The sequence below is a fragment of the Geodermatophilus sp. URMC 63 genome (assembly GCF_053502565.1).
The window spans coordinates 3,968,035-4,024,980 of the sequence record NZ_CP199956.1; the positions used below are offsets into that span (position 1 = coordinate 3,968,035).

A 56,946-nucleotide genomic window follows, 5' to 3' on the forward strand; every position below is an offset into this window, starting at 1 on the left:
GGCGGCCGTCCCGGCGAGGTCGACCGGGCGACGCTCGGCAACCCCGGCAAGTACACCTGCTGCTTCGCCGAGCGCGAGCACGACAGCCCGTTCCTGCCGCTGGCGGCCGAGCGCGGTGTGCCCGGCGACGCGGTGACCGTCGTCGCCGGCTCCGGCGTGCAGCCGGTGGTCGACCAGCTCAGCCGCGACCCCGGGTCGCTGGCCCGCAGCTTCGCGGCCTGCCTGCGGGTGAACGCGCACCCGAAGCTGCCGCTGGCCTTCGACGCGGTGCTCGTCGTCTCGCCCGAGCACGGGCGGGTGTTCCGCGAGGCCGGCTGGGACCGCGCCCGGCTGCTGGCCGAGCTGGAGGAGCTGCTCGCCCTGCCCGCGGCCGAGCTGGTCCGCGGGGCCGGCGGCATGGCCGAGGGCATCCCCGAGGACGCCGCCGCCGCGCTGGGCAGCCGGTCCCTGCCCAAGTTCCGGCCCGGCGGGTTGCTCGTGGTGCACGCCGGCGGCGACGCCGGGCTGTTCAGTGCCGTCCTCGGCGGTTGGGTGGCAGGCGAGACGGGGAGTGTCCCGGTGACCCGAGAGGTGGGCGCATGACGACCGTCCTGGACCCGACCGGCGAGCAGCGGGCGCCGTCCCGGGCCCCGCTGCCCCGCCCCGCCTCGCTGCGCGGCCGCACCGTCGGCCTGCTCGACATCAGCAAGGCGCGCGGGGACGTCGTCCTTGACCGCCTCGCCGAGCTGCTGCGCGAGGACGGTGCGACGGTGCGCCGCTACGCCAAGCCGACATTCGCCCGGACCGCCCCGGTCGACCTGCGACACGAGATCGCCGAGCAGTGCGAGGTCGTGATCGAGGCACTGGCCGACTAGGGCTCGTGCACGTCGTGCAGTGTGCACGACATCGCCGACCTCGAGCGCCGCGGCGTCGTGGGGGTGTTCCTCGCCAGCGAGGCGTTCGCCGACGCCGCCCGGCTCCAGGGTGAGGCGCTGGGCTTCCCCGCGCCCTGCGTCCTGGTCCCGCACCCCGTGCAGGACCGTACGGACGCCGAGCTGCGGGCCGTGGCCGACCGGGCGTACCCGGCGGTGCTCGCCGCCGTCACGGTGCGCCCGCCGCCGCCGGCACGGTAGGAAGGGCCGGTGAGCCGCATCAACGACGTCGGCGGGATGTCCGGTTTCCCGGCGATCGTCGAGGAGGCCGAGGAGCCGCCCTTCCACGCCGACTGGGAGGCCCACGTCCTCGCCCTCAACGGCGCGCTGATCAAGCGGGGCGTCTACAACCTCGACGAGTTCCGGGACGCCATCGAGCGGATGCCGCCGGAGGAGTACCTCGCCGCCTCCTACTACGAGCGCTGGTTCACCGCGATCACCACGCTGCTGGCGGAGAAGGGCGTGGCGTCCGCCGACGAGCTGGAACCGCCGCGTGGCTGAGCTCGCCCCCGGCGTGCGGGTGCGCACCCGTACGACCGACCCCGCCGGGCACACCCGCCTGCCCCGCTACGCGCGCGGCGCCGTCGGCGTGCTCGTGGAGGAGGCGGGCAGGCACCCGCTGGCCGACGACCGGGCCCGCGGCCGCGCCGGCGCCCCGCAGCAGGTGTGGCACGTGCAGTTCGCCGCCGCCGACCTGTTCGGCTCGGGGGACCACACGGTGACCGTGGAGCTGTGGGCCGACTACCTGACCCCGATCGAGGAGGACCCGTGAGCGGTGACCACCCCAGCTCGCTCGTCTCGGCGCGGGTGCGCCACGTGGAGGCCCTGCTGGAGAGCCGGGGCCTGCTCGACGACGGCGAGATCGACCGCCGGATCGACGAGTTCCTCGCCGGCGGCACACCGGCCAACGGCGCCCGGATCGCCGCCCGCGCCTGGGCGGACCCGGGCTTCGCCGACCGCCTGCTGGCCGACGCCAACAGCGCGATCCGCGAGCTCGGGCTGTCGATGGCCGGCGGCCTGCAGGAGCAGCGACTGAAGGTCGTCGCCAACACCGAGGCGGAGCACAACGTCGTGGTCTGCACGCTGTGCTCCTGCTACCCGATCGCGCTGCTGGGGCCCTCGCCCGGGTGGTACAAGAGCGAGGCCTACCGCTCGCGGGTGGTGCGCGACCCCCGCGGCGTGCTGCGCGAGTTCGGCCTCGAGCTGCCGGAGCGGACCCGCATCTCGGTGTGGGACGCCAGCGCCGAGTCGCGGTACATGGTGCTGCCGCGCCGTCCGGCCGGTACCGAGCAGCTCCCGGAGGAACGGCTCGCCGCCCTGGTCACCCGCAAGGGACTCATCGGCACCGCCCTCGTCTGATCGCGGGCCCTGGTCTGACCGCGGCCCGCCCCGCCGGCGTCAGGTCCGGGGCCGCCGCCCGATCTTCGACCCCAGCCAGGTGAGGGGGTCGTACCTGCGGTCCACCACCCGTTCCTTGAGCGGGATGATGCCGTTGTCGGTGAGGTGGATGCCCTCCGGGCAGACCTCGCTGCAGCACTTGGTGATGTTGCAGTAGCCGAGCCCGAACTCGTCCTGCGCGGCGTCCCGGCGGTCCAGGACGTCCAGCGGGTGCATGTCCAGCTCGGCCAGCCGGATGAGGAAGCGGGGTCCGGCGAAGGCCTCCTTGTTCTCCTCGTGGTCGCGGATGACGTGGCAGGTGTCCTGGCACAGCCAGCACTCGATGCACTTGCGGAACTCCTGCGACCGCTCGACGTCGACCTGCTGCACCCGGTGGTTGCCGTCGGCCTCCCGCGGCCGCGGGGTGAACGCCGGGATCCGCGCGGCCTTCTCGTAGTTGAACGACACGTCGGTGACCAGGTCGCGGATGACGGGGAACGTCCGCAGCGGGGTGACGGTCACCGTCTCGGCCTCACCGAACGTGCTCATCCGGGTCATGCACATCAGCCGCGGGCGCCCGTTGACCTCCGCGCTGCACGATCCGCACTTGCCGGCCTTGCAGTTCCACCGGACGGCGAGGTCGCCGGCCTGCGTGGCCTGCAGCCGGTGGATGACGTCGAGCACCACCTCCCCCTCGTTGACCGCCACGGTGAAGGTCTGCAGGTCCCCGCCGGAGGCGTCCCCCCGCCACACCCGGAACGTGGCGTCGTAGGTCATGCCGACTCCTCGAAGACCTCGGCGAGCTCCGGCGGCATCTGGGGCAGCGGTTGCCGGGTCAGCGCGACGGAGCCGTCAGCGGCGCGGGCGCAGACCAGGTTCGTCCTGGCCCACTCCGGGTCGGTGGCCGGGAAGTCGTCGCGGGTGTGCCCGCCCCGGCTCTCCTCCCGTGCCAGGGCGGCGCGGGCGATGCACTCGCTGACCAGGAGCATGTGCGGCAGGTCGAGGGCCAGGTGCCAGCCGGGGTTGTACTGCCGGTGTCCCTCGACCGACAGGTCGGCCACCCGCTGCCGGAGCGCGGCGATGCGCTCGAGTGCCTGCTCCATCTCCGGTGCGGTGCGGATGATGCCGACGAGGTCGTGCATCGTCTGCTGCAGGTCGTGCTGGACGGCGTAGGGGTTCTCGCCGCCCTCCCGCTCGAACGGCGCCAGGGCCGCCCGCGCGGCGTCGGCCAGCGCGTCGTCGGGGAGCGCGACCCGGCCCGTGCGCGTCCGGGCGTGCTCGGCGGCGGCGAGCCCGGCCCGGCGTCCGAACACCAGCAGGTCGGACAGCGAGTTGCCGCCGAGCCGGTTGGACCCGTGCATGCCGCCGGACACCTCGCCGGCCGCGAACAGGCCCGGCACGCGGGCCGCCTGGGTGTCGGGGTCGACCTCCACCCCGCCCATCACGTAGTGGCAGGTGGGCCCGACCTCCATCGCCTCGGCCGTGATGTCGACCTCGGCGAGCTCCCGGAACTGGTGGTACATCGAGGGCAGCCGCTTGCGGATGTAGTCCGCGGGACGGCGGGAGGCGATGTCGAGGAAGACCCCGCCGTGCGGGGTGCCGCGGCCGGCCTTGACCTCGCTGTTGATCGCGCGGGCGACCTCGTCACGAGGGAGCAGCTCAGGTGGGCGCCGGTTGTTCCTCTTGTCGTCGTACCAGCGGTCGGCCTCGTCCTCGGTCTCCGCGGTCTCCTTGCGGAAGAAGTCGGGGATGTAGTCGAACATGAAGCGGTTGCCCGCGGAGTTCCGGAGGACGCCGCCGTCACCGCGCACGCTCTCGGTGACGAGGATGCCGCGCACCGACGGCGGCCAGACCATCCCCGTCGGGTGGAACTGGACGAACTCCATGTTCACCAGCGTCGCGCCGGCCTGCAGAGCCAGGGAGTGCCCGTCGCCGGTGTACTCCCAGGAGTTCGAGGTGACCTTGTAGGACTTGCCGATGCCGCCGGTGGCGAGCACGACCGACGGCGCCTGCCAGGCGACGAAGCGCCCCGACTCGCGCCAGTACCCGAAGGCGCCGGTGATCCCCTCGTGGTCGGTCAGGAGCCGGGTGACCGTGCACTCCATGTACACGTCGATGCCGAGGGCCACCGTGCGCTGCTGCAGCGTCCGGATCAGTTCCAGGCCGGTGCGGTCACCGACGTGCGCGAGGCGGGCGTAGCGGTGCCCACCGAAGTCTCGCTGGCTGATCAGCCCGTCGGGCGTGCGGTCGAACAGGGCGCCCCAGTCCTCCAGCTCGCGGACCCGGTCCGGCGCCTCCTGGGCGTGCAGCTGGGCCATGCGCCAGTGGTTGAGCATCTTCCCCCCGCGCATGGTGTCGCGGAAGTGCACCCGCCAGTTGTCCTCGGGGTAGAGGTTGGCCATCGCCGCCGCGATGCCGCCCTCCGCCATGACCGTGTGCGCCTTGCCGAGCAGCGACTTGCACACGACGGCGGTGCGCGCTCCCGACTCGCAGGCCTCGATCGCGGCGCGCAGCCCCGCGCCTCCCGCCCCGACGACGACGACGTCGTACTCGTGCCTCTCGAGATCCATCAGAAGAACCTCAGGTCGGAGATCGTGTCGGTGGCGAGCAGCAGGACGTAGAAGTCGGCGAACGCGACGCCGAACAGCGAGATCCAGGCGTACCGCATGTGGTGGGCGTTCAGCCTCGAGACCAGCGTCCAGAACCGGTACCGCAGGGGGTGCCGGGAGAAGGAGTTGAGCCGGCCGCCGACGACGTGCCGGCACGAGTGGCACGACAGCGAGTACAGCCACAGGAGGGCGGCGTTCGCGAGCAGCACCAGCGTGCCGAGACCCATGTGCCCCCACGCCCCGGTCTCGTCGCGGAAGGCGAGGACGGCGTCGTAGGTGAGGACGACGTTGAACAGCAGCCCCAGGTAGAAGAAGTAGCGGTGCACGTTCTGCCCGATCAGCGGCAGCCGCGTCTCACCCGTGTACCGCCGGTGCGGCTCGGCCACCGCGCAGGCCGGTGGGGACAGCCAGAACGACCGGTAGTAGGCCTTCCGGTAGTAGTAGCAGGTCAGCCGGAAGCCCAGCGGCACGACCAGGATGTAGATCGCCGGCGAGATCCAGGCCGGCCCGGTGAACAGCTCCGGGAAGGTGTCGCCCTCGCAGGCCGTCGTGAGGCACGGCGAGTAGAACGGCGAGATGTAGGGCTCGGCGGAGTAGTGCGCGTTCTGGAAGGCCCGGAATGACGAGTAGACGACGAACAGCACCAGCGCCAGGACGGTGACCGCGGGCTGGACCCACCAGCGGTCGGTGCGCAGCGTCCGCGCCGCGATCGCCGCCCGTCGCGGAGCCGGCGCGCCGTTGCCGTGCCCGGGGGAGACCGACCCGGTCCCGCGTGGCGCGGTGGTGGTCACCGGCGCGTGCGGCCCGACCCGCCGATGCCCTCGTCGTCGCCGTCGCCGTAAACGGTCGCGAACGGCTCGTACGCCGCGCGGGCCCGCGCGCCGCACAGCAGGTCGATGTCGTCGCGCAGCCGCGCGACGTCGGCCCTCAGCCGCCGCGCGTCCACGGTGTCACCGAAGTGTCTGCTCAACGGTGCGCACGCCCGCTCGAGGGCGTCCACCGCTCCGCGAGCCGCCGCCACGTCCTGTTCCAGGGACATCGTCGCCTCCACACCATGCAGACGCCGCCGGGGGGACCGGGGGAGGAAGTCGACCACGGACGCGGAGCCGTGGAAAGGGGGCTGTGCGCCGGTACCCGGCCGTCGTGCGGGGAGGTGTCGTGGGCGCCGGGGCCGGGCACGTCCGGCACGGCGGCATCGCTGCTCGCCGGCACCGCCGGAGGACACGGAGCACCAGTTCCACGGAGGACCAGTCATGCAGCCAGACCCACGACCGGGCGAGGACGACGTCGACCGCGACGACGCGCAGGCGCTGTCGCGTGCCACCGGGGGCGGCGCCGGTGAGGGGCCCGACGCGGACACCACGACGGGCACGGGCTCCGCGGAGACCTTCGTCGGACGGGTGGCCGGCCAGGACGTCGGCTACGCGGGGGAGACCGGCGCGGAGCGGCGGGCGGCCGCGCTGCAGGAGGACGGGCAGCAGGAGGACTGAACGACGGGACGGTCCGTCGTCGTCAGCCCGTCGGGGGGTGACGGTCGTCCGGGAGGCCGGGGCGGCCGGCTCCCGCGTCGTCCGTGCCCGGCTCGTCGTCGTCGAAGCGGAGCGGTTCGGTCCGCCGCGGCATGGCCGTCACGGCGACCGCGATCACCACGGCGGTGACCGCCGTCGCGACGAACACACCGTGCGAGGCCGCGTGCAGGCTCTCCCGGGCGTACTGCGCCACGGCGCCGCCCTGGGAGAGGGCGGCGGTCGTGCTGTCGACGTCGGTGGGGACCTCGCCGTCCAGGCCGGCCGGCGGCGCGGCGAAGCGAGCGGCCAGCGTGGTGTTCGCGATCGCGCCGAACACCGCGGCGCCGACCGCCGACCCGATCGACCGGGAGAACATGTTCGTGGCGGTGACCACCCCGCGCCGGTCCCAGCCGACGACCGACTGCACCGCGACGATGAGCGGGGAGGACGAGAGCCCCAGGCCCGCGCCGGTGACGAACATCCACGCGCCCACCTGCCACAGCCGCGCGTGCTGCCCGAGCAGCGCCGTCCCCGTCGTCCCCAGGACGGCGAGGGCGACGCCGATGAGCGCGGTGTTCCGGAAGCCGATGCGCAGGTAGAGCCGGCCGGCCTGGCTGGCCGCGACCGGCCAGCCGAGGGTCAGCGCGGCGAGCGCGAAACCGGCCTCGAGCGCGCTGGCACCCAGCACGCTCTGCGCCCACGTCGGCAGGTAGGAGCTCAGCCCGATGAGCAGCGCGCCGAGCCCCAGCGCGGCCACGTTGCCGGTCAGCAGGATGCGGCGGCGCAGCACCCACAGCGGCAGCACCGGCTCCGCCGCGCGCCGCTCGACGACGGCGAAGGCGGCCAGCAGCACGACTGCCGTGGCGAGGACGGCGACCGAGGTGCCCGACCCCCACGCCCAGGCGCTGCCGCCCTCGAGCAGGCCCAGGATGAGCAGCGAGCAGCCGACCGAGAGGAGCACGGCGCCCGCGACGTCGAGCCGGTGCTGCCGGCGCTCGACCCGCTCGGTGAACCGGCGGGACAGCGCGACCAGCGCGAGCGCGCCCAGCGGCAGGTTGATCAGGAAGATCCAGCGCCAGGACAGGTAGTCGCTGAACACGCCGCCGAGCGTCGGGCCCAGCATCGAGGACACGCCCCACACCGACGCGAGGTAGCCCTGGACCCGCGCGCGCTCCTCGACGGTGTAGATGTCGCCGATGACGGTCATGCCGATCGGCTGGACGGCGCCGGCGCCGATCCCCTGCAGCGCCCGCCCGATCACGAGCGCCGGCATCGACCAGGCGAGGCCGCAGAACAGCGACGCGGCGACGAACACCGCGATGCCGAACAGCAGCACGGGCTTGCGGCCGTAGACGTCGGCGAGCTTGCCGTAGACGGGGACGGTCACCGCCTGGGTGAGCAGGTACACGCTGAACAGCCACGGGAACTGGCTGAAGCCGCCGAGGTCGTCGACGACGGCGGGGACGGCCGTCGCGATGATGGTGCTGTCCAGGGCGATGAGGGCGGTGCTGAGCATCACCGCTCCGAGCACGGGTCCGCGCTCGGAGCGCAGCCCGACCGACGCGCGGGTCACGGTGGTCACGCCGAGCACCAACCCCGGCCGCCGCGGCGCATTCCCGGGGCGCGGGGTGCCTCCCCGCGCGCGGCGCCGGCGGTCTCGGTCGCGCGGGCGGGAGCCGCCGAGCAGGATCGTCCCGGAGCGGTGCGCGGCGGGGCGGTGTCCGGCGGGAGGGGTGGCTCCGGGGATGGCGACGAGCGAGGTCGAGCTGCGGCGGCGGTGGTCGGCCGGACAGCCGTGCCACGGCCTGTGGAGCCTGCTGCCCGGCCCGGTGACCGGCGAGGTGCTCGCGCGGACCGGCCCCGACTTCGTCGTCGTGGACCTGCAGCACGGGGCCCTGGGCGAGGCCGGGCTGCCGGGCGTCGCGGCGGCGGTCACCGCGGCGGGCTCGGTGCCGCTGGTGCGGACCCGCAGCCCCGCCTTCGCCGACGTCGGCCGCCCGCTCGACCTGGGCGCCCGGGGCGTCGTCGTGCCCAACGTGCGCGACGCCGCGCACGCCCGGGAGGTCGTCGCCGCCTGCCGGTACGCCCCGGCCGGGAGCCGGTCGATCGGGCGGCTCTCCGGCGGCGCCGACCAGCCGCTGGTGGTGGTGATGGTGGAGTCCGCGACCGCGCTCGACGACCTCGACGCCGTCCTCGCCGTCGAGGGACTGGACGGGGTCTACGTCGGCCCGGGCGACCTGTCCCTGTCCCTGGGGCTGACCGGCGACGAGCGCCGCGGGGAGCTGCGCGGCGTGCTGTCCTCGATCGTCGCCCGCGCCCGGGCGGCCGGCGTGCCCGTCGGGGTGCACGCCTACAGCGGGGAGGAGGCCGCCGGGTACGCCGCCGAGGGCGCCACGATCGTCACGGTCGCCGTCGACGCCGTCGCTCTGGGCGAGGCCGTGACGCACCACCTGGGCGTCGCCCGCGGCCGGTCGGGACCGGACCGGCCCTGAGGGCCGGGTCCCGGACGCGGCCCGCGTCCGTGCGGCTCAGCCGTGCGACCCGACCCGCCGCAGCCACCGGCGGGTCGCCCCCACCACGGCGAGCGCCCAGGCGGCCAGCCCCGGCCAGAGCAGGACGTGCCCCAGGACGGCGAGCGCCGGCAGCCGGTCGGCCGCCGCGACGGCGGAGCTCGCCGCGGTCGTCATCCCCATCGGGAAGACCGTGGCCCACCGGCGGACGTCGTAGCGCGGGCGGGGCCAGCGCAGCTCGCAGCCCAGCAGGACCACGTAGCCGGCCACCGCGCCGGCCCAGAGGGCCAGGTCGAGCACGCGCAGCGGCGCCCGGACGCCGTCGGGCAGGCCGAGCCGGTCTCCCGCGAGCAGCAGCTGCGCCCCGGCCAGGCTGGCGATCGCCAGTGCTCCGGCGACCACCCAGTGGTCGCCGGCGCCGACGGCCAGCTGCCGCCAGTGGAAGCGGGCGACGACTCCGGCGTAGAGGAGGAGTCCGAGCAGGAACGCCGCGCAGCCGGCGACGACGGCCGCGCGGGCGCCGGTTGCCCCGCCCAGCGTCGCCGACAGCACGGCCAGCCCCTCCGTGGCGACGCAGACCAGGAAGCTCGCCCCGACCGTGGGGACCCGCCAGTGCCGCAGCACGAGCGGCAGCAGGACCAGCCACAGCAGCGCGGCGGCGGCCAGCAGCGCCCACGCGGCGGCCGTCCAGCCGAGGGCGGCGAACCGCCCGCCGACCACCGCGGTCGCCGCCACCCCGGTCAGCGAGGCCGGCGTGGCGGCGTCGGCGAGCCAGCCGGACCGGTCGGTGAGCAGCCGGCCGACCAGGGCAGCCCCCAGCACCAGCCCGGCGAGCACGGCCAGCACCAGCAGGACCCAGGACAGCGCCCCCAGGCCCGCGTACTGCGCCGCCGTCGACAGGATGCCGGTGCTCATCACCGCCGCCCCGCTGGTGGGCGGCAGGCCGACCGCCGGCCGCCGGCGTGGCGGCCGGGCCCGGTGCGCCGTTCCCCGGCGGTCGGACGGGCTCCCCACGGTCGCCTCCTCCCCGGACGGCCCCGCGCCGGCCGCTCCCGGCGCGGGGACCGCCGGTCAGCCCTGCCGGGGGCCGGGCTGCTCGGCGAACTCCCGGTAGGCGGCGAAGGCGCGGGGGCCGTAGACGGTGCCCGGCCCCCCGTTCATCGCGATGGCGACGCCGAGCGCCTCGGCGACCTCGGCCTCGGTGGCGCCGGTGCGGACGGCACCGCGGGCGTGCGAGGCGATGCACCCGTCGCACTGCTCGCTGACCGCGATGGCGAGCGCGATCAGCTCCTTGGTCTTCTCGTCCAGCGCGCCCGCGGCGTAGGCGGCGGCGTGCAGCCGGCGGTAGCCGTCGTAGACCTCGGGGATCGCACGGCGCAGCGCGCGCGCCGGCTCGCGGAGCTCGTCCTGGACGGCGTGGCCGTGGCTCATGACGGCATCGTGGCAGCGGCCGGCCGTGGGCGCTGGGCGGCGCCCGCTTCCCTGGGCGGGCCCGCAGGGTGGAGGCTGGGGCGGTCGCGCGGTCAGTGGCGGTCGCCGCACACGGACGAGAGGAACGGATGACGATGTCGCAGGAGAGCGGATCGGCCGGCGGGCCCGGCCTCGGCCCCATCACGCACGTGGCGCTGACCGTCCGCTCCCTCGACGTCAGCGTCCCCTGGTACCGGGCGCTCGTCGGGGCGGAGCCGGTGCTCGACGAGGACACCGGACCGTTCCGGCACGTCGTCTTCGCACTCGGCGGGACCCTGCTCGGCCTGCACGAGTTCCCCGAGGGGATCGAGGACCTGCCGCACTCGCCGCGCCGTCCCGGCCTGGACCACCTCGCGTTCGGCGTGCCCGACCGGCAGGGGCTCGACGCCTGGGCGGGGCGCCTGGAGGCCCTGGGCATCGCGCACGACGGGGTGGTGGACGCCGCCTACGGGTCGGGGTTGTCCTTCAAGGACCCCGACGGCCTGCCGCTGGAGCTCTTCGCCCCGCCGTCCGCCTGAGGTCCCGTCGGGGCCGTCGTCGGGACCGTCGTCGGGACTGCGGTCGTCGGGACTGCGGTCAGGACTGCGGTGCCATGCTGCCGGTGCGGACGAACCGGGCGTGCCAGCTCAGCGCCTCCTCGAGCAGGTGCGGGGTGTGCCGGCCGTAGGCGCCCTTGAGCGCCCGGTCCAGGTAGTCCTCCAGCAGCGGCCGGTAGTCCGGGTGCGCGCAGTTGTCGATCAGCAGCCGCGCCCGCTTGCGCGGGGCCAGCCCGCGCAGGTCGGCCAGCCCCTGCTCGGTGACGACGACGTGCACGTCGTGCTCGGTGTGGTCCACGTGCGACACCATCGGCACGATGCTGGAGATGGCGCCGCCCTTCGCCGTCGACGGGGTGACGAAGAAGGAGATGTAGGCGTTGCGGGCGAAGTCGCCGGAGCCGCCGATGCCGTTCTGGATGCGGCTGCCCATGAGGTGCGTGGAGTTGACGTTGCCGTAGATGTCGGCCTCGATGACGCCGTTCATGGCCAGCACGCCGAGGCGGCGCACGATCTCCGGGTGGTTGCTGATCTCCTGCGGGCGCAGCACGATCCGGTCGCGGTAGTCGGCCGCGTTGTCGTTGACGTCCGCGGCGGCGGCCTCGCTCAGGGAGAAGGCCGTGGCCGAGGCGACCGACATCCGCCCCGACTGCAGCAGCTCGAGCATGCCGTCCTGGATGACCTCGGTGTAGGCGGCGAGGTCCTCGAACGGCGACTGCGCCAGCTCGGCGAGGACCGCGTTGGCCACGTTGCCCACCCCGGACTGCAGGGGGAGCAGGCCCGGTGGCACGCGGCCGCGGCCCACCTCGTGCTCCAGGAACTCGATGAGGTGCCCGGCGATCCGCCGCGACGCCTCGTCGGGCGCCTTGAAGGGGCTGTTGCGGTCGGGGGCGTCGGTCTCGACGACCGCGACCACCTTCTCCGGCGGGCACCGCAGGTGCGGCACGCCGATCCGGTCGCCCGGGCGGGTCAGCGGGATGGGCCTGCGGTCGGGCGGGAGCGCGGTGCCGTAGTAGACGTCGTGCATGCCCTCGAGGGCCTCGCTCTGCCACGCGTTGACCTCGAGGACCACCGCGTCGGCCCGGTCCAGCCAGGTCTTGTTGTTGCCGATGGAGGACGAGGGCACCAGGTCGCCGTCCGCGGTGATCGCGCTGACCTCGACCAGCGCGACGTCGAGCGGGCCGAGGAAGCCCTCCCACGCCATCTGCGCGACGTGCGAGAGGTGCACGTCGATGTACTCCATCGTCCCGGCGTTGATCTTCTCGCGGCTCACCGGGTCGGACTGGTAGGGGAGCCGCAGCTCGATGCCGTCCGCGGCGGCGAGCGCGCCGTCGAGCTCCGGGGCGGTCGACGCGCCGGTCCACACGTTGATCCGGAACGGGGTGCCGGCGGCGTTGGCCTCCGCGATCCGCCGCGCCAGGGCGAGCGGGACCGCCTTGGGGTAGCCCGCCCCGGTGAAACCGCTCATGCCCACGGTCGACCCGGGGGTGATCAGGGCCGCGGCCTCCTCGGCCGGGACCACCTTCCGCCGCAGACCCGCGTGCCGGATGCGTCCTTCGCTCGTCATGGCCCGCGACCTCCCCGGGCGCCGGCGGGGTCGACGGGGTCCGGGCCGCCCGGCGCCTCGCCGGCGACGCTACCCGGACCCGTGCCGGGGCGGGCGGTGGAACGGGCCGGTCAGGAACCGCGGCCGCGGTCGAGGGCGGCGGCCAGCGCGGCGGTCCGGGCCCGGAGGAATGCGCGGGAGACCGCTGCCCCCGGCTCGACGTCGTCGAAGAGGTGGTACGCCCCGGGCACGACGTGCAGGGCGCAGTCGACCCCGGCCTGCGCCAGCCGCCGGGCGTAGGCCACGTCCTCGTCGTGGAACAGGTCGCAGGTACCCACGCCGATCCAGGCCGGCGGGAGACCGGACAGGTCCCGGGCGCGCGCCGGCGCCGCCAGCGCGGGGACCTCCGCGGTCGGCCGGGCCGGGCCGAGGTAGGACCGCCAGGCGAACCGGTTGCTGCGCTGGTTCCAGATCCGCACGCAGCGCTGGTCGAGGTCGGTGCGCGCCGCCGTCCGGTCGTCGAGCATCGGGTAGGAGAGCAGCTGCAGGACCGGTCGCACCCCGCCGTGCTCCCGGGTGTGCAGCGCCAGCGCGGCCGCCAGGCCGCCGCCGGCGCTGGCGCCCCCGAGCGCGATCCGCTCCGGGTCGACGAACGGCTGCCCCGCCAGCCACCGGAGCGCGGCGGCGCAGTCCTCCAGCGGGGTGGGGAAGGGGTGTTCCGGCGCGAGCCGGTACTCCACGGAGGCGACCGCGATGCCCAGCCCGTCGGCGAGGCGGCGGCAGGCGCGGTCGTCCTGGCGGGCGGTGCCGATGACCAGCCCCCCGCTGTGCATCCACAGCAGTGCCGGCGTCCGGGGGCCGGCCGACGCCGGGCGGAACAGGCGCACCGACACCCCCGGCGCGACCGGTACCGCCACCGCGCCCTGCTGCCGGCGGGCAGCGGCGAGCACCCGGGTTCCGAGTCGGACCGGCCGCAGGGTGCGCGGGCCCACCACGGTGCGGGGGACGAACCGCGCCGCGCGCAGATCGGGGTGGAAGGACGGCGTCGGCACGGAGCGCTCCCCCCGTGCGGGACGGTCCCCGGTCACGGCGTGCCGGTGAAGCCGGTCCGGTACGCCCAGACCACGGCCTGCGTGCGGTCCCGCACGCCCAGCTTGGCCAGGATGCTCTTGACGTGGGTCTTGACCGTCTCCGGCGAGATCCAGATGCGGCGGGCGATCTCGGCGTTCGACAGGCCCTCGGCCAGGGCGCGCAGCACCTCCGCCTCCCGCTCGGTCAGCTGCGCCGCCCGCGCCAGCCGGTCGCGGTCGGGCGGCCGCCGGCCGGCGTGCAGGGCCAGCAGCCGCCGGGTCACCGCCGGGGCGACCAGCGCATCGCCGGCGACGACCGTGCGGATCCCGTCGACGAGCTGCTCGGGCGTGGCGCGCTTGAGCAGGAAGCCGTCGGCGCCGGCGTCGAGGGCGTCGTCGACCACCTCGTCGAGGTCGAAGGTGGTGAGCACCAGCACCCGTGGGCGCCGCGGCCACGACACGATCTCGCGGGTCGCGCCGACCCCGTCGACGCCGGGCATGCGCACGTCCATGAGGACGACGTCGGGCTGCAGGTCCCGCGCGCGGCTGACCGCCTGCCGGCCGTCGGCGGCCTCCCCGACGACGTCGATGTCGTCCTCGGCGCCCAGCAGCGCCCGCAGCCCGCCGCGCACCAGGGCGTCGTCGTCGGCGAGCAGGACCCGGATCACGCCGTCACCGCCGAGGTGGCCGGCAGCACCGCCCGCACCCGGAACCCGCCCTCGACCGGGCCGGCCTCCAGCGAGCCGCCCTCCAGCCGGGCCCGCTCGCGCATGTTGACCAGCCCGCGCCCCGACACGGGCTCCTCGCACCGGGCGCCCTCGTTGAGGACGTCGGTCACGACCCGGTCGCCGTCCCGCGTGACCTCGACCCGGATCCGGCCGGCGGCCGTGTGCCGGACGGCGTTGGTCAGCGCCTCCTGCACGATCCGGTACAGCGCCCGTGCGGTGCTGTCCGGCAGCTCGACGCCGTCCATGCTGAGCTCCACCGGGCGCCCGGTCGACCGGATCCGGCCGGCCAGTTCCTCCAGGTCCGCCATCGTCGGTGCGAACGGCACGGCGTGTCGGTTGCCCTCGTCGGGCTGCAGCACCCGGAGCAGCCGGTCGAGCTCCTCCAGCGCGCCGCGGCCCATGGTCTCGATGCCGCTCAGCGCCTCCTGCGCGAAGGCGGGGTTCTCGCCGAACACCCGCCGCCCCACCCCGGCCTGCAGGACCATGACGTTGACCGTGTGCCCGAGCGAGTCGTGCAGCTCGCGGGCCAGCCGGGTGCGCTCCTGCGCGAGCAGCCGCTCGGCCACCAGCGCCCGCCGGTCGTTCTCGTCCGCCCGCCGCGCCTCCGCCGCCGCGGCCCGCGCCCGCCGCCTGCTCAGTTCCCCCGCGACGGTCGCGAACAGGAACAGCACGGCGATGGCCGGCAGCTCGGCGACCGGGGTGCCGCGGTCGAACGCCACGTAGCCGGCGAGGGCCAGGACCGTTCCCGCGGCGGCCGCCGCACGCAGCCGGCGCCCCCCGACCGCGTAGCAGGTGAACAGGGCCATCCACAGCGGGAACTGGACCGGCCCGACGATGTGCCCGGCCGCCGCGTTGGCCACGACGAGGAGGCCGGTCACCGACACCGCGGCCAGCGGTGCGACCTGGCGCCAGAGCAGCCCGGCCGCCGCGACCGCGGCGAGGAGGAGCGCGGGGACGCCGGCCGGCCGGTACGGGGGGCCGGCGGTGTCGGCCAGGACCCACGCGGCCGAGGCCACCGCCATGGCGCCGGCGAGCCACACGTCGGTCCGGGCAGGCACCCACGGACGGCGGCGCCGGGGTGTACGGCCGGTCGGGGCAGGTGGCGACACCTCCCATCGTGCCTCGCGGGGCCCGCCGCGGCGACACCCCGCGGGAGTCGTCGTGGCTGCCTCGCGCGAGGGAGGCGGCGCAGGAGGCGGGGGAGGAGCCGGCCCCTGGAGTCCACCCGCGGGAGAGCGGACCCCGACCCCCGCGGGGCTCGTGGACGGCGTCCGCCCGCCGCGAACCTGGGACCCCGCAGACCGCCGGCCCGGCCCGGCACGGCAGCACCGGAGACCCCCATGACAGGGAACGAGCAGCGGACGGCCCGGCGAGGGAGCAGGCGGCGACCGAGGGGAGGGGCCGGGCGGCGGGTCGCCTACGGGTTCCTCTCCCTGACCGCGGTGGCGGTCGTCGTCCTGTTCGTGACGCCGTACCTGGTGTCGGCGTCGGGGAACCTCGCCCCCCACTACGCCGAGCAGGGGAGCGCCGTCTCCCTGGTGTTCCTGGTGCACGTCGTCACCGGCGGCCTGGCACTGCTGCTGGCCCCGCTGCAGATCGCGGCGCGGGTGCGGGCACGGTGGCCGCGGCTGCACCGGGTGGCCGGCCGGGTCGTGCTCGGCGCGATCGCGGTCGCCGGGTGCACCAGCGTGGCCATCGCCCCGTTCACCACGGGCGGAGCGGTGGTGGGCGTCGGGTTCGGCACCACCGGGATCGTGTGGCTGGTCTGCGCGGCGGCGGCGTACCGGGCGATCCGGCGCCGGGACGTCGCCGGGCACCGGCGCTGGGCGGTCCGGACCTTCGCCCTGACCTACACCGCCGTCACGCTGCGGTTGCTGAACGTGCCCCTGACCGCCCTCTTGGTCGTCCTGGGCACGGACGTCGGCGTCGCGGCCGACCGCGCCTACGCCACGCTCGCGCTGGTGTCCTGGGTGGTCGACCTCGCCGTCGCCGAGTGGTACCTGGGGACCCGGCGGCGCCGCGCTGCGAGCCGGCACCGCCGTCCCGCGTCGCAGCGCCTTGTGACCGCCGGCGCGGCGGCCGAGCCGGAGGGGGCGGCGTGAGCCTCCTCGCGGTCGGCGTCAGCCACCGGACCGCCCCGATCGAGGTGCTCGAGCGGTGCGCGATGGCCGGCGGCGACGTGGCCGCGGCGCTGCACCGACTGGTCGCCCGGAACTCCGTCCGCGAGGCGCTGGTGCTGGCCACCTGCAACCGGGTCGAGGTCCTCGCCGAGGTCGACGGCTGCCACGGCGGCGTGGCCGACGTGAGCCGGGTGCTGGCCCGCTCCGCCGGGGTGGTGGTGGAGGAACTCTCCCCGTACCTGACCGTGCACCGCGGGGACCGGGCGGTCGCCCACCTGTTCGCCGTCGCCGCGGGCCTGGACTCGATGGTCGTGGGCGAGCCGCAGGTGCTGGGCCAGCTGCGCGCGGCGTACGCGCTGGCGCAGGAGGAGGGCACGGTCGGCCGCGCGCTGCACCCGGTGGCCCAGCGGGCGCTGCGCGTGGGCAAGCGGGTGCGCTCCGAGACCGGCATCGACCGGGCCGGCCCCTCCCTGGTGGCGGTCGCCCTGGACCGCGCCGAGGACTGCACCGGTCCCCTCCGCGGCCGCTCGGCGCTGGTGGTGGGCGCCGGGTCGATGGGGGCACTGGCGGCCACCGCCCTGGCCCGCCGGGGTGCCGCGGTGACGGTCAGCAGCCGGACGACGGCCTCGGCGCGGCGGCTGGCCGGACGGGTCGGCGGCCGCGCCGCCGACCCGGCCGACCTGCCCCGCGAGGTGGCCGCCGCCGATGTCCTGCTCACCTGCACCGGGGCCCCCGGCCCGGTCCTGGGTGCCGGGGTGGTCTCCCGCGCCGTGAGCGGCCGGCCGGACCGTCCGCTGGTCGTCGTCGACCTGGCACTGCCCCGCGACGTCGACCCGGCCGTCGCGGCGCTGCCCGCCGTCCACGTCGTGGACCTCGCCCTGCTGCAGCGCGAGGCGAGGGCAGGCGGCGGGGCCGCGGCGGCCGACGCCGTCGCCGCCGCGCGGGCCCTGGTCGAGGCCGAGGCGGCGCGGCTGGCCGGCCGGCACCGACGCTCCCCGGCCCGGCAGGACCGGGCGCCCGTCCCGTCCCGGCCGACCGACCCCCGTCCTCCCGGAGACCCGCGATGACCACCCTGCCCACTCCCACCCACCCGCCGCCGCGCGAGCACCCGGCGTCCCGGGCGCCACCCGGTGCCCACCGCCCGCTGCCGGAGCCCGGATACTCGTCGTCGACGTGGTCCACCACCCGGACCGGGGCCTGCGTGCCCCACCCGACCGGGACCCCGCCCCGCCCGCCGAGCCCGGCCGGCGGCGCGAGGTCGGGCGCGCGGCTGCCCGGTCCTGCCGACGAGGAGAACGACCCGTGCCGAGAGCCCTGCTGCTGGAGAACATCGACGCGGTGGCGGCCGACCTCCTCGGCTCGGCCGGCTACGAGGTCGAGTCGCTGCGGGGAGCGCTGGACGAGGCCGACCTGATCGCCGCCCTCGACGGCGTCGACGTCCTGGGCATCCGCTCGAAGACCCAGGTGACCGCCGACGTCGTCCGCCACCGTCCCGGCCTGGCGGCGGTGGGGGCCTTCTGCATCGGCACCAACCAGATCGACCTCGCCGCGGCCGCCACCGCCGGGGTGGCGGTGTTCAACGCGCCGTACTCCAACACCCGCAGCGTGGTGGAGATGGCCATCGCCGAGATCATCATCCTGGCCCGGCGGCTGGTCGACCGGGACCGCGCGCTGCACGCCGGGACGTGGGACAAGTCGGCGGCCGGCAGCCACGAGATCCGCGGGCGGACGCTGGGCATCGTCGGCTACGGCAACATCGGCAGCCAGCTGTCGGTGCTCGCCGAGGCGCTGGGCATGCGGGTCCTCTTCTACGACCTCGAGGACAAGCTCGCGCTGGGCAACGCGCAGGCCTGCGGCAGCCTGGAGGAGCTGCTCGAGCGGGCCGAGACGGTGACCCTGCACGTCGACGGGCGGGCCGGCAACGCCGGGCTCTTCGGCGCCGAGCAGTTCGCCCGGATGCGCCGCCGCAGCCTGTTCCTCAACCTCTCCCGCGGGTTCGTCGTCGACCACGAGGCGCTGCGCGAGAACGTGCTGTCCGGCCACATCGCCGGCGCGGCCGTCGACGTGTTCCCCCACGAGCCACGCGAGCAGGGCGACCCGTTCACCTCGGCGCTGCGCGGGCTGCCCAACGTCATCCTCACCCCGCACGTCGGCGGGTCGACCCAGGAGGCCCAGCACGACATCGGGCGGTTCGTCGCCGGCAAGCTCGCCGACTACACCGTCTCCGGGACGACGACGCTGAGCGTCAACCTGCCCACCGTGGCCCTGCACGGTTCCTCCGCGGCCCGGTTCGCGCTGCTGCACCGCAACGTGCCCGGTGTCCTCGCCCGCGCCGACGCGCTGGTCGGCGAGCACGGGCTCAACGTGGACGGCCAGGTGCTGGCCACCCGCGGCGAGCTCGGCTACGCGGTCACCGACGTCAGCGCGACGCCGCCGGAGGAGCTGCTGGCCGCGCTGCGGGCGCTCCCGGAGACCGTCCGCCTGACGGTGCTGCCCCCTCCCGCCGGCTGACCCCGGGGGGGGGGGGGGGGGGCGTCCGGCGGTTCCGCGGGCCCGGGCCGGTGGCGCGGCAGCGGTGACACGGACATGACGATCCGGTGACGCGTCCGGCCTAGCCTCGGACCCGACGACCCGCACCCGGGGGTGCGCGCGGAGCGCGGCACCGGGGCGGCGGGCTCGGCCCTCCGCCGGGACGAGGAGGAGACCATCAGCGAGACACCGCTGGAGGACGTGCCCGGCGCGACCGCCGAGGACACCAGCCGGCTCGGCGAGGTGTGGATCACCAGCGCCGAGCAGCTGGTCGCCGTCGCCGCGACGACCGGCGGCATCCCCTCCCTCGCCCAGCAGCTGCAGACGAGCGAGGACCGGGTGCGGCAGCTCGTCGAGAACGCCCGCGCCACGCTGACCCCCGAGGCGCGCGACGACCTCGACCGACCCGTCGACGCGGGCGAGTACGGCCTCGGGGTCCTCCCGCCCCGGTCCCGGGACGAGGAGCACGACGGGGGCTGACCCCGGCGCGGCGGGTCCCGCTCCCGCCCACCCGGTGCGCTCCCGCCACCCCCGTGGGCGACCACCGGTGGAGGAGGAGCGATGTCATCAGGAGCGAGTGACGCGACAGGGAGCGGCGACGCCGCGGTCTCCGGGTTCGGTGCGCACCTGCTCGTCGCCTCCGCCGTCGCCGCGGGCCGGTCGGCGACGGCGGTGACGGCGCTGACCGGGCTGGGGATCGAGGACGCCGAGCAGCTGGTCGCCGTGTCCGCCGTCCCCGGTCTCGAGGGCGACCTGCGGCAGGCCCTGGGGGTGGACGACGAGGCCTGGCGGGCGCTGCTCGACTCGGCGCGCGCCGCGGTGCCGGCCGAGCGGGCCGAGCTGCTGAGCCGGCCGACCACCGTGGCCGACCTGGGTCTCGGCGTCCGGGAACCGACCCCCGAGATCGTCGCGGCGGCCGAGGCCAGCGCCGCCGGCGCGGCCCGCTCCGCGGTCCCGGCCGCTGCGCCGCCCTCGGCGGTCAACCTGATCCCCTTCCTGCCCCCCATCCGGAACCAGGCCTCCCGCGGCACCTGCGTCTCCTTCACCCTGACCGCGCTCAACGAGTACGTCCTCCGCCGGCGTGGCCAGGACGAGGACCTCTCCGAGCAGCACCTGTACGACGAGATCAAGCGCGTCGACGGCGCTCCGGACGGCTGCGGCACCTGGCAGTCCAAGGCCGTCCTGGCGCTCCGCGACCGGGGTCAGTGCCGCGAGGCGGTGTGGCCGTACGACCCGAACCCCCCGTGCAACAACCACGGGACGCGGCCGGCGCAGGCGCGACCCGACGGCCTGCGCCACCGCCTCGTGACCCACGCCGTGGCCACGCGGGTCGTGGCCGCCTACAAGGCCGAGCTCGCCCGGCAGCGTCCGGTGACCCTGTCCATCCCGGTCTACGACAGCTGGTACCGCAGCGCGGAGACCCGCCGCTCCGGACGCATCACCATGCGCCTGGGGAACGAGGCGTCGGTCGGCGGGCACGCCGTGTGCCTCGTCGGCCACCAGGACACGGCGAGCGGTCCCGGCGGCGGCTACTTCCTCGTCCGCAACAGCTGGAGCACCAGCTGGGCCGCCCAGTCCCCCTACGGGCCGGGCTACGGGACGATCCCGTACCAGTACGTCGCGAACGAGGCCTGGGAGGCCTACTCGGCGGCCGTGCCCGGGGTCGGCGGCGCCGGTGAGGAGGCCGACGCGGACGAGCGGGCCGCGGGCGGGACGGGCACGTCCGTCGTCATCGACGTCGGTCCCCACGTCAGGATCCGGATCGAGTCGAACTGAGCCGTCGGCCGCCGCGGACGGGGGTCAGCCGTTGCCGTACACCCGGCCCGGCTCCACGAGCACCGCGGTGCGCCGCTGCTCGGCCATGACGCGGTCGTACTCGGCCCAGTCGCCGTGCCGGCCGCCGGCGGCGGTGAACACCGCGGGCAGCAGCAGGCGCAGCTGGTCGGACCGGCTCAGCCACGGCTGCGCGTCGTCGGGCCCGGCCAGCTGCGCGCGTCCCTCGACCGTCGCCCACCGCCAGCCGTGCCGGACGGTGAGGGCCACCTGCGGGCGGGCGCGGAGGTTGGCGAGCTTCACGCGGCCGTAGGTCACGAACGCCACGACCGGGTCCCCCGTGGCGGGGTGGGGGAGGACCCCGGCGTTCACCACGGACGCCTGGATGCTCGCGTCACCGCGCACGGTGGACACCACCGCCAGCCCGTGCTCGCTCGCGGCGATGGCCGAGACGTCGTCGAGGCTCGTCATGCGAGCACCCTGACACCGGAACCGGCACCGGCGCCGGGCAGCGGCCGGTCCCGGTCGCACGGCTCGGTCGCACGGCCCGCACGCCCGCCGCGCCGCAACCCCCTGACATCTGAGCCACCCCGGTCCAGCATGGGCCCCCGGTCCGTCGGTGACCGGCCGGAGCAGCAGAGGGGGCGGTCGGTGACGGACCTGAGGACGGAACAGGCCACCGAGGTCCGGGAGCCCGAGCCGGCCCCGGCTCCCGACCTGCGCGACCGGGACCAGCGGCCGCCGGGCGGACCGGCGGCGGTCCTCCCGCAGGGCGTGGAGCTGGCCCGCCTGCTGGCCCTGGTGCGGCTGACCGCCCCGCAGGCGCTCGAGGTGGGCGTGGGCCTGCTGGCCGCCGCGGACAGGCGGGAGCACCCGGACACCGCGGGCCGGGACGGCGACCCGGTCGAGCCGGTCGTCACCGCCGACGGCGAGGTGCTCCTGCGCCCGGTCCCTGGCGCCGGGCCGGCCGCTGCCGGTCGGACCGCGGCCGACCTCGCGGCGGTCCTCGCCGCCGTCGCCGGTGCCGCCCGGCTGCGCGGCCGCCCCGCGGACCCGGCGGCCGAGGAGCTGCTGGCCCGGCTGGAGCGGGCAGCGACCGACCTGCCGGACGCCGGCGTCCCCGCCGTCGCCCGGGTGCTGCAGGAGGCGGTCGCCGGCACCGACCGCACGGTCGTCCGCGCCGAGCTCGGCGCGCTGGTCCAGGCCGTCGGTGCGCGCACGGCGGCACCGGGGCCCACGGCACGGGGCGGCACGGCACCCGGCGGCACGGCACCCGGCGGCCCGTCGGCCGTGGTCCGTGCCACCCCGGCCGGGCGCGCCGGGCCACGGGGGACGGGGACCGCGGTGCGGCGTGCCGGTGCGTGGCTGCTCTCGGTGCTGGTCCTCGCCGCGGTCGTCGTGCTGGAGGTCGCCGTGCTCCGCGACGACATCGCCGCCGACGTCGACCTGCTCCTGGACGCCGGGCGCAGCGGGTCGGCGTCGTCCACCGCGCCGGAACCCGACGGCCTGCCGGTCGTGCCGCCGGCGCCCGCGGCGGCCGGGGACGTGACCGGGGTCGACCTGCGCCCGCTCGAGCGGTGCGCGCCGGCCACCGCCTGCACCCTGCGCCTGCAGGTGCGGCTCGAGGCAGGACCCGAACGGACCGTGACCTGGTCCTACCGGGTCGTCGACCGCTGCACCGGGGCAGCGACCACCGTGCCGGGCGGGACGGTCACCGTGCCGCCCGGAGGCCGGCAGGTGACGGCCGTCGGCACGGTCGCGCTCCCCGACCTGCCGGCCGTGGCGGTGCTGGCCGTCACCGGCCTGCCCGCGGCCGCGGCCTCCCCGCCGGTGTCCGCCGGGTCGTGCCCGCCCGACCGACCGACCGGGTGAACCCGGCAGGAGGGGACCACATGTCGATCGCTGGACCGGCCGGGCTGCCGGCGGGTGCCCGGGGGAGCCGACGGTGGAGCCGGCGGCAGCGCCGGAGGCTCTCCGGCGGCGCGTCCGCGACCACCGGTGCGCCGGGGCGCCCGCGGCGGACCCGCGAGCAGCGCAGGGACCGCCGCAGCCGCGCGTTCGACCTGCTCGCCGTCGTCGCCGCGCTCGCGCTGGCCGGCTTCGGGCTGGCGAACCTGTCCCTCGTCGGCGCCACCGACCTGGCCGTGCGGCAGGGCCTGATCGCCGCCGCCGGGGTGCTCGCCCTCCTGGCGTTCTGGCGGCTCCGCGTCCGCTACCTCGGCGTCCTCGGCGCGGTCGCCTACGGCACGGCGGTCGTGTTCCTCGTCGGCGTCCTCACGGTCGGCCTGTCCGCCAACGGCGCCACCCGGTGGATCGCGGTCGGCTCCTTCACCTTCCAGCCCTCGGAGCTGGCCAAGCTCGGGCTGCTGCTGGTCCTCGCCTCCGTCCTCGGCTCGCGCCGCCCGGCGTGGCAGCGCTTCACGCTGGCCGTGCTGCTCGCGGTGGTGCCGATCGCGCTCACCCTGCTCCAGCCGGACCTCAGCACCACGATGCTGCTCGTCGTCCTCACCGGGGCCATGCTGGTCATCGGACGCGTGCCCGCCCGGTTCCTGCTGCCCGTGGTCGCCGCGGCGGTGGTGTCGGCGCCGCTGATGATCAGCCTGCTGCGGCCCTACCAGGTCGAACGCCTCGGCAGCTTCCTCGTCGGGGCGCACGAGTCCCCGACCGGCTCGGGCTGGGCGCTGCGGCAGGCGCACATCGCCCTGGCCTCGGGAGGCCTGTTCGGGCGGACCGACGACCCGCTGCGCGGCCTGCGCGCGGAGTACCTGCCCGAGCGGGAGACCGACCTGGCCCTGGCCAGCCTGGTCGGCCAGTGGGGACTGGTCGCCGGCGCCGGGGTGGTGCTCGCCGCGATCGTCCTGGTGTGGCGGCTGGCGCTGGCCAGCCGGGCGTCCCGGACGCCGCACGCCGCCCTCGTCGGCGGGGGACTGGCGGTCCTCCTGGGCCTGGAGACCGTCGTCTCGGTCGGGGCCAACCTCGGGCTCCTCCCGCTGGCGGGCATCCCGTTCCCCCTGCTCAGCTACGGCGGCACGGCGGTGGTCGTGCACCTCGCCGCGATCGGGGTCGTCCTGGCCGTCCGCAGGGACGGCGCCCGCCGGCGCCTGTGGGCGCCACCGCGCTGGCGCCACCACCGGCCCCGGCTGGTCCGGGTGGCCGCCGTCGCCCTCTCGGTGCTGCTGGTGTCCTTCGGGGTCTACGGGTGGCGGCTGCAGAGCACCGAGGGCGCGGCCCTCCGGGTCGTCGGCGAGGAGCAGATGACCCGCTGCACCCGGCTGCCCGCCCCGCGCGGCTCCATCACCGACCGGCACGACGAACTCCTCGCGGTCGACGCCGCGGACGTCGGCAGCGGCGTGGACCGGGTGCTGGTGGTGCCCGCCCTGCTGCGGGCCCGGACCGCGGACGTCGACCGCCTGGCCGACCTGACCGGCCGCCCGCGCGCGGACCTGCACGCCGAGATCGCCGCGGCCGACGCGACCACGCTGTCGCTGCCGGTGGCCGAGGTGCCCCGGGACGTCGCCGACGCGGTCACCGCGGCCGGGATCACCGGCGTGCTCGTCGTCCCGGAGCCCCGCCGTGCCCACCCCCAGGGCACGGTGCTCGCCCCGGTGCTCGGCTTCGTCGGGGTGGCCACGCCCGACGACGAGGAACGCTGGCCCGACCTGCCGCTGGGCGAGGTCGTCGGCCGCGCCGGGCTCGAGCAGAAGTACGACGCGGTGCTGCGCGGCGTGGACGGGCAGCAGTGCGTGTACGTCGACCCGACCGGCGTGCCGGTCGCGATGGGCGAGCGGCGGGACCCCGTGCCCGGTGCCGACCTGCGGCTCTCGATCGACCTGGGCCTGCAGCGGCAGATGGAGGCCGGCCTGGCCGCGGCCGTGCTGGCACAGCCCCGGCCGGAGGGCAAGATCGGCGCCGCCGTCGCGATGGACCCCCGGTCGGGGCAGGTCCTCGCCATGGCCAGCGCCCCGTCGTTCGACGCCGACGTCTACGGACCCCCGGTCGACACCGCGGCGCTGGAGGCCCTGAGCAGCGCACCGGGGTCACCGATGCTCGATCACGCGACCCAGGCGGTCGCGCCGCCCGGGTCGACGTTCAAGCTCGTCGTGGCCGCGGCCAACCAGGCGCACCACGTCCTCGCGCCCCACCAGGTCGTCCCCACCGGGGCCGACTTCACCTACGGCGGGCACACCTTCGGCAACTGGCGGCCGATGGGGCCGATGGACCTGGTGCAGTCGATCGCCGTGTCCAACGACGTCTACTTCTACAAGCTCGCCGTCGCCCTCGGCGCCGACGCGCTGATCGACACCGCCCACGCCCTCGGGGTCGGTGCGCGCACCGGGATCGACCTCCCGGCCGAGTCCGCCGGCTACCTCGGCACGCCGGAGTCGGTCCAGGAGAAGGGCGGCGCGTGGTACGGCGGGTCCACCGTCATCCTGGGCATCGGCCAGGGCGAGCTGCAGGTCACCCCGCTGCAGAACGCCCGGTGGACCGCTGCGGTCGCCACCGGGTCGCTGGTCACCCCGCGGCTGGGCCTGGCGGTCGGGACGGAGGGCGCCCCCTACACCGCGCTCCCGGCACCGGCCCCGACGCCGGTGCCCTTCGCCGCCGAGCTCGGGCCGGTGCGTGAGGGGATGCGGGCGGCCGTGACGGGCGGCACCGCGGTGCGCCTCGCCGACCTCCCGGCGCCGGTCGGCGCGAAGACCGGCACGGCCCAGGACGGCGGCCTCACCGAGCACGAGTACGACTACTGGATGTCCGCCGCCGCCCCGATGGACGACCCGCAGATCGTCATGACCGCGCTGGTCCAGGGGCCCGACACCATCCCGGGCGGCGCGGCGGACGTGGTGACCGACGGTCTGCGCCACTACCTCGAGCACCAGCCCGACGTCGTGGCCACCGGCCCGGTGCAGCTGCCTTGACGGTCAGCTGCGGCTGTAGGCCGACAGCAGCCGGCGGTTGCGCAGGGCCCGGGCGGCGCCCTCGGCCACGCACGTCAGGGGGTCCTCGGCGAGCTTGACGGGGAGGCCGAGACTGCGCTCCAGCTCCTGGGGCAGGCCCTGGACCTGCGAGGCCCCACCGAAGACCAGCACGCCCTCCGCCATCACGTCGGCGATCGCCTGCGGGGCGAGGTCGTCCAGGCAGGCGGCCAGCGTCCGGACGATCTCGTCGGTGATCGGCCGCAGGGCGTCGACCACCTCGCCGGCCTGCACCGTCACCAGCCGCGGCCGGCCGGTGCCGGCGTCGCGGCCCTGCACCACGAGCGGGCCGTCCACCTCGGTCCCGGAGCGGATCTTGAGGTCCTCGGCCTCCAGCTCGCCGATGTGCACCTGGCGCTCCTCGCGGACGTAGCGGGCCACGGCCAGCGTCATCTCGTCACCGGCGAGCTTGCTGGTGCGGTGGGCGAGGACCCCGCCGAAGCAGAACGCCGCCGCCTCGGCGGTGCCGCCCCCGATGTCGACGACCATGTGCACCCGCCGGTCGAGCGGGTCGATGCCGCAGCCGACCGCGCCCGCGACCGACTCGTCCAGCGCCGTCGCCGGCCGGATGCCGGCCTCCTCCGCGGCCTCCAGCAGCGCGCGGTGCTCCAGCGCGGTGGAGCCGACGGGCACCCCGACCACGGCGCGCACGGGCAGGCCCCAGGCCCGCCGGCCCGCCTGGTGCAGCACCGCGCGCAGGTAGGTCCGGGTGGTCTCCAGGTCGGTGACCACGCCGTCGTGCAGCGGCCGGACCGCGGTGTAGCCGGCCGGGGCGCGACCGAGCAGCTCGGCCGCCTCCCGCCCGACGGCGAGGACCCGCTCCCGGCGGGCGCGCCCGGGCTGCAGGAGCATGATCGTCGGCTCGTCGAAGAGGATGCCGCGACGGACGTCGGCGACCACCGTGTTGGCGGTGCCCAGGTCGATGCCGAGTTCCACCCGCATGCCCTCCTGACCGCCGCGTGCCGCCCAGTCTGGGGGTGCGCCGGTGCCAGGTCTACGCCCACCGCCGCGTCCGGACGGCAGATCATGCGCGGGTCTGACCGCGCGGCGGCCGGACCGCGACCTCCGGAGGGGGGACGCCCGGCCACGGGTCGAGGGGAGGCGTCAGCGAGCCGGACCGGGCAGTGCGCCCGCGGCGGCGTCCGTCGCCGTCCCGGGCGGGGTGGGGGACCCCGACCGGCGGTCGGCACGGGGGCCGTCGTCCGTGCGGTGGTCGCCCCGGGGTGTCGACGGGGGGACCGTCCCGCCCGGCAGGTGCAGGTAGAGGATGTCGGCCGCGGGGTCGTAGGTGTTCACCGATCGCTCCCGTTCGCTCGTCGTCGGTGTCGAGACCTGCACGGAGGACCGCCGGCGGGCACCGGCTGATACACGCCGTCCCGCCGACCCCGTGCCGGTGCGCCACCGGACCGGGCCGGCCGGGGGCGACCCGGCACGGCGGCGCACCGGGCGCACCGCCGTCCCTGCCGGGACGGCGGTGCGCCGGTGACCGACCTCAGAAGGGCGGCTCCTCGCCCTGGTCGCCGGCCGGCGCCGCCCAGGGATCGGGTGCGCCGCCGCGTCCGGCACCGCTGCGCCCCGCGCCGGAGCCGCCGCCACCGAAGCCGCCGCCGGAGCCGCCGTCGCGGCCGCCGCCGGAGCCGCCGCCCCCGAAACCGCCGGGGCCGTCGCCGGAGCGGCTGACCTTGGCCACCGTCGCCGTCGCGTAGCGCAGCGACGGGCCGATCTCGTCGACCTCCAGCTCGACGACGGTGCGCTTCTCGCCCTCCTTGGTCTCGAAGGAGCGCTGCTTGAGGCGGCCCTGCGCCATGACGCGCGAGCCGCGGGTCAGCGACTCGGCGACGTTCTCCGCCGCCTGCCGCCACACGCTGCAGCGCAGGAAGAGCGGGTCGCCGTCCTTCCACTCCTGGGTCTGGCGGTCCAGGGTGCGCGGGGTGGACGCGATGGTGAAGTCGGCGACCGCCGCGCCCGAGGGCGTCCAGCGCAGCTCGGGGTCGCTGGTCAGGTTGCCGATGATGGTGATGACTGTGTCGCCGGCCATGATCCGGTCCTCCGTAACGTTCAGTGCACAGCTCGGGTGAGCGGCCGCAGGCTACGGCGGGCCACCGACAGTTCCCGTCCGCCGCCCGCCCGCCCGCCCGTCCGTCTCCGCCTGCCCTCCGCCCTCCGCCCGCCCTCCGCCCGCCGCGGCCCGCCGGGATGTCCCCGTCCCGTGTGACCATCGGGAGCCGGACGGCGCACGACCGGGGGGACGGCAGGTGGCAGAGGCAGGTGCGGCACGGACCGCGGCACCGACCGCGGCACGGACCGGGGCGGTCCTGGAGGCGACGCTCGAGCGGATCACGTTCGCCAACCCCGAGACCGGCTACACCGTGGCCCGGGTCGACACCGGCCGGGGCGGTGACCTGGTCACCGTGGTGGGGTCGCTGCTGGGTGCCCAGCCGGGGGAGACGCTGCGGCTGCACGGGCGTTGGGGAGCGCACCCGCAGTACGGCCGTCAGTTCCTGGTCGAGGACTACACCACCGTCCTGCCGGCCACGGTGCAGGGCATCCGCCGCTACCTGGGCTCGGGTCTGGTGAAGGGGATCGGCCCGCGGCTGGCCGAGCGGATCGTGGACCACTTCGGCACCGACGCGCTGCAGGTGATCGAGGAGCAGCCCTCCCGCCTGGTCGAGGTCCCGAACCTCGGTCCCAAGCGGACCCGGCTGATCACCGCGGCCTGGGAGGAGCAGCGGGCCATCAAGGAGGTGATGGTCTTCCTGCAGGGCGTGGGCGTCTCCACCTCGCTGGCCGTGCGCATCTACAAGCAGTACGGCGGCGCCTCGATCGGGGTGGTCCGCGCCGAGCCCTACCGCCTGGCCGCCGAGGTGTGGGGCATCGGGTTCAAGACCGCCGACACGATCGCCGCCGCCGTGGGCATCCCGCACGACAGCACGCAGCGGGTGGAGGCGGGCCTGCAGTTCGTGCTCTCCGAGGCCACCGGGCAGGGGCACTGCTTCCTGCCCGAGCCCGAGCTGGTGGCCCGCGCGATCGACGTGCTGCAGGTCTCGGCGGACCTGGTGCGCCACTGCCTGGCCCTGCTGGTCGCCGACCAGGGGCTGATCCGCGAGGAGCTGCCCGACGCGGGCGGGCAGACCGTGGCCTACTGGCTGGTCCCCTTCCACCGGGCGGAGGTCTCGCTGGCCGGGGGGCTCAGGCGGCTGGCGGGCGCCGACGACGACCGGCTGGCGGCCTTCGCGGGCGTGGACTGGGACGCGGCGCTGGCCTGGCTGCACCGGCGCACCGGCGTGGAGCTGGCGGCCGGGCAGAGGGCCGCGGTGCAGCTGGCGCTGACCGAGCGGGTCGCCGTCCTCACCGGCGGCCCCGGCTGCGGCAAGAGCTTCACGGTGCGCTCCATCGTCACCCTCGCGGCGGCCAAGGGCGCGAAGGTCGTCCTCGCCGCGCCGACCGGCCGGGCCGCCAAGCGCCTGACCGAGCTGACCGGGGTCGAGGCGGTGACCGTGCACCGGCTGCTGGAGCTGCGCCCCGGCGGGGACGCCGCCTACGACCGCGACCGGCCGCTGCAGGCCGACCTGGTCGTCGTCGACGAGTCCTCGATGCTGGACCTGCTGCTGGCCAACAAGCTGGTGCGGGCCGTCCCGCCGGGCGCGCACCTGCTGCTGGTCGGCGACGTCGACCAGCTGCCCTCGGTCGGCGCGGGGGAGGTGCTGCGCGACCTGCTCGCCGCGGGCACCCCGGTCCCGCACGTGCGGCTGACGCAGGTGTTCCGGCAGGCCAGCCGGTCGGGGGTGGTGACCAACGCGCACCGGATCAACGCCGGCAGCCCGCCCCAGGTCCGCGGCCTCGACGACTTCTTCCTGTTCCCCACCGACGACGCCGAGGAGGCCGCCCGGCTCACCGTCGACGTCGTCACCCGCCGGATCCCGGCGCGCTTCGGCCTCGACCCGCGCCGCGACGTCCAGGTGCTCACGCCGGTGCACCGTGGCCCGGCCGGCGCCGCCGCGCTCAACGAGCAGCTGCAGGACGCGCTCACCCCGGCCCGGCCCGACCGGGCCGAGAAGCGCTTCGGCGGGCGGGTGTTCCGCGTCGGGGACAAGGTCAGCCAGATCCGCAACGACTACGACAAGGGCCGCAACGGCGTCTTCAACGGCACCCAGGGCGTCATCACCGCCATCGATCCCGTCCAGCAGACCGTCACCGTCGTCACCGACGAGGACGAGGAGATCGCCTACGACTTCGGCGAGCTCGACGAGCTGGTGCACGCCTACGCCGTCACCGTCCACCGCTCCCAGGGCAGCGAGTACCCCTGCGTCGTCGTCCCGCTGACCACCAGCGCCTGGATGATGCTGCAGCGCAACCTGCTCTACACCGCCGTCACCCGCGCCAAGCGACTGGTCGTGCTCGTCGGCTCGACCCGGGCCCTCGGTCAGGCCGTGCGCGCCGCGGGCTCCGGACGCCGGCACACCGCCCTGGCCGCCCGGCTGCGCGGCGGGATCCCCGCCGCCGCGCCCGGGTGACCATCCCGTGTCCGGGACGGCCGGAGCCGTGCTGCACGCCGGTCCCGCGGCCCGGGAGGCGTCACGGCGCGTCGAGCCGACGCACCTCCAGCCCGTGCTCGTACAGCTCCCGCCGGGTCTCCAGCGCCACCTGGGCGGCCATCTCCAGGCCGCCGAAGGTCGCCTCCACCCGCTGCAGCCGCTCCCACCAGGCGGTGACGACGCCGGGGTCGGCCAGGTCGCCCGCCGACAGCCCCAGCAGGCCGCGGATGGACGCGTCGGTCTCCTCCAGCACACCGGAGTCGTCCTCGGGCGACTCCGCGCGCGCCGTCCAGAACACCTCCGCCCACAGCGCGGCCACGGCGACGCCGGAGGTCGGCGGCACCCGCTGCGCGAACGCCAGGCGCCGGTCGGCGGCGACCGCGGTCAGGCGCAGCGCCAGGAGGCGGCGCGCCAGCCGCAGGAACTCGGCCGCGGAGGCCCGGCACGCCGCACGGGTGCCGGCGGCGAGGACCGACCCGTACACCTCCGCGAGGCGCTGCGACGTCTCCTGGCTCCAGTGCCACAGGTCGTGGGGCGTCGCCGTCCGCAGCGCGACGGCGTCCACCGCACCGCCACCGGGACCGCCACCGGGACCGTCGGAGGAGAAGCCGCTCACGTCGCCGCACGCTAGTGCCGCCCCCCGCGGGGTGCAGCGTGCCGCGCCGCGCCCCCCTGCGGGGGACGCCCCGGTTCCGCCGAGAGCGAACGCGCCGGCCCGGCGGTCGGCGCGGCGTCTTGACACCGCGGTTCTGTCGGTACCCCTCCCTAGATTCCGGGTCGACATCTTCCCCGTGTCACAAGGAGCTCACCATGGCCGTCCCTGGCCTCAAGACCCGCAAGCCCACCGGTCGCGTGCCGTGGCCGTGCATCCTCCTCGAGGGCGAGGAGAAGGCCGGCAAGAGCTGGTCGCTGGCCCAGTTCAGCGCCAGCGACAAGATCGGCGCGCTGTACTGGATCGACCTCAACGAGGGCGCCGGCGACGAGTACGGCGCCATCCCCGGGGCCCGCTACCAGCTCATCGAGCACGACGGCTCCTACGCGGCCGTGCTGTCCGCCGTCCAGTCGGTCAAGGCCGAGGCCCGCCGCGCCGCCGACGCCGGCGAGCCGCCGGTGGTGCTGGGCATCGACACCGGCTCGGCGATCTGGGACGGCCTCAAGGACTGGGCCAGCGAGCGCGCCGCCAAGTCGACCCGCAACCGCGAGCTGCTCAAGCGCGACCCCAACGCCGAGATCACCATCAGCCAGAACCTGTGGAACGACGCCGGCTCCCGGTGGCGCAAGCTGCAGACCGAGCTGCTCACCTTCCCCGGCATCGTCGTGGTGACCGCCCGGGGCAAGGAGGTCACCGAGGTCGACGCCAACGGCCGCCCCATCGAGGGGCAGAAGACCTGGTCGGTGCAGACCCACCGGGAGTTCCCGTACGCGGCCTCCGTGTGGGTGCGGCTGCGTCGCGGGCGTCGCCCGCTGATCGTCGGCGCGCGCAGCGTGCACGTCGGCATCAAGCCCAACGACGACCCGGCCAAGGAGGTCACCGACCAGGCCGCGTCCGGCCGGCTGCTGGAGTGGCTGGTCTTCGACGCGCTCAAGTGCGACCCCGGCACCGCGCACGTCCGCGACCTCGTGTCCTTCCACGGCGGCGGACTGCTCGAGCATGAGCGGACCGAGGAGGCCGCCGCCGAGCGTGGGGCCGCCACGCCGGCCGTCCGGGCAGGCGGACGGGGCGAGCCCGACGTCGCCGACCTGGTCGCGCGGATCGGCGACGCCCGCGGGGACGACGAGCTGCGCGAGGTCTGGGCCGCGGCCAACCGCTCCGGGCTGCTGCAGGTCGAGGTGCCGACCGCCGGGGGCTCCTACACCGTCGCCGAGCTGGTCCAGGCCCGGCACGAGGAGTTCCTCGAGGCGTCGGTGCGGACCCAGCCGGCCGGGCGCCGGGTCGCGGTCGGCGACCCGTCGGTCCCGCAGACGCCCGCCGCGGTGGTGGAGGCTGCCCAGGCCGCCGCCGCGGCCGCCCGCCCGGACGCCGGCCGGGAGGCCCCGCCGGCGAACCCGCTGCTGGAGCCCTCGCCGACCCCGGACGACCCGCGGGAGCGCCGGCTCACCGCCGCCCGCCGGGGCGTGCTCGCCAGCCTGGAGGCGCTGGGCGTGACCGAGGAGCAGATCGCCGCCCGCTTCGGCCGGCCGGCCGAGCACGTGGCCACCAAGCGGCTGACCGCGCTGGTGCGCGACGTGATCGCCACCCAGCGGTCCGCCGGGAGCGGGCAGCAGGAGATCGTCGCGTGACCCGCGCCGGTGGAGCGGGGCCGGTCCTCCGGCCCCGCTCCACCCCTCGCGACCCGGGGAGCAGGCGGTGACCGCCGTCCTGCCCGCCCGGCCCAGCGCCGCCGAGCGCCGGGCCGCTCCCAGCCTGGCCGCCGCCGTCCGTGACCTCGACAGCCGCCGGGCCCGCTCCCGCCAGCGGGTGATCGGCGCCTCCGAGCTCGGCGACTGCCGCCGCCGGGCGGCCTACCGGGTCGCCCGCCGGCGCCCCACCAACACCCGCACGGGGCTGCAGGCCTTCATCGGCACCGAGCTGCACCGCGGGGTGCTGCGCGCGCTGCGCCGCCAGTACGGCGGGCTGACCGAGGTCGGCCTCCGGGGCGAGCAGGTCAAGGGCCGCTGCGACTGGTGGCACGCCCCGGTGGTGGAGGACCTCAAGACGACGTCGCGGTTCGGCTTCGAGCGGGTCCTCACCCGCGGGGTCCCGGTCCGGCACTGGTTCCAGGTCGCCGTCTACGCCTGGCTGCTGCGCACCGGGCAGACCGCCGACCGCCGGCTGCCGGCCGGCACCGGGCAGGACGTGGACGGGCTGCGCATCCGCTACCTGTCCCGCGACTCGGGCGAGGACGTCGTCTTCGAGGCCGACCACGACCCGGCGCTGACCGCCGAGGCGATCATGTGGCTCACCGACGTCTACGCCACCGTGGAGGACGACGGCGTCGACGCCGTCCCGCGCGACGGGTTCGGCCCCGGGGTCGACACGATGTGCGACTGGTGCCCGTTCCTCGACCTGTGCTGGGGGCCGCCGGTCGACCCGGAGACCGAGGGGGAGGTCTCCCGCCAGTCCCGCCTCACGGTCACCGACGAGGACTACGTCGTCGCGGTGCACGACTACGACGCCTGGCGGGCGGCCGAGAACGAGGCCCGGCGGCACAAGGAGTACGCGCGGGAGCGGCTGCGGGGCCGGTCGGGTCCGGCCGACGACCTGTGGTGCGAGTGGTCCGGTGGCGGCCTGCGCACGCAGGTCGACAAGGACGCCGCGGTCGAGCGGCTCGCCGAGCTCGGCGAGGTCGTGCCCACCCGCCGGAGCCGCAGCCCGCAGACGATCCGGGTCACGCGGAACGGCACCGGCCAGGACTGAACGCCCGCGCCGACCGCGACCCCCGGGGCGGCGGCTGTCGGCTCACGGGAGCACAATCGAACACGTGTTCGACAGTCCTGCACCGAGGAGCTCTGCGATGACCACCGTCGCCACGTCCCACCTGCCCGCCGGCGCGCCGGTCCTGACCAGCGACGTCATCGGCTCGGACTTCGGTCTGCCCCTGGTCCGGCCGACCCGGACGCGGGGAGGCGGCCGGGTCCGGGTCGTGCGCTCGCGCTGCCGCGCGCACGGCGGCGTCGTCGTCTGGTTCACCGACGGCACCAAGACCCCGCCGCTGCACGGGCGCACCACCTGGGTCCTCGACGAGCCCGAGCCGGGTGCCCACGCGCCGGCGCGCGTGGTGGCCTGACGTCCTCCGCCGGGGACGCGCAGCTGGACGTGTTCCGGCGGATCGACGCTGCGGAGGACGTCGGTCGGGTTGACCCCGCCCCGGAGGTCGCCGGGTCCATCGCCATGGCGGGCCCGGTCACGACCGCCTGCGTCGGGGACGACCGGACCGCGGTGCCGCGCGGGTCGGTGGTGACGACCCGGACCGCGCCGGCCGGACCGGTCACCCGGCTCCCGTGGGGCCGGACCTGATCGCGCCGGTCCCCAGGTGCACCTCGGCGAGTCGTCCTCGACCCTCCTGGGGCCGCTCGGACGGGTACGGCGGGCGGCGCCGCGCCAGGCTGCGGGAGACGGGCAACCGGCCGACGGCGAGTCGCCGGGCGCCCCGGCGATGCGGGTCGGTCTGGCCGCGTGCGTGCGTATCACCCGGTGGCGGCTGCGGCTCTGACCCGTGTCGGTGACCTCTCCGCGGCCCCCAGGGCGTGTCATGACGAACCGCTTCTCGAAGAACTATGTCGTCCACAACCGGACGACGGACCGACTGGTGCTCCAGGGGGAGGACGGCAGGATCCTGCAGCTCTCGCCCCTGCAACGCACGAAGATCGGTGAGGACCCGGAGCGCTGCCTGGGGCGGGCGGCCCTACAGGCCGAACAGGACGACGCCGTCGTCTGGGAGCCGGAGCCGATCCGCTCCCGGCGCATCCTGGTGATCAGCTGGTGTGCTGCCCTGGGCATCCTGGGGTTGCTCGCCGGCCTGGCCGGGTGCTGGATCACCGGTGACGTGCGGCTGCTCGTCCCGGGGGTCGTCGTGGCGACCGGTCTGTTCGTCGTGGCGCTCCTGGTGAACCGGCAGGGGCGCGAGGAGAGCCACCGTGACCGGGGCTTCGTCTCGCTGCGCCCGGGTCCGGTGCGCGGTGACGGTTGGCAGCTGGTCCGCGACTACCTCATCGGCAGCACCCAGGGGCTCGTCCTCGTCCTGGTGCTCCTCCTGGGGATCGCCGCGCCCGGTGCGGCTGTCTACTTCGGCACCGAGATGTACGACGTCCTGCAGTTCCGTCCCTGGCACCACGTGCACGTGTCACCCGACCAGTACCCCGTCGTGGTGGGGCGGGCGCTGCTGCTGCTCACCGTGATCATCGTCTCGTTGATCCCGGCGCTGATGTACTTCCAGTTCGACCGGGAGAAGCTGCGGACCCTCATCGACCGGTGGCTGCACGCGATCTTCCGGCTGGACCCTGGCCTGGAGACGGTGGCCGACGTCGACGCCAAGTACGGCCGCCGGGTGGAGGAGTACTACGGAGCATGGCTGGGCGAGGGGGTGGACGCTCCGCGCAGGCGGGCCCGTGCGCGGTCGCCGCTGGTCGTCTCCACCCTGCTGATCGGGACCGGGTGGATCCTCGTCCTGCTCGACGACCGGCCACCGGTACCGGACGGCCCGGGGTTGGCCGGCGCCCAGCCGCTGTTCGAGCCGGTCATCACCCCGATGACCGCCGCCTTCCTCGGCGCCTACTTCCTCGCCGTCCAGGTCAGTCTCCGTGGTTACGTGCGCGGTGACCTGCGGCCGAAGACGTATAACGTGATCACGGTCCGGATCCTGCTCGCCGTCATCTCCGCCTGGGTCCTGGAGCGGCTGTTCGGTCCCGACACGATGGTCGTGGCCGCCTCCTTCCTCGCCGGGTTCCTGCCGAACACCGTGTTGCACCGCGTGCGCGAGGCGAGTGGGCGGTTCACGCTCCGAGGGCCGCTGCGCGGGTGGGGTGTCCAGGGGCAGTCGGACGACGCCCCGGAGGACCGACTCGAGGACACGCCGCTGACCGTGCTCGACGGCATGGACATCTACGAGCGCACGCGGCTCGAGGAGGAGGGGATCACCGGGGTGCAGGCACTCGCCCGTCACGACCTCGTCGACCTCGTCCTGAGCTCACGGATCCCCGTTCCCCGGCTCATCGACTGGCTCGACCAGGCCCTGCTCCACCAGCACGCCAAGAAGGCCTTCGGTCAGCTGCGGGCTCGGGGCGTCCGGACGGCCACCGACTTCCTCCAGGTCTTCACCGACGGCAACGGTGCACTGGCCGCCTTGATGGACGGCGCGGATGCCCCGCAGATCGACCCTCCGCTGCTGGCCGCGGTGTTGGACAACGACGAGTGGCTGGAGTACGTCCGGAACTGGCGGGACCACGACGTGACGGCTGCACCGGCCGTCCGCCGGTACGACGGTGAGGGGCACGTGACGTTCGAACCGAGCAGGTCCCGGGTGACGCGGAGGTCCCCGGTCCTGCGCCGGGCCGGCGCGCTGCCAGGGGTGCTGTCCGGTCCGCCTGTCGCGGTCGCCGCGGAGGTCAACGGCACCGCGCTCCCGGTGGGAGGCGGCGGGACCCGGTCCTGATCCGGCCGAGCCGCCCCCACCGGAGACCCTCCAGCGGCGCATCCCGATCGGACGGGCCTCGCCGCCGTGGCCGACCGGCACCACGGTGCTCAGGTGCACGTTCCCTGCTGACGGTCGGGGATCGCGTCGTGAGGCCGCGGACCGCCGGCAGGAGGCGGGGAGGGGCTGCGAGTGACGCGGGTCGTCTGCGCGCTCGACCGTCCCGCACTGCCGGGCCGGGCCGCGACCCTCGACCCGCCCCCCGGAGGTCAGCTGTGACGACGACCTGCGCCGGCCTCACCGACGTGTGGCAGCACGACGTCTCACCTGGAGCTCGCCGCAGCGCGTCTCCACCAGACGGATGAGGACGCGCCGGATGTGCGCGTCGCAGTCGCGAGGTGGCGGTCCTCCATCGACGTGGTCCTGGACACGCGCCTGGACACGAACGACGTCAGGTGGACCTCGGGCACCCTGTCGTCGAGTGCACCGGGTCCCGGCGCCCTGTGCTGAGTGGGTACGGGCCCGTAGGCCCGAGCCCACCATCGGTGGTGACGTGACGGTGACGATGCGGTGACGATGCGGTGACGATGCGGTGACGCCCTCACCCCTAGCGTCCGCCCCGATGGGTCGGGGAGTCCGGCGGGTGCGAGCGGCTGATGCCTGCACTCGGTGTGACTCACACGCCGTGTCGCCGTCTTCCCCGGAGTCGCGATGGACGTCAGGTCGCCGTTTCCGGTGCAGCGCGCCGACACGTCCTCGCTCGCGGACCGGGCGAACGCGGTACTGCGTGAGGAGATCGCGAGCGGCGCCCTCGCCAACATTGCAGCGGCGAGCCGGGTGTGGTCGGCGTCCCGCCGTGACCTCGTCGCGCCGGAGATCACGCGCCGGCTGGCGGCGGAGGTCGGCGGACTGCTGGACACCGTGCTCGACCTCCTCGCGCCGCTCCCTCGGATCCCCGCTGCAGCGGCGCTGCTCCCCGACCTCGGGTACGACCGCCCCTCGCAGGAGCAGCAGCAGCCCCTCGACCCGGTGCTCTTCCTGCGGGCGCGGCGTCCGGCTCCACCCGGCGGCCGAGCCGAGATCCGCACGACCCTGCGGAACGACGGCCCGGCCCCGGTCGAGATCGCCTTCCTCTGGGATGACCTGCTCAGCGACCGCGGTGACCGCATCCGTGCGTCGTGTCTCCGGCTCCTGCCGGGTCGGGTGCACGTCGCAGCCGGTGCCTTCGCCGACCTCCTGATCGGTCTCGACGTGCCCGATGACGCGCGCCCGGGGCTGTACCACGCAGCGCTGCAGGCCCCCGGGCTGACTGGGCTGCGCGCCCTGCTGACGTTCCCGGTCGAGCCCGACGTCGACCAGGAGGCTTCCATCGTCAGGTGATGCGGTGCGGAGAGGGGGAAGGATGCACTGCTCGAGGTGTTCCACCGAGAACCCGGCGAGGGCGAAGTTCTGTCTGGAGTGCGGAGCGCCGCTCGCGGAGACGGCGAAGGCGTGTCCACCCGTTCTCCCACCGGCCGAGGCGGAACGGAGGCAGCTGACCTGCCTGTCCTGCGACCTGGTGGACTCGGTCGGGCTGTCCGAGCGTCTCGATCCCGAGGAACTCCACGAGACGCTGGCCGCCTACCACGGCGTCTGCACCGCCGTCGTCCGGCGGTTCGGCGGCCACGTCCACGACTACGCGGGCGACGGCCTGATGGTCTACTTCGGGCTCCCGTCGGCGCACGAGGACGACGCCCAGCGGGCGGTGCGCAGCGGACTCGGCATCGTCGAGGCGGTCGGTCAGCTCAACAGCCGGACGGGATCGGAGCGGGGCATCGGCCTGCACGTCCGGGTGGGCATCGACACCGGCCTGGTGGTGGCCGGTGGGGCTGCTGTCGACGGTCGGGCGGAGTCCGCGGCGGCGGTCGGCACCACGCCGAACATCGCCGCCCGCCTGCAGTCCCTCGCCGCGCCCGACTCCGTGGTGATCAGCGCCGCTGCCTACCGGTTGGTCACGGGGTTCTTCGACTGTCGCGAGCTGGGCTTCCACGCGGTCCGCGGCATCTCGCGGCCGATGGCGATCTACCAGGTGCTGCACGAGAGCGCGGCACGGACCCGGCTCGACGTGGTCGCGCAGCGAGGACTCCCGCCGATGCAGGGTCGAGCCGGTGAACTGCGCCGGTTGACCGAGCGGTGGGCGCAGGCGCGAGCCGGGCACGGCTCGGCCGCTCTCGTGGTGGGCGAGCCGGGCATCGGCAAGTCGCGCCTGATCCGGTCCCTCCAGGAGCACGCGGCCCAGTCACCCGACGCGTACCTCGTCCCGCTGACCTGTTCGCCCTGGTACACGAACACGGCCTTCCACCCGGTCGTGCAGTACCTGGAACGGCTGCTGCAGTTCGCACCGGAGGACACGGTCGACCAGCGCCTCGACAGGATCGACGGTCTCGCGACGCAGTACGGCTTCGACCTGCCGAGCAGGGTGCCTCTCCTCGCCGCCCTGCTGGGGGTGCCGTCCGAGAGCCGGTATGCGCCTTCCGACCTGCCGGCGGAGCGGCAGCGGCAGCTGACGATCGACACGCTGGTCGAGGGCTGGCTCATGCGGGCCCAGCACCAGCCGGTCCTCTTCGTCGTCGAGGACCTGCAGTGGGCCGATCCCTCGACGCTCGACCTGCTCACGCAGGTGGTCGAGCGAGCGCCTGGGAGTCGGCAGCTGGTGGTGCTCAGCTCACGTCCGGAGTTCGCGTCGCCCTGGCCGCAGGGCCCCCGGCTCGATCGGCTGGAGCTCGACCGCCTCGACCGCGAGGCGTCGGGGAGGGTCGTGACGGAGACCGCCGGCGTGCCCGTGCCCGAGCGGCTGCGGCGCCAGGTCGTCGACAAGGCCGACGGCGTCCCGCTGTACCTTGAGGAACTGACGAAGCTCGTCGTCGAGCAGGGGATGGCCGGCCACGGCGACGGGCGGTCCGACCCGGCCGGCCTCCCGCCGGTTCTGACCGTCCCGGCCACGCTCGCGGACTCGCTGACGGCCCGTCTGGACCGGCTCCCCGAGGCCAAGGGGATCGCACAGCTCGGTGCGGCCCTCGGCCGGCAGTTCCCCTACGAGTTGATCGCGGCAGTGGCACAGACCGTTGCGGGGCTCGACTCCGAGAGGCTGCGGTACCACCTGGCTCAGTTGGTCGACGCCGGGCTGCTCCTCGTCGAATGCGACCCGCGCGGTGAGACCTACACGTTCAAGCACGCGCTCATCCAGGACGCGGCGTACGCGTCGCTGCTCTTCACGACCCGCCGCCACCACCACCGGCGCATCGCCCAGGTGCTGGTCGAGCAGTTCCCTGCCACGGTCGAGTCGGCGCCCGAGCTGCTCGCGCACCACTACAGCGAAGCGGGGATGACTGCCGAGGCCGTGCCCCGGTGGCTGCGCGCCGGCGAGCGCGCGCGGCGCGCCTCGGCCAACCCCGAGGCGATCGGGCACCTCACGACCGGTCTGCGTCTGCTCGCGGAACTGCCGGCAGGTCAGGAACGAGCCGCGGAGGAGCTGCGGTTCCACCTGGCCCTCGGGCCGGCGTGCATGGCGATCCACGGATACGCCTCAGCCGAGGTCGAGGCCTGTTACCGCCGGGCACAGGAACTGTGCGAGGAGCTCGGGGACGCTCCCCACCTCGTTCCCGTCCCGAAGGTCGCTCCTGTCCTGCACGGTCTGTGGACGTCGCACGTCGTGCGGGCGCAACACGTCGACGCCCTGTCGATCGGCGAACAGGTCCTGGAGCTCGGCGCCGCGACCGGCGACGACAGCGCGCTGCTGCAAGGCAACATGGAGGTCGGCTGGTCGCACTTCTTCCGCGGGGAGCTCGAGCAGGCGCGCGAGCACCTCGAGCGCGTCCTGGCGCTGTACGACCACGAGCGCCACGGCACCCACGTCTTCGTCTACGGCGACAACCCGGCCGCGTCGGCGCGGAGTTGTCTGGCCGAGGTGCTGTGGCTGCTCGGTCACGTCGACCAGGCGCTGCGTCGCAACCAGGAGAACCTGGTGATCCTGCGGTCGCTCGTCGATCACCCGTACAGCGTCGCGTTCGGTCTCGACATCGCCGCGTTCGTCTACCAGTACGTGGGTGATCCGTCGGCGGCTCGCGCGCTGATCGACGAGGCGATCGCGATGTCGGAGACGCACGACCTCGCTCTGATCGGCGCGATGGCGTCCGTGCTCCGGGGCTGGGTCATGACGTGGGAGGGCCAGCTCGAGGAGGGGATGGCGCAGATGCGCCGGGGGCTCGCCGCTCACACGTCCACTGGCGCGGAGCTGCTCAGGCCGTGGTGGCTGTCCCTGCTCGCCGAGGCGTGCGGACGGGCCGGAGCCCCGAGCGAGGGGCTGGAGCTCCTCGACGAGGCGGAGGCGGCTGCGGCACTGTCCCACGAGCGCTACTGGGAGGCCGAGGTCCACCGGCTGCGCGGCGATCTGCTGCTGGCTGCTTCGCGACCCGCTACACCGGAGATGGTCCGCGCAGCGGAGGAGTGCCACCTGCGCGCCCTCGCGATCGCGCGGCGGCAGGGCGCCCGCTCACTGGAGCTGCGTGCGGCGGTCTCGATCTCCCGGTCGTGGGGGGCGGACGGCCGCCGCGACGAGGCGCGGGAACTCCTGGCGCCCATCTACGGGTGGTTCTCCGAGGGCCTGGACACCCCGGATCTCCGTGAGGCAGCCGCACTCCTGACCGACCTCGACGCTCCGTGCGCGATCAGCGCAACCGACATCTCCTGAACGGGGGCGGATGGATGGACGATCGGAACGCACAGGTCGGGTGGACAGAGGCACAGTGGAACCGCGTCCGCGAGGAGGTGCTCCGTGCGTGGCACAGCGTCCGGGTCGCCGGTTCGTTCCTGCCAGCCTACGGGGCCATGCCGCCGAACACGAAGGTCGTGCCGAGCGAGAAATTCCGCCATGACGGCACGATTGATGAGCGATCCACTGCAACTCTGCTCGAGATTTCTCTACCAGTGACGCTGAGTCGGCAGCAGGTCCTCGAGGAGGATCTCTCGAGCGCCTTGCTCCAACTCCGGAGAAGAGCCACGCAGTTGGGTCAACTGGAAGACTGGTACATCTTCAACGGAACCTATCCCCCTGATGACGACTATCCATCTACAGGGGCCTTGGTGATCGATGGAGACTTCAGGCTCCCAGTCGGGTCCTATCGGCCGTCATACTCCTTCGTCGGCGACTCGGGTGCCGACGACTCCTTCCTCTTGGACGGTGCTGTCGACTCAATAGTGGGCCACAAGGATCAGATACGAGGTTTGCTGCTTCGCAATCCTGGGGCTCTCGGCTTGATGGGAGGCGCGCGAGAAGTTGACACCCAGGTGCGCGATGTGTACAGCGTGAGGACGCAGAAGGCTCAGAGGAAGATCGACATGCAGATCACGGACTGGTCGACCAAGAGGCTTTCTCTGTCCAGTTCTGGGCTCATCGACGGGATCGTGGATGCTAAGGGCAAGCTTGAGGAGTACGGATATAGTGGAGCATCTGTATGCGTGTTCGGCCGCGACCCGTTCAAGGCGGCCCATCAGCCGGTTGGGAACTCAACTTCTTATCCACGTGATCGACTCGAGCCCTTGCTCGGTCGTGAGCTCCTGTACAGCAGCGCAATCGACATCCCGCCGTGCGATGTCGAGGAGTTCAGAGACAAGTGGCGCAAGAGGGGGGTGCTTGTCTCTCTTGCGGGCTCCGCGGTAGATCTTGCGATCTCTGCCGAGGCGACGCCGGAGTTCAGACAGATCAACGAAGGAGGACGATATGTGTTCTCTGTCTTCGAACGCTTTACGCTGCGCATCAAAGATCCCAGAGCCATCGTGCCTCTGCAGTTCTATTAGAACGGTGGAGACGCGCTTCGAAGGGCACTCGTCATCGGCAGGCGTGGCAATAGCGTCCCGATTACTCGCTGCTCTCGTCCTGGAGTGTCGAGATGTCGCAATACGCTCATGACGGGCTCGCGTTGTGGTACGGGACGTCGGACGCGCCAGCGCCGAGCGGCACCGTGGAGCCACGGCAGGGGGTCTCCGTCACGGTCGGCGTCCGTCCGGCGAACCCGTCCAATACGGTGAGCGTTCGGTACCGGGTCGACGGGCGGAGCACGGAGACGTTCTCGGCGCCGCTCGTGGCCAACGACTTCCGAGAGCGGACGCAGTACTTCCGAGCGGCCTTCCCGACGTTCTGGTCGGGCGAGACGGTCGAGTACCTCCCGGTGGTCACGTGCGAGGGGCGCCGGGCGCCGGACCCGGCAACAGCCAGCACCTTCCCGTCGGCGTTCCGGCTCAGCGCGGCCAGCCCGGTCGCACCACAGGGCCGGTCCGCCACGAGCCGGCCCGCGTCGCCGGCCGCGTATGCGGCCCGGCTCGAGCACCTCGTCCACGTCAGGGTGCCGCTCGCGAGGGAGCCGGAGGTGATCGGCGAGACGCCGGTCGGCTTCCTCATCAACTGGCCGCCGGAGAGCGGCACCCTCGACGGTCCTGCCTTCCGCGCCACGGTCGTCGTGGGTGGGGAGCACCAGACGATCGTGCGCTCGGACGGTATCGGTCTCCTCAGCGTCAGCGTGACGGTCAAGACCCACGACGGTGCCCTGATCGCGTTGGACTACTCGGGAACCGTCGACTACGGCGAGGGCTGGGCCACGCGACTGACGTCCAGCAGGTGGCCCGCTGTCCTGCCGGTCCGATCGCACATCCGGCTGCTGACCTCCCACCCGCAGTACAGGTGGCTCAACCGCCTCGACTGCCTCGGCGTCGGCGAGGTGCGACCGGCCGAGCGCCTGTACAGCTACGACATGTACGCGGTCCGGTGAAGAACGGAGCCGACGGTGCCCAAGACGGTGATCGTGCTCGGCGGCGGCATCGGCGGCCTGACAGCCGCCCACGAGTTGTGCGAGCGCGGCTTCTCCGTCCGGGTCTTCGAGATGCGGGACGTGCCCGGCGGTAAGGCGCGCAGCGTCGTCGTCCCCAGCACGGCTCCCCGCCAGAACGTCGGCGGTGTCCACCTCGGCAGACTCGCCGCACCCGTCCGCCGGGACCTCCCGGGCGAGCACGGCTTCCGCTTCTTCCCGCGGTTCTACAAGCACGTCATCGACACGATGGAGCGGATCCCGTACCGCGGTTCCCGCTCGGTCGCCGACAACCTGGTCGACACCACGGGTACCGTCTTCGCGCGCTTCGGGCGCCGGTCGCTGAAGCTGCCGACCGTCACGTCGAGGACGCTCCCCGAGGTCTTCACGCTGCTCACCGACCTCGAGGCGCTGTTCGGGTCCGAGCTCGGGATCTCGTCCGAGGAGTTCGCCTTCTTCGGCGAGCGCATCTGGCAGATCCTCACCAGCTGCTCGGAGCGCCGGATGGACGAGTACGAGAAGCGCGGCTGGTGGGAGTTCATCGGCGCGAACCAGCGGTCCGAGGCCTACCAGAAGCTCTTCGGCATCGGCTGCACCCGCTCGGTCGTCGCGGCCCAGGCCAAGCTGGCGAGCACCAAGACCATCGGTGACATGTTCGTGCAGTACTTCTTCAACCTCGCCGAGCCGGGCATCAGCGCGGACCGCGTGCTCAACGGGCCGACCAACGACGTGTGGATCGACCCCTGGCTGGCCCATCTGCGCGGTCGGGGGGTCGACTACCGGCTCGACACGCGGGTGCGCTCGATCGAGATGGACGGCGGGGTCGTGCGGGGCGTCATGGTCGAGCAGAACCGCACAGTCAGCGAAGCCACCGCGGACTACTACGTGTCGGCCCTGCCGGTCGAGGTCATGGCCAGCCTGGTCACCGACCGGATCGTGCGGGCGGACCCGAGCCTGGCTGATGTGTTCCGACTGCGCGAGAACACGGACTGGATGAGCGGCATCCAGTTCTACCTCGACGAGGACGCGCCCATCGGGCCCGGCCACCAGATCTACCTCGACTCGCCGTGGGCGCTCACCTCCGTGTCGCAGGCCCAGTTCTGGCCCGACGTCGACCTCAGTCGCTTCGGTGACGGGAACATCCGCGGCGTCATCTCGGTCGTCATCTCCGACTGGGACACGCCTGGACTCAACGGGAAGACCGCCCGGGAGTGCACCCGTCGCGAGATCAGGGACGAGGTGTGGGACCAGCTCAAACGCAGCCTGAACGTCGAGGGCGCCGACGTGCTCGAGGACGACGACCTGGTCCACTGGTTCCTGGACCTCGCCGTGGACCCGCTGCTCAAGACCAACGCCGAACCCCTGTTCGTCAACCTGGTCGACACGTGGCGGCTCAGACCGCGCGCCGTGACCGCCATCCCGAACCTGTTCCTGGCCGCCGACTACGTGCAGACCTCCACCGACCTGGCCACCATGGAGGCGGCCAACGAGGCGGCCCGCCGTGCGGTGAACGGCATCCTCGAGCGCGCCGGCTCGGACGCGCCGCCGTGCCGGCTGTGGGACCTGCACGAGCCGGTGCTGCTCGAGCCCTGGCGCGCCAACGACCGGGAGCGCTACCGGCAGGGCCTGCCGTGGGACGACACCACTGCGAAGCTCGGACTGTCGGCGCTGGCAGCACTCCACCGCGGAGCCCGCGCACTCGAGACGTCGATCCTGGACGCGGTCGGCTCGGCGATGCACGTCGAGGACCTGCTGTCCTACATCCGGACGGGGGAGAGCCGCTCGGAGCTGCTGGAGCGTCTGACCTCCCCACCAGGAGCTCCGTCCGGTGAGCTGCTGCGAGCCTTCGCCGCACTGACGCGCACCGCTGCCGGACCGGCTGAGACGGTGGCGGCATCGGCGCTGGACGCGCTCCTCTCCGGAGGGCGTGCGCTCCGGAACCCGGAACCAGCGGTCGGACCGGCGGGTGGCGTCCGCTTCGTCGAGCAGCCCTGAGATGGCCACTCCGACCCAGACGGCGGGGATCGAGCGGCAGCTCGCCCGGTACCGCGATGTCACCTACCGCGCCCTGCTCGGGCAGTTGCCCACCCGCGAGCCACGGCGCTACCTGTACGACCTGATCTCGGGGCAGCTGTCGCACGCGGGCAAGGGCCTGCGGCCGGCGCTGTGCATCGCCACCTGCCGCGCCTTCGGTGGCTCCATCGAGCAGGCCCTGCCGTCAGCGGTGTCGATCGAGCTGCTGCACAACGCCTTCCTCGTCCACGACGACATCGAGGACGGGAGCCTGTACCGGCGCAACGAGGCGGCGATGTACGTCGAGGAGGGCGTTCCGATCGCCATCAACGTCGGCGACGCGATGAACGTCCTCAGCATCGGCTCGCTCATCGAGAACATCCCCGTCCTGGGAGCCGACCTCTCGTACCGGGTCTTCCACGAGGCGCAGCACCTGATCCTGCAGTCGGTCGAGGGTCAGGCGCTCGAGCTCGGGTGGACACGGGACAACCTCGTCGAGCTGACCGAGGACGACTACCTGCGGATGGTGCTCAAGAAGACCTGCTGGTACACGGCCATCCACCCCTGCCGGATCGGGGCGCTGATCGCCACGGCCGGCGCCATCGACGCGGACCGCTTCAACCTCTTCGGGTTCCTGCTCGGCGCGGCGTTCCAGATCCAGGACGACGTCCTGAACCTGATCGGCGACCAGACCCACTACGGCAAGGAGATCCTCGGGGACATCTGGGAGGGCAAGCGCACCCTCATGCTGGTCCACGCCCTCCGCGAGTGCACCGCAGACGAGCGAGAGCGGCTCCGGCGCGTCTTCTCGGTGGCCCGCGAGCGACGCACTGAACGGGACGTGGAGTGGGTGTTCCACCTGTTCGAGCGCCTCGGCAGCATCGACTTCGCGCGCGCCGCGTTGCGCCAGATGGTGCAGGCGGCGCAGGAGGAGTTCGACGTCGCCTACCGCGGTGCGCCCGGGGTGACCGATCGGGACTTCATCCGTCAGCTCATCCCGTTCCTGGGGGACCGGGAGGTCTGAACAGCCGGTGAGCCGTGGGCCGCGCAGTCGTCGTGGAAGAGGTCCCGACAGGCGTGCTCACCCCCCTCGGCTCCGCGGGCGCGGGTCCCTCGTCCGGCGGGCAGTCCACCGTGAACCGCACCGGATCCGTGGAGACCGAGTTGGGTTCATCGACGGTGACCGACAGCTCGCCACTCCGCTGGCGGACACGGAAGGTCCGCTCGAGGTCGTTGTCGCCCGCACTCCGGAGAGTCGCTTCCTGCACACCAGCGTCGCGGCCGTCCAGCTGCCATCGCAGGACCACGTCCACGGGTGCTTCTGCCACCGTGATCCTGGCCGTGGCCTCGACCGTGCACGGCGGTGCGCCCTCCCGGTGGACCGCCCTCTCGATGCTGACCGAGGTGCCTGGTTCGGGCGCCTCCTGCAGCGCCACCAGACCGGTGACCAACCCGGCGAGGAGGACCACGGCCGCTCCGGTGGAACCTGCACCGCGAGAAGCCCGCACCGTCGGACGTGTGGAGAAGCTCCGCGGCGGGCCGGTGATACACGGCGGAAGGGGTGCGCGGCGACGTTCACGCCGGCCGCGGGCTCCGCCGTCCACCCCATGCGCCCGAACAGCCCCGCGGCCTGGCGGCCCGGACTCGGCCGGACCCGGGTGAGGTGACCTCGTGGCTCGTCCCCAGCCCGGCCACCGGCCAGGGTGGCGGCCTGCCGGGCTGTCGCGGACCCGACCGACGGGCAGGCCCTGTCCGAGCGCCCTACGCTGCGCCGGTGCGTCCCCTCCGTGCCCGCACGCCGGGGGAGCGGAGCTCCGTCCCCGGGCCGCGGGTCCTCATCCCGGTCCTGGTGCTGTCCGCCGCGCTGGCGCAGGGATTCGGGCGCTTCGGCTACGCGCTGCTGCTGCCCGCGGTCAACGCCGACCTGGTGCACTCCTACGCCGTGGCCGGGCTGCTCGGCACGCTGAACCTCACCGCGTACCTGGCGGGGACGCTGGTGGTCAGCCTCACCGCCGAGCGCCTGGCACCGGCGACCTCGGTGCGGGTGGGCCTGGGAGTCTCCACGGTGGGGGTGTCGGTGCTGGCGCTGGCGCCGTCGGTGCCGGTCCTGGTGGTGGGCATGGTGCTGGCCGGGTTCGGCGGGGCCCTGATCTGGGTGCCGGCGCCGGGCATCGCCGGGTCCGCCGTGCCCGTCTCCCGCCGCGGCCTGGCCATCGGGATCACCGGGAGCGGCGTCGGGGTGGGCGTGGTGGCCAGCAGCGCCCTGACCGCCGTGGTGCACGCCGTCGCCGGCCCCGGTGAGTGGCGCGCGGTGTGGGGCATCGAGGCGGTGCTGGCCGCGCTGGTGGCGCTGGCGGCGCTGCGGTGGCTGCGGCCGCCGCCCACCCCCGTCTCCGGGCGGGTCCGGATCTCGGCGCTGCGCGCGGTGCCCGGCTGGGCCGGCGCGATGCTCTCCTACGGCGGCTACGGCCTGGCGATCGCCGTCTACATGACCTTCCTGGTCGCCGCCTACCAGCACGACGCCGGGTTCGGCGCCGGTCACGCCTCGGCGGTGTTCGCGCTCGTGGGGGTGTGCATCACCGCCGGCGGGGTGCTGGTCGGCCGCTGGTCGGACAGCGTGGGCCGGCGGGCGGCGATGACCTGGACCTACGTGGGCATGACCGCGGCGGTCCTGCTCGTCCCGGTCGGTGCCGAGCCGTGGGCGGTGCTGTCCGCGGTGGTGTTCGGCCTGGCGCTGTCCGGGGCCCCCGCCGTGCTCGCCGCCCACCTCGCCGACACCCTCGACCCCCGCCGGTTCGCCGCGGCCTTCGGTGCGGTCACCCTCGTCTTCGGGCTGGCCCAGCTCGTGGGGCCGCAGCTCGGCGGGTGGATCGCCGACCGGACCGGCAGCTTCACGACGGCGTTCCTGGTCGCCGCCGGCGCGGCACTCGGCGCCGCCCTGGCGTCGGCGACCCTGCCGCGCCGCGGCGCGGCCGCCCCCGCCGCCGCGACCGCGCCCGAGGCGTCCTGACCTGGAGGCGTCCTGACCCGGAGGCCGGCGCCCCGGGTCAGCCGGCTCCCCGGGCCTCCGGTCCGACGACGAGGGTGTGCCAGGGCCGCGCGGTCCAGGGCTCCCGGCTCCAGCTCAGCCGGAGACGGCCGGGCTCGGCCTCGATCAGCTGGCCGAAGACGGTCGCGAACACCCGGCCGTCCTCCTCGTGGCGCACGACCAGGGCACCCGGGTCGTCCCTCGGCGGCGCGTCCTGCACCAGGCGGCGCCACCCGTCGGGAGGGTCGGTCGTCCGGAAACCGGCGAGGTGGCGCTCGGTCTTGCGGTCCTCCGGCCCTCCGGAGGTGACCATGACGGTGCCCTCGGGGTGCGCGGTCTCCCGCAGCCGCTCGCCGTCGAAGTCCCAGGTCACCAGCCGGTCGGGCGTCGCCAGGACGAGCAGGAAGGCGGCCATGCCGGCGAGGTCGACGTGCGAGCGCCAGTCCGTACCGTGGGCGACGGCGAGCAGGGGCAGCACCCCCCTGCTCGCCGCCCCGGGCTCGGCCTCGCGCCGGTGCGGGCGGTTGAGCACCAGGGCGGTCGCCCCGGTCCCGACCCGGCTCGCGCACCAGGTCCCCCCGGCGAGGCGGTCGCGGCCGGCGACGACGTCGGGGGAGCCGGGCCACCAGCGGCCGGGGTCGTCGAAGGCGCGGGTGGTCAGCTCGTCGCGCAGGGCGAGGACCCGGACGGGCTGTCCCGCCGACCGGCGGACGACCACGGTGCACACGCGTGCATCCTCTCCCGGCCGTCCGGCGGTCCCGGTCGCCCGGGACCGTGCCACTGACGCCGGGAGGTGGAGCGCGTCACTATCGTCTCCTCACGAGCCGGCCGGCGCAGCAGCGGACCCGGCCGCCGGGGAAGGGGAGACCGTGCAGTTCACCGAGCAGGGGCAGGCGGCGCTGGCCGAGGTCCGGCGGTTCATGGCCGACCACGTCTACCCGAACGAGCGCGAGTACCACGAGCAGCTCAAGCAGGTCGGACCGACCGGCTACCCGCCGGTCATGGACAAGCTCAAGGCCGCGGCCCGGGAGCGCGGGTTGTGGAACCTCTTCCTGCCGCACCTCGAGCCCGACCACCCGGGCACGAAGCTGTCGAACCTCGACTACGCGCCGATCTCCGAGGAGCTCGGCAAGGTCGGTTTCGCCTCCGAGGCGCTCAACTGCAACGCGCCCGACACCGGCAACATGGAGGTGCTGAACCTCTACGGGTCCGCCGAGGTCAAGCAGCGGTGGCTGCTGCCGCTGCTGGAGGGTGAGATCCGCTCCGCGTTCTGCATGACCGAGCCCGACTCGGCGTCGTCCGACGCGACGAACATCAGCCTGCGCATCGAGCGCGACGGCGACGAGTACGTCCTCAACGGCCGCAAGTGGTTCAGCTCCGGCGCGCTGGGCCAGCGGTGCCAGGTCCTCGTCGTCATGGGCAAGACCGATCCGCGGGCCGCCCGGCACACCCAGCAGTCGATGATCGTCGTCCCCAAGGACACCCCCGGCATCTCCTTCGGCCGCAGCCCGACGGTGTTCGGCTACGCCGACCGCGGCGGGCACCCCGAGGTGGTCTTCGAGGACGTGCGCGTCCCGGCGGGCAACCTGCTCGGTCAGGAGGGCAGCGGGTTCGCCATCTCGCAGGCCCGGCTCGGGCCCGGCCGCATCCACCACTGCATGCGCTCGATCGGCGCCGCGGAGCGTGCGCTGGAGCTCATGGTGCAGCGGGCTCTGCAGCGCGAGACGTTCGGGACGTCGGTCGCGCACAAGGGCGTGGTGCAGGACTGGATCGCCGAGTCCCGCATCGAGATCGACATGGCCCGCCAGTACGTCCTGCACACCGCGCACCTCATGGACACCGTCGGCAACAAGGCAGCCGCGACCGAGATCTCCGGCATCAAGGTCGCCGTCCCGAACATCGTGCTCGAGGTGATCGACCGCGCCATCCAGGTGCACGGCGCGGCCGGCGTCACGCAGTTCACGCCGCTGGCCGAGATGTACGCCCACCAGCGGACGCTGCGCATCGCCGACGGGCCCGACGAGGTGCACAAGATGACGATCGCGCGCCGCGAGATCCTCAAGCACGACCCGGACTTCCGGATGTCGGGCAGCGGCACCGCCAAGCCGTGGACGGTCACCGACCAGCAGGACGACGTGCGGGTCTTCTCGCGGCCGTAGCCCGGCGGCCCGGCCCGACCGCCACGGGAGGCGGCCGGGCCGGGTGCGGGGTCAGCCGACGGCGGGGGCGGCCGCGTACTCCTCGTCGGTCACGGGGTCAGCCAGTGGACGACGGCGCGCTCGGCGTCGGCCTCGTTGATGGCCAGGTGGACCATGAGCCGGTTCGGGGCGCGCCGTGCCAGTGCTCCTCGTCGGCCTCGAACAGGACGCGGTCGCCGGGGCGGATGACCTCGACGGGGCCGCCGCGGCGCTGGCACAGGCCGACGCCCTCGGTGACGAAGACGGTCTGGCCCAGCGGGTGGCGGTGCCAGTGGGTGCGGGCGCCGGGCGTGAAGTGGACGAGGTTGGCGGTGACCCGGGACGGCGCGGGCGCGGCGGCGACGACGTCGATCCAGACGTCGCCGGTGAACCAGTCGGCCGGGCCCTTGGCGGTGTCGATCGAGCTGCGGGTGATCTGCACGGGAGTGCTCCTCTCGGGAACCGGGACGGTCAGGGGCGCAGCAGCGCCTTGATCGCGCGGCGCTCGTCCATCGCCCGGTACCCCTCGGCGGCCTGCTCCAGCGGGAGCTCGAGGTCGACGACCTTCCCGGGGTCGATCTCGCGCCGCCAGATCAGGTCGATCAGCTCGGGCAGGAACCGGCGCACCGGGGCCGGGCCGCGGTACAGGTGCACGCCGGAGAAGAACAGCGCCTCGCCCGGCAGCGAGACGTCGTGGGAGACGCCGACGTAGCCGACGTGCCCGCCGGCGGGGTCGTGCGGGAGCGCCGTCCTCCTCAGCCGACCACCCACGTGTCCTTGCCGCCGCCGCCCTGCGAGGCGTTGACCACCAGCTCGCCCTCGGTCAGCGACACCCGGGTGAAGCCGCCGGGCAGCACGACGGTCCCGTCGTCGGTGCAGAAGGCGTACGGCCGGTAGTCCACGTGCCGGGGCACGAGCGCGCCGTCGACGACGGTGGGGTGGGTCGACAGCGCCACCGGCTCCTGGGCGATCCACTCCCCGGGCGCGGCCAGGACGGCGGCGCGGGCGCGCTCGAGCTGCCCGGCGTCCGCACGAGGGCCGATGAGCACCCCGTGGCCGCCCGAGCCGGACCGCGGCTTGAGCACCAGCTCGGGCAGCCGGTCGAGGGCGGCCCGGCACTGCGCGGGGTCGCCGAGGTCGTAGGCCGGCTGCGAGCGCAGCCGCGGCTCCTCGCCGAGGAAGAAGCGGACCAGGTCCTCGACGTAGGGGAAGGTGCGCTTGTCGTCGGCGACGCCGGTGCCGAAGGCGTTCACCACGGTCACCGTGCCGGCCCGCAGGGGATCCAGCAGCAGTTCGCCCAGTTCGTCGGGCCGGCCGTCGTCGCCGGTCAGCCGCTCCTCGCTGGTGCGCCGCCAGAGCAGGTCCACCCGGCGCCCGTCGGGCAGCAGCAGGTCCGCGCCGCGGACGGCCAGCTGCTCCGGGAGCACGACCGGCGCGCCGGCCATCTCCGCGAGCCGGTCGATCTCCCAGGCCACCGCGCTGCGCGGCCCGTCCCCGAGCACGGCCACGACGGGGTCGGCGACGTCGGTCGCGTCGGCGAGCATCCGCCGCACGGCCGTCCCGGCCGCCTCGTGCACCGGCGCCGGGCCGGGCTGCACGCCCAGCCGAGGCGCCACCAGGTCCCGCGCGGCCAGGGCGTAGGCCAGCAGCGTCGGGGTCCGCACGTTGTCCTCCAGGACGACGAGCCGACCGTCGGCGTCGCGGACGAGGTCGGGGCCGGCCATACCGATCCAGCGCTTCGGCGGCGGCAGGCCGGGGGTCAGGTGGCGGTTGGTGTCGAGCACCTCGGCGGGGACGACGCCGGCGCGGACCGCCTCGCGCGGGCCGTGCGCGTCGGCGACGAGCGCCTCCAGCGCCCGCAGCCGCTGGTCCAGCCCGGCGGCCACCCCCTCCCACTCCGACCGCTCGAGCACCCGCGGCACCGGGTCGACGTGGAAGAGGTGCGACTCCTCGGCCGGCCCGTGCTGCAGGTCCAGCCCGGCCGCCGCGCGGGCGACGTCCGCGGCCAGCGCACCGGGCCCGTACGCGCGGACGGCGGCCAGCGCCGCCGCCGCGTGCGGCCGGTCGCCGCCGTCGGGCAGCAGCGCCTCGTCGAGGCCCGCCCCGGGGCTCACGCAGCCGCTCGCCGCACGGCAGCGCGCTGCGCGACGTCGAGGGCGGCGCGCGCCACCCACCGCCCCTGCTCGGGATCGGTGACGTCGAAGCCGAAGGGCGCGTTGGCCTCCAGCGCGAGCAGCCGGCCGTCGGGCTCGACGAGCACGTCGACGCCCATCAGCCCGCCGCCCAGCGCGGCGACCATCCGCGAGGCCAGCTGCGCCAACTCCGGTGGCGCCTCGTACACCCGCGGGTACACCGTCCCGTGGGTGACCAGCGCCCCCTGCTCCCGGGACTTCTCGTACACCAGGGAGGTGCTGGTGGGCGTGGCGAAGACGCGCGCGCACGCCGGCTCGGCGATCCACTCCTGCAGCAGCGACGTGCCGCGCCGGTGGCCGCCGGCCGCCTCGTCGGCCCGCCAGGACTCCTCGACCCGGCGGGCGGCGTCGAGGTCGCCGACCAGCTCGATGTACCGGGCGCCGTCGCCGAGCGAGGGCTTGAGCACCATCTGCCGGCCGGGCACCGGCCACTCGCGGACCCGGGCCAGGTCCCACGCGGCCGGCTGGGGCACGCCGGCCGCGGCCCACACGGCGTGGGTCACGAGCTTGTCGGCGGAGGCGACCAGCGAGGTGACCGGGTTGAGCAGGGGCACGCCGGCCGCCTCGAGCAGGACGGCGAGGGCGAAGGTCGGCGCGTAGGCGACCACCTCCTCGACCAGCACGTGCGCGATCGCCAGGTCGTAGCGGCCCGGTGGCGGGCCGCTGACCGGCCAGTCGGCCGGCACCCGGGCCAGCCGCTCGACCTCCGCGCCCTGCTCCTCCAGCGCCCGCACCCAGGCGGCCGCGTAGCCGGCGTCCTCGTACCAGTCCTCGTCGGTGATCACCAGCAGCACGCGCACGGGGGCTCCTCTGCCCGCGGAGGGGGCCGGCCGAACCACCCGTCCGCCGCAGCACGGACGCAACACGCGGAACACCCCCGCGGACACGTGCCGGCCCTAGCGTGCGCTCGCATGACGCAGGTGCTGCCGGACGGACGCTCGGCCGCGGTCCGTCGTCGGCGGTACACCGCCGAGCTGACCGGGGTGCTGCCGCCGAGCGAGCCGTTCGAGGCGTGGCTCGCGGCCGGCGGCGGCCTGGCGCCGGACTTCGCCCGGCTCCCGGCGCGCACCGGTCTGTGGTCGCCGGTGGAGGGCGTGTCCGGAGCCGCGGGGTGGCCGGCCCGGCGCGCGGTGCTGCGCGCCCGCTGGCGCCGGTGGCTGACCGGTGACCTCCCGCCCGCCCCGCGCCGCACGGCCGCTCGCGTCGAGCGGGTGCGCACGGCCGACGGCGTGGCGGTCCGCGAGCTCGTCGTCGGCGCGGGCCGGCCGGTGCGGGCGCGCCTGCTGCTGCCGGTGCCCGCGCCCGGCGTGCACCGCGACGTCCCCGTCTACCTGCTGCAGTCCGGCCACGGGACCTGGGCGGAGGCGGCGCTGGCCCGCGGGTGGGGCGCCTGCCTGGTGTCGGCCGCCGACGGCGACGACGACACCGAGGCCGTCGAGCGGGCGTTCCCCTCGGTGGTCGCCGGCCGGCTGGCCTGGCGGGCGTGGGCGCTGTCCCGGGTCCTCGACGCCCTGTCCGACCAGCCCGGGGTGGACGCCCGCCGGGTGCTGGTCGGCGGGCACAGCCGCAACGGCAAGACCGCGCTGCTGGCCGCTGCGTTCGACGACCGGTTCGCCGGCGTCGTGTCCAGTTCCAGCGGTGTGCTCGGCGCCATCCCCGCCCGGCTGTGCACCGACCGGCACTTCGGCGAGGGGGTGGAGCTGCTGACCCGGCACTACCCGGGCTGGTACCACCCCGGGCTGCGCTGGTTCGCCGGGCGCGAGCACCGGCTGCCCACCGACGCCCACGAGCTGCTCGCGCTGGCCGCGCCGCGGCCGGTCCTGGTCTCGGTGGCGGTCGAGGACCCGGTCGAGCGCGTCCCCGCCGCCCGCGCGGCGGTCGACGCCGCGCGCGACGCCTTCACCCTGCTCGGCCGGCCCGACGCCCTGGAGCTGGCGCTGCGCCCGGGCGGGCACCGGGCCGACGAGTCGGCCGTGGCGGCCCAGCTCGACTGGGCGCAGTCGGTGCTCGGCGGCCCGCCCCGCCGCCGCGGGCGCGCGCCGGTGGCGCCGTCCCCGGTGCCGTGGCCCGCCGACCGCGTGCGCCCGGGGGTGCAGCCGGTCCGCGGTGCGGAGCTGCGGGCCGCCGTCCGCGCCGCTCTCGGGCCCGTCGTCGGCGGCCTGCCGGCCGGAGGGGAGGGCCTGCGGACGCCGGACGGGGTGGCGGTCACGCTGCTGCACCCGGACGACGGGGGTGCCGGCCGGGGCCTGGTGCTCTGGCTCGGGCCGCCGTGCGCGGCGACCGGGTGGCGCGCGGGGTACGAGCAGGCCGAGCCGCTGCCGGCGCTGCTGGCCGCGGCCGGCTGGGCGGTCGCCTGCCACGACGCGGTCGGCAGCGGCTCGCGGCACGGTGAGCGCCCCGGACCGGGCTCCTCGCCGCTGGGCCGGATGGCCGCCGACGCGGCCGCGGTGGCCGCCGTGGCCGCGGCGGCCACCGGGCACGACCGGCCCTGGGTCGCCGCCTACGGCACCGGGGCGCTGGTGGCGCTGCACCTGGCCGCTCTGGGCGACGTGCCGCCGGCCGGTGCGGTGCTGGCCGCCCCGAGCTGCGGCGAACCGCTGCTGCGGGCCCGGCCGGGGTACACGCTGGCCGACCTGCTCGCCACGCTGGCGGACCGTCCCGCCGTCGTGCTGGACCCGGCCTGGGACCCCGAGGCGCCGGCCGGCGCGGTGGCCGCCGCCTGCCGGGCCGCCGGCGTGCCGCGGGTGCCGCTGGCCGACTGGCACCGGCTGTCGGGTGCCACCCGCTCGGCGATGGTGGACTGGCTGGACGCGCACGGCCCCCGGCGGCGCACGGCCTAGGCTCGCCGCACGTCGTCCCGGGGAGGTCTGGTGAGCGGGTTCGACCTCGTCGTCCCGCGGCGGGTGCTGTTCGGCCCGGGGCGCGCCGACGACCTCGCGGACCTGCTGCCTCCTCTCGGGCGGCGGGTGCTGCTCTGCGCCGGGAGGGACCCCTCCCGCCACCGGGCCCTCCTGGGCGGGGTCGACCCGGTCGCCGTCGTGTCGGTCCCGGGCGAGCCGACGGTCGACGAGGTGCGGACGGCGACCCGCCAGGCGCGGGAGGCCGGCGTCGACGTGGTCGTCGCGATCGGCGGCGGGAGCGTGCTGGACACCGGCAAGGCCGTCGCCGTGCTGCTCGGCAACGGCACCGACCCGCTGGACCACCTGGAGGTCGTCGGCCGCGGGGTGCCCGTCGCACGGCCGGCGCTGCCCTGCGTCGCGGTGCCCACCACGGCGGGCACCGGTACGGAGGTGACCGCCAACGCGGTGCTCGCCGCCCCGGAGCACGGCGTCAAGGCGAGCATCCGCAGCCCGCACCTGCTGGCGGCGGTCGCCCTGGTCGACCCGCTGCTGACGCTGACCTGCCCGCCGGAGGTCACCACCAGCAGTGGGCTGGACGCGCTCACCCAGTGCCTGGAGCCCTACGTCTCGCCGCAGGCCAACCCGGCGACCGACGCCGTCGCCGCGGCCGGGCTGCGGCGGGGTGCGCGGGCGCTGCGGGCCGCCTACGAGCGCGGCGAGGACCGGAGCGCGCGCGAGGACATGGCGCTGTGCAGCCTGTTCGGCGGCATCGCGCTGGCCAACGCGAAGCTGGGCGCGGTCCACGGCCTCGCCGGTGTCGTCGGTGGCACGGTGGACGCACCGCACGGCGCGGTGTGCGCCGCGCTGCTGGCGCCCGTGGTCGAGGCGAACGTCCGGGCGCTGCGGGCGCGCGAGCCGGACTCACCCGCGCTGCGCCGCCACGCCGAGGTCGCCCGGCTGCTGACCGGGCGGGACGACGCCACCGTCGAGGAGGGGGTGGCCTGGCTGCGCGAGACGGTGGCCGCGCTGGACGTGCCGCCGCTGGGAGCCGTCGGTCTCGAGCCGGCGCAGCACGCCGAGGTGGCGGCGAAGGCGGCGCGCTCCAGCAGCATGCGGGGGAACCCGGTGCGGCTCACCGACGACGACCTGGTCGGGGTGCTGCGCGCGGCGTCGTGACGCCGCGTGCAGCACCCTCGAGGACGGCGTCCGCCACGGGACCGGGCCCCGTGGCGGCCGGCTCGGGTCGCGGGAGGGGGTCAGCAGGTGCCCCCGGGGCCCCCGAACCCGTCGGTCGGCCGCGACCGCGACGGTGCCGTCGGGGTGGACCGCACCGCCGTGGGAGTCACCAGGTCGGCAGGCTGCCCGGGTACAGCAGCGTGACGATCCCGCCCCACAGGCCGGTCGCGGGGACGGCCTCGCCGTCGCCCGCGTTGACCATCACCACCACGCTCACCCCCTGCTCGGGCAGGTGGAACACCATGTCGCTGTAGCCGAAGACCGAGCCGTTGTGGCCGACCCAGTCGCCGAGCCGGAGGACGCCGAGGCCGTACTGCAC

General features: G+C 75.0%; 51 protein-coding genes and 1 pseudogene (2 of these 52 cut by a window edge). 30 read left to right on the forward strand and 22 right to left on the reverse strand.

Features of this window, described 5'->3' with window-relative positions; genetic code table 11:
* The 5 genes and pseudogenes from ACWIZO_RS19370 to ACWIZO_RS19390 form a co-directional block, all read left to right on the forward strand.
* A protein-coding gene (locus tag ACWIZO_RS19370) for a thioredoxin family protein (RefSeq protein WP_448639273.1) crosses the window boundary here: on the forward strand, window positions 1–582 show its 3' end. The gene continues 828 nt to the left of window position 1, outside the view; 582 of the gene's 1,410 nt are visible here — the last part of the coding sequence; its start codon lies beyond the left edge, outside the window; its stop codon occupies window positions 580–582.
* A pseudogene (locus tag ACWIZO_RS19375) lies at window positions 579–1,112 on the forward strand (UGSC family (seleno)protein). Before ACWIZO_RS19370 ends, ACWIZO_RS19375 begins: the two are co-directional and overlap by 4 nt.
* Before the next feature lie 9 nt (window positions 1,113–1,121).
* Window positions 1,122–1,412 (forward strand): hypothetical protein, encoded by a 291-nt coding sequence (locus tag ACWIZO_RS19380; RefSeq protein WP_448639274.1) that lies wholly within the window; start codon window positions 1,122–1,124, stop codon window positions 1,410–1,412.
* Window positions 1,405–1,683, forward strand: coding sequence for an SH3-like domain-containing protein (locus ACWIZO_RS19385; protein WP_448639275.1), 279 nt, complete (start codon window positions 1,405–1,407; stop codon window positions 1,681–1,683). The genes ACWIZO_RS19380 and ACWIZO_RS19385 overlap by 8 nt, the downstream gene beginning before the upstream one ends.
* Entirely contained in the window at window positions 1,680–2,270 is a 591-nt protein-coding gene (locus ACWIZO_RS19390; protein ID WP_448639276.1) for a nitrile hydratase subunit alpha, read from the forward strand. Before ACWIZO_RS19385 ends, ACWIZO_RS19390 begins: the two co-directional genes overlap by 4 nt.
* A gap of 39 nt (window positions 2,271–2,309) precedes the next feature.
* On the opposite strand, the gene ACWIZO_RS19395 is transcribed toward ACWIZO_RS19390, so the two are convergent.
* The 4 genes from ACWIZO_RS19395 to ACWIZO_RS19410 are packed head-to-tail and all read right to left on the reverse strand — an operon-like array spanning window position 2,310 to window position 5,936.
* Window positions 2,310–3,065, reverse strand: a complete 756-nt coding sequence (locus ACWIZO_RS19395; protein ID WP_448639277.1) for a succinate dehydrogenase/fumarate reductase iron-sulfur subunit — start codon at window positions 3,063–3,065, stop codon at window positions 2,310–2,312.
* On the reverse strand, window positions 3,062–4,858 hold the full coding sequence (locus ACWIZO_RS19400) for a fumarate reductase/succinate dehydrogenase flavoprotein subunit (protein ID WP_448639278.1): 1,797 nt from the start codon (window positions 4,856–4,858) through the stop codon (window positions 3,062–3,064). The genes ACWIZO_RS19395 and ACWIZO_RS19400 overlap by 4 nt, the downstream gene beginning before the upstream one ends.
* Window positions 4,858–5,688, reverse strand: coding sequence for a hypothetical protein (locus ACWIZO_RS19405; RefSeq protein ID WP_448639279.1), 831 nt, complete (start codon window positions 5,686–5,688; stop codon window positions 4,858–4,860). Before ACWIZO_RS19405 ends, ACWIZO_RS19400 begins: the two co-directional genes overlap by 1 nt.
* Window positions 5,685–5,936: a hypothetical protein gene (locus ACWIZO_RS19410; RefSeq protein ID WP_446760412.1), complete on the reverse strand. Its 252-nt coding sequence runs from the start codon at window positions 5,934–5,936 to the stop codon at window positions 5,685–5,687. The genes ACWIZO_RS19405 and ACWIZO_RS19410 overlap by 4 nt, the downstream gene beginning before the upstream one ends.
* Before the next feature lie 214 nt (window positions 5,937–6,150).
* Here ACWIZO_RS19410 and ACWIZO_RS19415 point away from each other — a divergent pair, with 214 nt between their 5' ends.
* Complete coding sequence (locus ACWIZO_RS19415; RefSeq protein ID WP_448639280.1) at window positions 6,151–6,387, forward strand: hypothetical protein; 237 nt, start codon at window positions 6,151–6,153, stop codon at window positions 6,385–6,387.
* Window positions 6,388–6,409: 22 nt separating this feature from the next.
* On the opposite strand, the gene ACWIZO_RS19420 is transcribed toward ACWIZO_RS19415, so the two are convergent.
* Window positions 6,410–7,987 (reverse strand): MDR family MFS transporter, encoded by a 1,578-nt coding sequence (locus ACWIZO_RS19420; protein WP_448639281.1) that lies wholly within the window; start codon window positions 7,985–7,987, stop codon window positions 6,410–6,412.
* A 163-nt stretch (window positions 7,988–8,150) separates the two neighbouring features.
* Here ACWIZO_RS19420 and ACWIZO_RS19425 point away from each other — a divergent pair, with 163 nt between their 5' ends.
* Window positions 8,151–8,897, forward strand: coding sequence for an HpcH/HpaI aldolase family protein (locus ACWIZO_RS19425; protein WP_448639282.1), 747 nt, complete (start codon window positions 8,151–8,153; stop codon window positions 8,895–8,897).
* Between the two features lie 36 nt (window positions 8,898–8,933).
* Here ACWIZO_RS19425 and ACWIZO_RS19430 read toward each other — a convergent pair whose 3' ends face one another.
* On the reverse strand, window positions 8,934–9,929 hold the full coding sequence (locus ACWIZO_RS19430) for a tellurite resistance/C4-dicarboxylate transporter family protein (protein WP_448639283.1): 996 nt from the start codon (window positions 9,927–9,929) through the stop codon (window positions 8,934–8,936).
* 57 nt (window positions 9,930–9,986) lie between these two features.
* Window positions 9,987–10,346, reverse strand: a complete 360-nt coding sequence (locus tag ACWIZO_RS19435; RefSeq protein ID WP_448639284.1) for a carboxymuconolactone decarboxylase family protein — start codon at window positions 10,344–10,346, stop codon at window positions 9,987–9,989.
* A 128-nt stretch (window positions 10,347–10,474) separates the two neighbouring features.
* On the opposite strand from ACWIZO_RS19435, the gene ACWIZO_RS19440 reads away from it, so the two are divergent.
* A complete protein-coding gene (locus ACWIZO_RS19440; RefSeq protein WP_448639285.1) occupies window positions 10,475–10,903 on the forward strand; it encodes a VOC family protein in 429 nt (142 codons plus the stop codon).
* 58 nt (window positions 10,904–10,961) lie between these two features.
* Here ACWIZO_RS19440 and ACWIZO_RS19445 read toward each other — a convergent pair whose 3' ends face one another.
* From ACWIZO_RS19445 to ACWIZO_RS19460, 4 genes are all read right to left on the reverse strand, one after another.
* On the reverse strand, window positions 10,962–12,485 hold the full coding sequence (locus tag ACWIZO_RS19445) for an acetyl-CoA hydrolase/transferase family protein (RefSeq protein WP_448639286.1): 1,524 nt from the start codon (window positions 12,483–12,485) through the stop codon (window positions 10,962–10,964).
* Between the two features lie 110 nt (window positions 12,486–12,595).
* Window positions 12,596–13,516 (reverse strand): alpha/beta hydrolase, encoded by a 921-nt coding sequence (locus tag ACWIZO_RS19450; protein WP_448639287.1) that lies wholly within the window; start codon window positions 13,514–13,516, stop codon window positions 12,596–12,598.
* 32 nt (window positions 13,517–13,548) lie between these two features.
* A complete protein-coding gene (locus ACWIZO_RS19455) occupies window positions 13,549–14,202 on the reverse strand; it encodes a response regulator (protein WP_448639288.1) in 654 nt (217 codons plus the stop codon).
* Window positions 14,199–15,320 carry a sensor histidine kinase gene (locus ACWIZO_RS19460; RefSeq protein WP_448639289.1) on the reverse strand — a complete coding sequence of 374 codons (1,122 nt, stop codon included), beginning with the start codon at window positions 15,318–15,320 and terminating at the stop codon, window positions 14,199–14,201. The genes ACWIZO_RS19455 and ACWIZO_RS19460 overlap by 4 nt, the downstream gene beginning before the upstream one ends.
* Before the next feature lie 282 nt (window positions 15,321–15,602).
* On the opposite strand from ACWIZO_RS19460, the gene ACWIZO_RS19465 reads away from it, so the two are divergent.
* The 5 genes from ACWIZO_RS19465 (at window position 15,603) to ACWIZO_RS19485 (ending at window position 20,687) form a co-directional block, all read left to right on the forward strand.
* Complete coding sequence (locus ACWIZO_RS19465; protein ID WP_448639290.1) at window positions 15,603–16,364, forward strand: DUF2306 domain-containing protein; 762 nt, start codon at window positions 15,603–15,605, stop codon at window positions 16,362–16,364.
* Window positions 16,361–17,449, forward strand: coding sequence for a glutamyl-tRNA reductase (hemA, locus tag ACWIZO_RS19470; protein WP_448639291.1), 1,089 nt, complete (start codon window positions 16,361–16,363; stop codon window positions 17,447–17,449). The genes ACWIZO_RS19465 and hemA overlap by 4 nt, the downstream gene beginning before the upstream one ends.
* 235 nt (window positions 17,450–17,684) lie before the next feature.
* Window positions 17,685–18,893 carry a phosphoglycerate dehydrogenase gene (gene serA / locus ACWIZO_RS19475; RefSeq protein WP_448639292.1) on the forward strand — a complete coding sequence of 403 codons (1,209 nt, stop codon included), beginning with the start codon at window positions 17,685–17,687 and terminating at the stop codon, window positions 18,891–18,893.
* Window positions 18,894–19,025: 132 nt separating this feature from the next.
* Window positions 19,026–19,391 carry a hypothetical protein gene (locus ACWIZO_RS19480; RefSeq protein WP_448639293.1) on the forward strand — a complete coding sequence of 122 codons (366 nt, stop codon included), beginning with the start codon at window positions 19,026–19,028 and terminating at the stop codon, window positions 19,389–19,391.
* An 81-nt stretch (window positions 19,392–19,472) separates the two neighbouring features.
* Entirely contained in the window at window positions 19,473–20,687 is a 1,215-nt protein-coding gene (locus ACWIZO_RS19485; protein ID WP_448639294.1) for a C1 family peptidase, read from the forward strand.
* A gap of 24 nt (window positions 20,688–20,711) precedes the next feature.
* Here ACWIZO_RS19485 and ACWIZO_RS19490 read toward each other — a convergent pair whose 3' ends face one another.
* Window positions 20,712–21,155, reverse strand: a complete 444-nt coding sequence (locus tag ACWIZO_RS19490) for a TIGR03618 family F420-dependent PPOX class oxidoreductase (RefSeq protein ID WP_448639295.1) — start codon at window positions 21,153–21,155, stop codon at window positions 20,712–20,714.
* Between the two features lie 180 nt (window positions 21,156–21,335).
* Here ACWIZO_RS19490 and ACWIZO_RS19495 point away from each other — a divergent pair, with 180 nt between their 5' ends.
* Both ACWIZO_RS19495 and ACWIZO_RS19500 read left to right on the forward strand, forming a co-directional pair.
* Window positions 21,336–22,556 carry a hypothetical protein gene (locus tag ACWIZO_RS19495; RefSeq protein ID WP_448639296.1) on the forward strand — a complete coding sequence of 407 codons (1,221 nt, stop codon included), beginning with the start codon at window positions 21,336–21,338 and terminating at the stop codon, window positions 22,554–22,556.
* Between the two features lie 20 nt (window positions 22,557–22,576).
* Window positions 22,577–25,600 (forward strand): FtsW/RodA/SpoVE family cell cycle protein, encoded by a 3,024-nt coding sequence (locus tag ACWIZO_RS19500; RefSeq protein ID WP_448639297.1) that lies wholly within the window; start codon window positions 22,577–22,579, stop codon window positions 25,598–25,600.
* Between the two features lie 3 nt (window positions 25,601–25,603).
* Here ACWIZO_RS19500 and ACWIZO_RS19505 read toward each other — a convergent pair whose 3' ends face one another.
* The 3 genes from ACWIZO_RS19505 to ACWIZO_RS19515 all read right to left on the reverse strand — a co-directional run bounded on the left by ACWIZO_RS19505 (window position 25,604) and on the right by ACWIZO_RS19515 (window position 27,695).
* Window positions 25,604–26,599 (reverse strand): rod shape-determining protein, encoded by a 996-nt coding sequence (locus tag ACWIZO_RS19505; protein ID WP_448639298.1) that lies wholly within the window; start codon window positions 26,597–26,599, stop codon window positions 25,604–25,606.
* Between the two features lie 162 nt (window positions 26,600–26,761).
* Complete coding sequence (locus tag ACWIZO_RS19510; protein WP_448639299.1) at window positions 26,762–26,953, reverse strand: hypothetical protein; 192 nt, start codon at window positions 26,951–26,953, stop codon at window positions 26,762–26,764.
* Window positions 26,954–27,149: 196 nt separating this feature from the next.
* On the reverse strand, window positions 27,150–27,695 hold the full coding sequence (locus tag ACWIZO_RS19515) for a single-stranded DNA-binding protein (RefSeq protein WP_448639300.1): 546 nt from the start codon (window positions 27,693–27,695) through the stop codon (window positions 27,150–27,152).
* Between the two features lie 217 nt (window positions 27,696–27,912).
* Here ACWIZO_RS19515 and recD2 point away from each other — a divergent pair, with 217 nt between their 5' ends.
* Window positions 27,913–30,171: an SF1B family DNA helicase RecD2 gene (gene recD2, locus ACWIZO_RS19520; RefSeq protein WP_448639301.1), complete on the forward strand. Its 2,259-nt coding sequence runs from the start codon at window positions 27,913–27,915 to the stop codon at window positions 30,169–30,171.
* Window positions 30,172–30,232: 61 nt separating this feature from the next.
* On the opposite strand, the gene ACWIZO_RS19525 is transcribed toward recD2, so the two are convergent.
* Window positions 30,233–30,808, reverse strand: a complete 576-nt coding sequence (locus ACWIZO_RS19525) for a hypothetical protein (RefSeq protein ID WP_448639302.1) — start codon at window positions 30,806–30,808, stop codon at window positions 30,233–30,235.
* A 194-nt stretch (window positions 30,809–31,002) separates the two neighbouring features.
* Here ACWIZO_RS19525 and ACWIZO_RS19530 point away from each other — a divergent pair, with 194 nt between their 5' ends.
* The 11 genes from ACWIZO_RS19530 (at window position 31,003) to ACWIZO_RS19580 (ending at window position 48,164) form a co-directional block, all read left to right on the forward strand.
* On the forward strand, window positions 31,003–32,472 hold the full coding sequence (locus ACWIZO_RS19530) for a hypothetical protein (RefSeq protein WP_448639303.1): 1,470 nt from the start codon (window positions 31,003–31,005) through the stop codon (window positions 32,470–32,472).
* Window positions 32,473–32,539: 67 nt separating this feature from the next.
* Entirely contained in the window at window positions 32,540–33,589 is a 1,050-nt protein-coding gene (locus ACWIZO_RS19535) for a PD-(D/E)XK nuclease family protein (RefSeq protein WP_448639304.1), read from the forward strand.
* A gap of 97 nt (window positions 33,590–33,686) precedes the next feature.
* Complete coding sequence (locus ACWIZO_RS19540; RefSeq protein ID WP_448639305.1) at window positions 33,687–33,959, forward strand: hypothetical protein; 273 nt, start codon at window positions 33,687–33,689, stop codon at window positions 33,957–33,959.
* Between the two features lie 465 nt (window positions 33,960–34,424).
* On the forward strand, window positions 34,425–36,323 hold the full coding sequence (locus tag ACWIZO_RS19545) for a hypothetical protein (RefSeq protein WP_448639306.1): 1,899 nt from the start codon (window positions 34,425–34,427) through the stop codon (window positions 36,321–36,323).
* A 690-nt stretch (window positions 36,324–37,013) separates the two neighbouring features.
* On the forward strand, window positions 37,014–37,682 hold the full coding sequence (locus ACWIZO_RS19550; RefSeq protein ID WP_448639307.1) for a hypothetical protein: 669 nt from the start codon (window positions 37,014–37,016) through the stop codon (window positions 37,680–37,682).
* Between the two features lie 22 nt (window positions 37,683–37,704).
* Window positions 37,705–41,031, forward strand: coding sequence for an AAA family ATPase (locus ACWIZO_RS19555; protein WP_448639308.1), 3,327 nt, complete (start codon window positions 37,705–37,707; stop codon window positions 41,029–41,031).
* Between the two features lie 14 nt (window positions 41,032–41,045).
* Entirely contained in the window at window positions 41,046–42,137 is a 1,092-nt protein-coding gene (locus ACWIZO_RS19560) for a hypothetical protein (protein ID WP_448639309.1), read from the forward strand.
* Window positions 42,138–42,229: 92 nt separating this feature from the next.
* Complete coding sequence (locus ACWIZO_RS19565; protein WP_448639310.1) at window positions 42,230–43,105, forward strand: DUF3237 domain-containing protein; 876 nt, start codon at window positions 42,230–42,232, stop codon at window positions 43,103–43,105.
* Between the two features lie 15 nt (window positions 43,106–43,120).
* A complete protein-coding gene (locus tag ACWIZO_RS19570) occupies window positions 43,121–45,136 on the forward strand; it encodes a hydroxysqualene dehydroxylase (RefSeq protein WP_448639311.1) in 2,016 nt (671 codons plus the stop codon).
* Window position 45,137: 1 nt separating this feature from the next.
* Window positions 45,138–46,178: a polyprenyl synthetase family protein gene (locus tag ACWIZO_RS19575; RefSeq protein WP_448639312.1), complete on the forward strand. Its 1,041-nt coding sequence runs from the start codon at window positions 45,138–45,140 to the stop codon at window positions 46,176–46,178.
* Between the two features lie 750 nt (window positions 46,179–46,928).
* Window positions 46,929–48,164: an MFS transporter gene (locus tag ACWIZO_RS19580; protein ID WP_448639313.1), complete on the forward strand. Its 1,236-nt coding sequence runs from the start codon at window positions 46,929–46,931 to the stop codon at window positions 48,162–48,164.
* Window positions 48,165–48,201: 37 nt separating this feature from the next.
* Here the strand turns inward: ACWIZO_RS19580 and ACWIZO_RS19585 are convergent, their stop codons facing one another.
* The gene (locus ACWIZO_RS19585) at window positions 48,202–48,909 is read right to left on the reverse strand and encodes an NRDE family protein (protein ID WP_448639314.1); all 708 of its coding nucleotides are present in this window, start codon (window positions 48,907–48,909) and stop codon (window positions 48,202–48,204) included.
* A gap of 142 nt (window positions 48,910–49,051) precedes the next feature.
* Here ACWIZO_RS19585 and ACWIZO_RS19590 point away from each other — a divergent pair, with 142 nt between their 5' ends.
* Window positions 49,052–50,341: an acyl-CoA dehydrogenase family protein gene (locus ACWIZO_RS19590; RefSeq protein WP_448639315.1), complete on the forward strand. Its 1,290-nt coding sequence runs from the start codon at window positions 49,052–49,054 to the stop codon at window positions 50,339–50,341.
* A 97-nt stretch (window positions 50,342–50,438) separates the two neighbouring features.
* Here ACWIZO_RS19590 and ACWIZO_RS19595 read toward each other — a convergent pair whose 3' ends face one another.
* The 4 genes from ACWIZO_RS19595 to ACWIZO_RS19610 are packed head-to-tail and all read right to left on the reverse strand — an operon-like array spanning window position 50,439 to window position 53,351.
* Complete coding sequence (locus ACWIZO_RS19595; RefSeq protein WP_448639316.1) at window positions 50,439–50,801, reverse strand: cupin domain-containing protein; 363 nt, start codon at window positions 50,799–50,801, stop codon at window positions 50,439–50,441.
* 29 nt (window positions 50,802–50,830) lie between these two features.
* The gene (locus tag ACWIZO_RS19600; RefSeq protein WP_448639317.1) at window positions 50,831–51,130 is read right to left on the reverse strand and encodes a hypothetical protein; all 300 of its coding nucleotides are present in this window, start codon (window positions 51,128–51,130) and stop codon (window positions 50,831–50,833) included.
* A complete protein-coding gene (locus tag ACWIZO_RS19605) occupies window positions 51,115–52,473 on the reverse strand; it encodes a circularly permuted type 2 ATP-grasp protein (RefSeq protein ID WP_448639318.1) in 1,359 nt (452 codons plus the stop codon). The genes ACWIZO_RS19600 and ACWIZO_RS19605 overlap by 16 nt, the downstream gene beginning before the upstream one ends.
* Window positions 52,470–53,351: an ATP-grasp domain-containing protein gene (locus ACWIZO_RS19610; RefSeq protein WP_446760445.1), complete on the reverse strand. Its 882-nt coding sequence runs from the start codon at window positions 53,349–53,351 to the stop codon at window positions 52,470–52,472. The genes ACWIZO_RS19605 and ACWIZO_RS19610 overlap by 4 nt, the downstream gene beginning before the upstream one ends.
* Window positions 53,352–53,462: 111 nt before the next feature.
* Here ACWIZO_RS19610 and ACWIZO_RS19615 point away from each other — a divergent pair, with 111 nt between their 5' ends.
* Together ACWIZO_RS19615 and ACWIZO_RS19620 are read left to right on the forward strand one after the other, a co-directional pair.
* On the forward strand, window positions 53,463–55,391 hold the full coding sequence (locus ACWIZO_RS19615) for a glucuronyl esterase domain-containing protein (protein ID WP_448639319.1): 1,929 nt from the start codon (window positions 53,463–53,465) through the stop codon (window positions 55,389–55,391).
* A 30-nt stretch (window positions 55,392–55,421) separates the two neighbouring features.
* Window positions 55,422–56,567, forward strand: a complete 1,146-nt coding sequence (locus ACWIZO_RS19620; RefSeq protein ID WP_448639320.1) for an iron-containing alcohol dehydrogenase — start codon at window positions 55,422–55,424, stop codon at window positions 56,565–56,567.
* Between the two features lie 166 nt (window positions 56,568–56,733).
* Here the strand turns inward: ACWIZO_RS19620 and ACWIZO_RS19625 are convergent, their stop codons facing one another.
* Window positions 56,734–56,946: the end of a serine hydrolase domain-containing protein gene (locus tag ACWIZO_RS19625; protein WP_448639321.1), read on the reverse strand. Its footprint extends 969 nt past the window's final position; the window shows 213 of its 1,182 coding nt (coding positions 970–1,182); the start codon falls outside the window, past its right edge; the stop codon is at window positions 56,734–56,736.

Excerpts from the sequence above, each read along its gene's own strand:
- ACWIZO_RS19550 (WP_448639307.1), top strand. The coding sequence starts at position 37,014 with ATGGACGTCAGGTCGCCGTTTCCGGTGCAGCGCGCCGACACGTCCTCG.
- ACWIZO_RS19425 (WP_448639282.1), top strand. The coding sequence starts at position 8,151 with ATGGCGACGAGCGAGGTCGAGCTGCGGCGGCGGTGGTCGGCCGGACAG.
- ACWIZO_RS19575 (WP_448639312.1), top strand. The coding sequence starts at position 45,138 with ATGGCCACTCCGACCCAGACGGCGGGGATCGAGCGGCAGCTCGCCCGG.
- ACWIZO_RS19615 (WP_448639319.1), top strand. The coding sequence starts at position 53,463 with ATGACGCAGGTGCTGCCGGACGGACGCTCGGCCGCGGTCCGTCGTCGG.
- ACWIZO_RS19565 (WP_448639310.1), top strand. The coding sequence starts at position 42,230 with ATGTCGCAATACGCTCATGACGGGCTCGCGTTGTGGTACGGGACGTCG.
- ACWIZO_RS19435 (WP_448639284.1), bottom strand. The coding sequence starts at position 10,346 with ATGAGCCACGGCCACGCCGTCCAGGACGAGCTCCGCGAGCCGGCGCGC.
- ACWIZO_RS19445 (WP_448639286.1), bottom strand. The coding sequence starts at position 12,485 with ATGACGAGCGAAGGACGCATCCGGCACGCGGGTCTGCGGCGGAAGGTG.
- ACWIZO_RS19485 (WP_448639294.1), top strand. The coding sequence starts at position 19,473 with ATGTCATCAGGAGCGAGTGACGCGACAGGGAGCGGCGACGCCGCGGTC.
- ACWIZO_RS19505 (WP_448639298.1), bottom strand. The coding sequence starts at position 26,599 with ATGCGGGTGGAACTCGGCATCGACCTGGGCACCGCCAACACGGTGGTC.
- ACWIZO_RS19555 (WP_448639308.1), top strand. The coding sequence starts at position 37,705 with ATGCACTGCTCGAGGTGTTCCACCGAGAACCCGGCGAGGGCGAAGTTC.
- ACWIZO_RS19490 (WP_448639295.1), bottom strand. The coding sequence starts at position 21,155 with ATGACGAGCCTCGACGACGTCTCGGCCATCGCCGCGAGCGAGCACGGG.
- ACWIZO_RS19440 (WP_448639285.1), top strand. The coding sequence starts at position 10,475 with ATGACGATGTCGCAGGAGAGCGGATCGGCCGGCGGGCCCGGCCTCGGC.
- ACWIZO_RS19395 (WP_448639277.1), bottom strand. The coding sequence starts at position 3,065 with ATGACCTACGACGCCACGTTCCGGGTGTGGCGGGGGGACGCCTCCGGC.
- ACWIZO_RS19530 (WP_448639303.1), top strand. The coding sequence starts at position 31,003 with ATGGCCGTCCCTGGCCTCAAGACCCGCAAGCCCACCGGTCGCGTGCCG.
- ACWIZO_RS19410 (WP_446760412.1), bottom strand. The coding sequence starts at position 5,936 with ATGTCCCTGGAACAGGACGTGGCGGCGGCTCGCGGAGCGGTGGACGCC.
- ACWIZO_RS19515 (WP_448639300.1), bottom strand. The coding sequence starts at position 27,695 with ATGGCCGGCGACACAGTCATCACCATCATCGGCAACCTGACCAGCGAC.
- ACWIZO_RS19540 (WP_448639305.1), top strand. The coding sequence starts at position 33,687 with ATGACCACCGTCGCCACGTCCCACCTGCCCGCCGGCGCGCCGGTCCTG.
- ACWIZO_RS19545 (WP_448639306.1), top strand. The coding sequence starts at position 34,425 with ATGACGAACCGCTTCTCGAAGAACTATGTCGTCCACAACCGGACGACG.
- ACWIZO_RS19415 (WP_448639280.1), top strand. The coding sequence starts at position 6,151 with ATGCAGCCAGACCCACGACCGGGCGAGGACGACGTCGACCGCGACGAC.
- ACWIZO_RS19400 (WP_448639278.1), bottom strand. The coding sequence starts at position 4,858 with ATGGATCTCGAGAGGCACGAGTACGACGTCGTCGTCGTCGGGGCGGGA.
- ACWIZO_RS19500 (WP_448639297.1), top strand. The coding sequence starts at position 22,577 with ATGTCGATCGCTGGACCGGCCGGGCTGCCGGCGGGTGCCCGGGGGAGC.
- ACWIZO_RS19465 (WP_448639290.1), top strand. The coding sequence starts at position 15,603 with ATGACAGGGAACGAGCAGCGGACGGCCCGGCGAGGGAGCAGGCGGCGA.
- ACWIZO_RS19560 (WP_448639309.1), top strand. The coding sequence starts at position 41,046 with ATGGACGATCGGAACGCACAGGTCGGGTGGACAGAGGCACAGTGGAAC.